The sequence below is a fragment of the Armatimonas sp. genome, assembly GCF_043757465.1.
Classification (GTDB): Bacteria; Armatimonadota; Armatimonadia; order Armatimonadales; family Armatimonadaceae; genus Armatimonas.
In genome coordinates this window covers 1-57,671 of record NZ_JAYVPL010000145.1, presented here as the reverse complement: position 1 = coordinate 57,671, position 57,671 = coordinate 1, and the positions used below count along the sequence as shown (strand labels likewise).

Annotated in this window: 45 protein-coding genes, 1 pseudogene and 1 riboswitch; of the genes and pseudogenes, 25 read left to right on the top strand and 21 right to left on the bottom strand. The window is 58.5% G+C overall.

From position 1 onward, the window contains the following. Nucleotides 1–151: 151 nt before the first annotated feature. The 3 genes from ACH2ED_RS20150 to ACH2ED_RS20140 all read right to left on the bottom strand — a co-directional run bounded on the left by ACH2ED_RS20150 (nucleotide 152) and on the right by ACH2ED_RS20140 (nucleotide 9,501). Nucleotides 152–2,125, bottom strand: a complete 1,974-nt coding sequence (locus ACH2ED_RS20150) for a hypothetical protein (protein ID WP_395094522.1) — start codon at nucleotides 2,123–2,125, stop codon at nucleotides 152–154. Between the two features lie 244 nt (nucleotides 2,126–2,369). Then, the gene (locus ACH2ED_RS20145; protein ID WP_395094521.1) at nucleotides 2,370–8,582 is read right to left on the bottom strand and encodes a carboxypeptidase regulatory-like domain-containing protein; all 6,213 of its coding nucleotides are present in this window, start codon (nucleotides 8,580–8,582) and stop codon (nucleotides 2,370–2,372) included. A 439-nt stretch (nucleotides 8,583–9,021) separates the two neighbouring features. Next, nucleotides 9,022–9,501: a YkgJ family cysteine cluster protein gene (locus ACH2ED_RS20140; protein WP_395094520.1), complete on the bottom strand. Its 480-nt coding sequence runs from the start codon at nucleotides 9,499–9,501 to the stop codon at nucleotides 9,022–9,024. A gap of 48 nt (nucleotides 9,502–9,549) precedes the next feature. Between ACH2ED_RS20140 and ACH2ED_RS20135 the strand changes: the two genes are divergently transcribed. After that, nucleotides 9,550–10,434, top strand: a complete 885-nt coding sequence (locus tag ACH2ED_RS20135; RefSeq protein ID WP_395094519.1) for a magnesium transporter CorA family protein — start codon at nucleotides 9,550–9,552, stop codon at nucleotides 10,432–10,434. A gap of 15 nt (nucleotides 10,435–10,449) precedes the next feature. Here the strand turns inward: ACH2ED_RS20135 and ACH2ED_RS20130 are convergent, their stop codons facing one another. Continuing rightward, on the bottom strand, nucleotides 10,450–10,758 hold the full coding sequence (locus ACH2ED_RS20130) for a hypothetical protein (protein ID WP_395094518.1): 309 nt from the start codon (nucleotides 10,756–10,758) through the stop codon (nucleotides 10,450–10,452). Nucleotides 10,759–10,838: 80 nt separating this feature from the next. On the opposite strand from ACH2ED_RS20130, the gene ACH2ED_RS20125 reads away from it, so the two are divergent. Together ACH2ED_RS20125 and ACH2ED_RS20120 are read left to right on the top strand one after the other, a co-directional pair. Further along, nucleotides 10,839–11,393: a hypothetical protein gene (locus ACH2ED_RS20125; protein WP_395094517.1), complete on the top strand. Its 555-nt coding sequence runs from the start codon at nucleotides 10,839–10,841 to the stop codon at nucleotides 11,391–11,393. A 44-nt stretch (nucleotides 11,394–11,437) separates the two neighbouring features. Further along, nucleotides 11,438–11,983: a hypothetical protein gene (locus tag ACH2ED_RS20120; protein ID WP_395094516.1), complete on the top strand. Its 546-nt coding sequence runs from the start codon at nucleotides 11,438–11,440 to the stop codon at nucleotides 11,981–11,983. A gap of 14 nt (nucleotides 11,984–11,997) precedes the next feature. On the opposite strand, the gene ACH2ED_RS20115 is transcribed toward ACH2ED_RS20120, so the two are convergent. From ACH2ED_RS20115 to ACH2ED_RS20085, 7 genes are read right to left on the bottom strand one after another with little or no spacing between them, the layout of a single operon-like run. After that, nucleotides 11,998–13,284: a hypothetical protein gene (locus ACH2ED_RS20115; RefSeq protein ID WP_395094515.1), complete on the bottom strand. Its 1,287-nt coding sequence runs from the start codon at nucleotides 13,282–13,284 to the stop codon at nucleotides 11,998–12,000. Then, entirely contained in the window at nucleotides 13,281–14,270 is a 990-nt protein-coding gene (locus ACH2ED_RS20110; protein ID WP_395094514.1) for a glycosyltransferase family 4 protein, read from the bottom strand. Before ACH2ED_RS20110 ends, ACH2ED_RS20115 begins: the two co-directional genes overlap by 4 nt. After that, entirely contained in the window at nucleotides 14,267–14,740 is a 474-nt protein-coding gene (locus tag ACH2ED_RS20105) for a regulatory protein RecX (protein WP_395094513.1), read from the bottom strand. Before ACH2ED_RS20105 ends, ACH2ED_RS20110 begins: the two co-directional genes overlap by 4 nt. Next, nucleotides 14,737–16,194 (bottom strand): hypothetical protein, encoded by a 1,458-nt coding sequence (locus ACH2ED_RS20100; RefSeq protein ID WP_395094512.1) that lies wholly within the window; start codon nucleotides 16,192–16,194, stop codon nucleotides 14,737–14,739. Before ACH2ED_RS20100 ends, ACH2ED_RS20105 begins: the two co-directional genes overlap by 4 nt. Nucleotides 16,195–16,203: 9 nt before the next feature. Next, complete coding sequence (locus ACH2ED_RS20095) at nucleotides 16,204–16,746, bottom strand: GNAT family N-acetyltransferase (protein ID WP_395094511.1); 543 nt, start codon at nucleotides 16,744–16,746, stop codon at nucleotides 16,204–16,206. 60 nt (nucleotides 16,747–16,806) lie between these two features. After that, nucleotides 16,807–17,448 (bottom strand): thiamine diphosphokinase, encoded by a 642-nt coding sequence (locus ACH2ED_RS20090; protein WP_395094510.1) that lies wholly within the window; start codon nucleotides 17,446–17,448, stop codon nucleotides 16,807–16,809. Between the two features lie 2 nt (nucleotides 17,449–17,450). Then, nucleotides 17,451–18,134: a DUF1559 domain-containing protein gene (locus ACH2ED_RS20085; protein WP_395094509.1), complete on the bottom strand. Its 684-nt coding sequence runs from the start codon at nucleotides 18,132–18,134 to the stop codon at nucleotides 17,451–17,453. A 56-nt stretch (nucleotides 18,135–18,190) separates the two neighbouring features. After that, nucleotides 18,191–18,296, bottom strand: a riboswitch (TPP riboswitch). 44 nt (nucleotides 18,297–18,340) lie between these two features. On the opposite strand from ACH2ED_RS20085, the gene ACH2ED_RS20080 reads away from it, so the two are divergent. Then, nucleotides 18,341–19,972, top strand: a complete 1,632-nt coding sequence (locus ACH2ED_RS20080; protein WP_395094508.1) for a glycosyltransferase family 39 protein — start codon at nucleotides 18,341–18,343, stop codon at nucleotides 19,970–19,972. 8 nt (nucleotides 19,973–19,980) lie between these two features. Continuing rightward, on the top strand, nucleotides 19,981–20,592 hold the full coding sequence (locus tag ACH2ED_RS20075; RefSeq protein WP_395094507.1) for a haloacid dehalogenase: 612 nt from the start codon (nucleotides 19,981–19,983) through the stop codon (nucleotides 20,590–20,592). Between the two features lie 405 nt (nucleotides 20,593–20,997). Here the strand turns inward: ACH2ED_RS20075 and ACH2ED_RS20070 are convergent, their stop codons facing one another. Then, nucleotides 20,998–21,840: an alpha/beta hydrolase gene (locus ACH2ED_RS20070; RefSeq protein ID WP_395094506.1), complete on the bottom strand. Its 843-nt coding sequence runs from the start codon at nucleotides 21,838–21,840 to the stop codon at nucleotides 20,998–21,000. Here ACH2ED_RS20070 and ACH2ED_RS20065 point away from each other — a divergent pair. From ACH2ED_RS20065 to ACH2ED_RS20050, 4 genes are all read left to right on the top strand, one after another. Beyond that, entirely contained in the window at nucleotides 21,839–23,626 is a 1,788-nt protein-coding gene (locus tag ACH2ED_RS20065) for a protein O-mannosyl-transferase family (RefSeq protein ID WP_395094505.1), read from the top strand. The two genes, ACH2ED_RS20070 and ACH2ED_RS20065, sit on opposite strands and share 2 nt — an antisense overlap. 101 nt (nucleotides 23,627–23,727) lie before the next feature. Continuing rightward, nucleotides 23,728–25,065 carry a hypothetical protein gene (locus ACH2ED_RS20060; RefSeq protein ID WP_395094504.1) on the top strand — a complete coding sequence of 446 codons (1,338 nt, stop codon included), beginning with the start codon at nucleotides 23,728–23,730 and terminating at the stop codon, nucleotides 25,063–25,065. A gap of 99 nt (nucleotides 25,066–25,164) precedes the next feature. Then, the gene (locus ACH2ED_RS20055; RefSeq protein ID WP_395094503.1) at nucleotides 25,165–26,655 is read left to right on the top strand and encodes an aldehyde dehydrogenase family protein; all 1,491 of its coding nucleotides are present in this window, start codon (nucleotides 25,165–25,167) and stop codon (nucleotides 26,653–26,655) included. 7 nt (nucleotides 26,656–26,662) lie between these two features. Then, nucleotides 26,663–27,964 (top strand): aspartate aminotransferase family protein, encoded by a 1,302-nt coding sequence (locus tag ACH2ED_RS20050; RefSeq protein ID WP_395094502.1) that lies wholly within the window; start codon nucleotides 26,663–26,665, stop codon nucleotides 27,962–27,964. A 13-nt stretch (nucleotides 27,965–27,977) separates the two neighbouring features. Here ACH2ED_RS20050 and ACH2ED_RS20045 read toward each other — a convergent pair whose 3' ends face one another. Further along, a complete protein-coding gene (locus ACH2ED_RS20045; RefSeq protein WP_395094501.1) occupies nucleotides 27,978–29,345 on the bottom strand; it encodes a sulfatase in 1,368 nt (455 codons plus the stop codon). After that, on the bottom strand, nucleotides 29,342–29,548 hold the full coding sequence (locus ACH2ED_RS20040) for a hypothetical protein (protein ID WP_395094500.1): 207 nt from the start codon (nucleotides 29,546–29,548) through the stop codon (nucleotides 29,342–29,344). Before ACH2ED_RS20040 ends, ACH2ED_RS20045 begins: the two co-directional genes overlap by 4 nt. A gap of 82 nt (nucleotides 29,549–29,630) precedes the next feature. On the opposite strand from ACH2ED_RS20040, the gene ACH2ED_RS20035 reads away from it, so the two are divergent. The 3 genes from ACH2ED_RS20035 to ACH2ED_RS20025 all read left to right on the top strand — a co-directional run bounded on the left by ACH2ED_RS20035 (nucleotide 29,631) and on the right by ACH2ED_RS20025 (nucleotide 34,167). Then, a complete protein-coding gene (locus tag ACH2ED_RS20035; RefSeq protein WP_395094499.1) occupies nucleotides 29,631–29,990 on the top strand; it encodes a hypothetical protein in 360 nt (119 codons plus the stop codon). 116 nt (nucleotides 29,991–30,106) lie between these two features. Next, a complete protein-coding gene (locus tag ACH2ED_RS20030; RefSeq protein ID WP_395094498.1) occupies nucleotides 30,107–32,257 on the top strand; it encodes an ATP-binding protein in 2,151 nt (716 codons plus the stop codon). A gap of 44 nt (nucleotides 32,258–32,301) precedes the next feature. Beyond that, a complete protein-coding gene (locus ACH2ED_RS20025) occupies nucleotides 32,302–34,167 on the top strand; it encodes a response regulator (protein ID WP_395094497.1) in 1,866 nt (621 codons plus the stop codon). 67 nt (nucleotides 34,168–34,234) lie between these two features. On the opposite strand, the gene ACH2ED_RS20020 is transcribed toward ACH2ED_RS20025, so the two are convergent. After that, nucleotides 34,235–36,169, bottom strand: a complete 1,935-nt coding sequence (locus ACH2ED_RS20020) for an alpha-amylase family glycosyl hydrolase (protein WP_395094496.1) — start codon at nucleotides 36,167–36,169, stop codon at nucleotides 34,235–34,237. Next, on the bottom strand, nucleotides 36,166–36,762 hold the full coding sequence (locus ACH2ED_RS20015) for a hypothetical protein (protein WP_395094495.1): 597 nt from the start codon (nucleotides 36,760–36,762) through the stop codon (nucleotides 36,166–36,168). The genes ACH2ED_RS20020 and ACH2ED_RS20015 overlap by 4 nt, the downstream gene beginning before the upstream one ends. Nucleotides 36,763–36,851: 89 nt before the next feature. Between ACH2ED_RS20015 and ACH2ED_RS20010 the strand changes: the two genes are divergently transcribed. The 3 genes from ACH2ED_RS20010 to ACH2ED_RS20000 are packed head-to-tail and all read left to right on the top strand — an operon-like array spanning nucleotide 36,852 to nucleotide 39,492. Then, nucleotides 36,852–37,718 (top strand): hypothetical protein, encoded by an 867-nt coding sequence (locus tag ACH2ED_RS20010; RefSeq protein WP_395094494.1) that lies wholly within the window; start codon nucleotides 36,852–36,854, stop codon nucleotides 37,716–37,718. A gap of 33 nt (nucleotides 37,719–37,751) precedes the next feature. Next, entirely contained in the window at nucleotides 37,752–38,351 is a 600-nt protein-coding gene (locus tag ACH2ED_RS20005; protein WP_395094493.1) for a hypothetical protein, read from the top strand. A 58-nt stretch (nucleotides 38,352–38,409) separates the two neighbouring features. Continuing rightward, a complete protein-coding gene (locus ACH2ED_RS20000) occupies nucleotides 38,410–39,492 on the top strand; it encodes a TIM barrel protein (RefSeq protein WP_395094492.1) in 1,083 nt (360 codons plus the stop codon). Nucleotides 39,493–39,520: 28 nt separating this feature from the next. Here the strand turns inward: ACH2ED_RS20000 and ACH2ED_RS19995 are convergent. Then, nucleotides 39,521–39,857: pseudogene (locus ACH2ED_RS19995) on the bottom strand (ATP-binding protein). 590 nt (nucleotides 39,858–40,447) lie between these two features. Between ACH2ED_RS19995 and ACH2ED_RS19990 the strand changes: the two are divergent. The 3 genes from ACH2ED_RS19990 to ACH2ED_RS19980 are packed head-to-tail and all read left to right on the top strand — an operon-like array spanning nucleotide 40,448 to nucleotide 45,882. Next, nucleotides 40,448–40,936: an SET domain-containing protein-lysine N-methyltransferase gene (locus ACH2ED_RS19990; RefSeq protein ID WP_395094491.1), complete on the top strand. Its 489-nt coding sequence runs from the start codon at nucleotides 40,448–40,450 to the stop codon at nucleotides 40,934–40,936. A gap of 21 nt (nucleotides 40,937–40,957) precedes the next feature. After that, on the top strand, nucleotides 40,958–44,920 hold the full coding sequence (locus tag ACH2ED_RS19985; RefSeq protein WP_395094490.1) for an amino acid adenylation domain-containing protein: 3,963 nt from the start codon (nucleotides 40,958–40,960) through the stop codon (nucleotides 44,918–44,920). Beyond that, nucleotides 44,917–45,882 (top strand): heparan-alpha-glucosaminide N-acetyltransferase domain-containing protein, encoded by a 966-nt coding sequence (locus tag ACH2ED_RS19980; RefSeq protein WP_395094489.1) that lies wholly within the window; start codon nucleotides 44,917–44,919, stop codon nucleotides 45,880–45,882. Before ACH2ED_RS19985 ends, ACH2ED_RS19980 begins: the two co-directional genes overlap by 4 nt. Here ACH2ED_RS19980 and ACH2ED_RS19975 read toward each other — a convergent pair. Next, a complete protein-coding gene (locus tag ACH2ED_RS19975) occupies nucleotides 45,879–48,056 on the bottom strand; it encodes a sulfatase-like hydrolase/transferase (protein WP_395094488.1) in 2,178 nt (725 codons plus the stop codon). The two genes, ACH2ED_RS19980 and ACH2ED_RS19975, sit on opposite strands and share 4 nt — an antisense overlap. Before the next feature lie 72 nt (nucleotides 48,057–48,128). Here ACH2ED_RS19975 and argH point away from each other — a divergent pair, with 72 nt between their 5' ends. The 3 genes from argH (at nucleotide 48,129) to ACH2ED_RS19960 (ending at nucleotide 51,759) form a co-directional block, all read left to right on the top strand. Continuing rightward, the gene (argH, locus tag ACH2ED_RS19970) at nucleotides 48,129–49,511 is read left to right on the top strand and encodes an argininosuccinate lyase (RefSeq protein WP_395094487.1); all 1,383 of its coding nucleotides are present in this window, start codon (nucleotides 48,129–48,131) and stop codon (nucleotides 49,509–49,511) included. 9 nt (nucleotides 49,512–49,520) lie between these two features. Next, a complete protein-coding gene (locus ACH2ED_RS19965; protein WP_395094486.1) occupies nucleotides 49,521–50,546 on the top strand; it encodes an NgoMIV family type II restriction endonuclease in 1,026 nt (341 codons plus the stop codon). A 64-nt stretch (nucleotides 50,547–50,610) separates the two neighbouring features. Continuing rightward, the gene (locus tag ACH2ED_RS19960) at nucleotides 50,611–51,759 is read left to right on the top strand and encodes an RNA methyltransferase (RefSeq protein ID WP_395094485.1); all 1,149 of its coding nucleotides are present in this window, start codon (nucleotides 50,611–50,613) and stop codon (nucleotides 51,757–51,759) included. Nucleotides 51,760–51,772: 13 nt separating this feature from the next. Here ACH2ED_RS19960 and plsY read toward each other — a convergent pair whose 3' ends face one another. Together plsY and zwf are read right to left on the bottom strand one after the other, a co-directional pair. Next, nucleotides 51,773–52,369, bottom strand: coding sequence for a glycerol-3-phosphate 1-O-acyltransferase PlsY (plsY, locus tag ACH2ED_RS19955; protein ID WP_395094555.1), 597 nt, complete (start codon nucleotides 52,367–52,369; stop codon nucleotides 51,773–51,775). A gap of 9 nt (nucleotides 52,370–52,378) precedes the next feature. Next, nucleotides 52,379–53,839 (bottom strand): glucose-6-phosphate dehydrogenase, encoded by a 1,461-nt coding sequence (gene zwf / locus ACH2ED_RS19950; RefSeq protein WP_395094484.1) that lies wholly within the window; start codon nucleotides 53,837–53,839, stop codon nucleotides 52,379–52,381. A 28-nt stretch (nucleotides 53,840–53,867) separates the two neighbouring features. Between zwf and ACH2ED_RS19945 the strand changes: the two genes are divergently transcribed. Together ACH2ED_RS19945 and ACH2ED_RS19940 are read left to right on the top strand one after the other, a co-directional pair. Next, the gene (locus ACH2ED_RS19945; RefSeq protein ID WP_395094483.1) at nucleotides 53,868–55,151 is read left to right on the top strand and encodes a PhoPQ-activated pathogenicity-related family protein; all 1,284 of its coding nucleotides are present in this window, start codon (nucleotides 53,868–53,870) and stop codon (nucleotides 55,149–55,151) included. 78 nt (nucleotides 55,152–55,229) lie between these two features. Beyond that, nucleotides 55,230–55,409, top strand: a complete 180-nt coding sequence (locus tag ACH2ED_RS19940; protein ID WP_395094482.1) for a hypothetical protein — start codon at nucleotides 55,230–55,232, stop codon at nucleotides 55,407–55,409. Nucleotides 55,410–55,411: 2 nt separating this feature from the next. Here ACH2ED_RS19940 and ACH2ED_RS19935 read toward each other — a convergent pair whose 3' ends face one another. Next, entirely contained in the window at nucleotides 55,412–56,539 is a 1,128-nt protein-coding gene (locus tag ACH2ED_RS19935; protein WP_395094481.1) for a DUF3472 domain-containing protein, read from the bottom strand. Between the two features lie 37 nt (nucleotides 56,540–56,576). Between ACH2ED_RS19935 and hisF the strand changes: the two genes are divergently transcribed. Further along, nucleotides 56,577–57,344: an imidazole glycerol phosphate synthase subunit HisF gene (gene hisF, locus ACH2ED_RS19930; protein ID WP_395094480.1), complete on the top strand. Its 768-nt coding sequence runs from the start codon at nucleotides 56,577–56,579 to the stop codon at nucleotides 57,342–57,344. Between the two features lies 1 nt (nucleotide 57,345). Then, the gene (locus ACH2ED_RS19925) at nucleotides 57,346–57,579 is read left to right on the top strand and encodes an ankyrin repeat domain-containing protein (RefSeq protein ID WP_395094479.1); all 234 of its coding nucleotides are present in this window, start codon (nucleotides 57,346–57,348) and stop codon (nucleotides 57,577–57,579) included. The last annotated feature ends 92 nt before the right edge of the window (nucleotides 57,580–57,671 follow it).

The window sequence follows — 57,671 nt, the reverse complement described above, 5'->3', positions numbered from 1 at the left end:
TATTTGCCTCATCGTTGTTCTCAGGATTGCACAGAACTCTAACTAGTTTACTAGCCTTGATTCCCGCATAGATTCCGAACGTTTTCTCTACGTTGGATTGTCGTCATCGGAGGGACAACCTTAGCGGCTATCCCTCCGTAGTGTATGTCCGCTACGGTGCCGCCGGCGGAACACCGATCTTAGAGAAGGATCTCAGATCTTGTGAGTAGATGTAATCATCTCCGTTAACCGTGTCACGCCCCTGAGGCCCTGGAGTATCCAGAGAGTTTCGTGCACCGACACGGAAGTAGATCTTACTACCAGCCTTTAGATCCTTGAAGTCCGTGCTCAAGTCATAGGCTTCCGTTCGAGTATCTGCTCCCAGCGTAAAGTTGGCAAAGAAGGGTGCCTTCTGAATCTTACGCTTGAAGTCCGGTGTTGAAGAGAACTCCACACCGTACTGGTTCGCGCCCTGAGTCGTCTGGAACGACACAATGACACGCTGCATATTTTGATCTGAGACAGGGCCTGTTACTTGGGGACGCGACAGTGGAGTCACTGCACCGCTCCGAGCCTCAAGAGCTGATTCACGATAGAGAGTTGTCCCTGCTGTAGCAGTTGCCCCACCACCGCCGATGCCGCCACCGCCGCCGCCGATGCCACCACCGCCGATACCACCGCCGCCGATGCCACCGCCGCCACCGCCGATACCACCGCCGCCACCGATACCGCCACCGCCGCCACCACCCGTGTTAACGGTACTGGAGAGGTCAGGGGCTTGAACTGCGCGGAAAACAACGCTGACACGGTAGTGATGAGTCACTCCGACAGCCATAGGCACGACCGTCCCGTTTTGGGTCCGAAGACTCGTACCAAAACCAAGCCCAGCGTTTGCAGTCGTCCCCCCAGCCGTGGTACCACCAGCGGTTGTCGTACCACCAGCGGTTGTTGTGCCACCAGCGGTTGTCGTACCACCAGCGGTTGTCGTTAAGTTCTGGCTTTGTCCATAGTCAACGACCTGGTAAGGCTGAGTACCCTGCCGTGTAGGATTATCCACAAACCAAGCTTGTGTGCGACTTGTCACGCCGATCAGATCGTCATCGCGCCAGACATGGTACTCAATGATGTTATTGTTCGGAATGTCTTGCGCTGGCTGCCAGCGAACTTCAACGCGAGCAGCAGACGGATCAAGCGCCGCGGAAACAGTGCCGTCTGCATAGGCACGGGCGACGACCCCAACCACACCAGCGCCCTGATTGCTATTGCGGCTACTGAACAGGAACCCGACCAGCAGAAGCGCACCAACGACACCAATGACCGTGCCGAGGGCACTTTTCTGGTTTTTCTGGTTTGGCTTATAGTTATTGAGATTAGGCACTGGCAAGATTTTAATCCCACCATCCGCGGTTTGAATCACTCCAGGAATTTTCACAATCGCACGGGCGTGATCCTGTGGCTGAATTCCTTTGCTAGCCTCGACCACGCTTGCGATCGCAGTTGTGGATTGAGTCGAAACAATTTTGATCTTGCCAACAAGCTCCCGACCACGCAAAACGATCATTTCCATATCGTTTTTCAGCCCATCACGACTACCCCTGTTGAGATAGATTTGTGAATCACTGGTATTCAGCACCGTTGCCGCGGCCAGCGTGAAGGAGCTCATCGCTTTAACAGCGAGAAATGCAGCATTTGAGATCGCTTGACCAATCTGCACTTGACGATCTGGCTCAATACCAGCAGGCGGCACAGGAGAGATTCCTGTTTGAACTGCCCCATTAATGAATTCCCCTGAGACAACATCAGTTAAGCGCACACTGAGTGTCACTTTGACCTGGTTGTCTACCGTCGCCAACGCAACGATGTCCCCAGAAAGAATAGAGTCCACACCAAGAGATCGTCCCAGACGCTGAATCCCAATATTATTAAAGGGAGCACTCAACCCCTGTTTCTGAATCTCTTGATTGAGGACGGTACGTGGCGTGATTTCATACCGACTGGTATTTGTCATCTCCGTTGCCACAGCATCCGTCGCACTACGGCCATCAATCTGAGTTGCCCCAACTCCTGGTAATACCCCAAAGTCGAGCGCAGCCACCGAAGGGATTCGAGTGGTTTGCGCTTTCACTTGCTTCGGCATCGCCAGCATGAGTACAGGCAACAGAAGCGCCGTTACTAGCGACCAGCTAATACGTCGCCCAAAGCTCCCAAGCACCAAATTTCTCAACGCGTTTTTCCTCCGTCCATTGTCGTAGCAAGCCTTCCCGTTATTGAGCAGTCTTGCCGCTCGATCATGGTTCGCATTGTACCCCGCATGTATTGTTACTATTTTTCTACACAGTAGCCACAGATTCCTCCCCAGAATCTGGGGAGGAATCTGTAAGCTTTTAAAACTAGCGCACTCGCACGAGCGGCAGTGATTGCCGCACCGTTGCTCCTGCACTGTTTCTCGCCGTCAGGACGATCATGTAGGCTCCCGCAGGTGCGGCGCCCCCGCCGTTGTTCAGACCATTCCAAATAAGGTCTGTTTCGACTCCCGCCTCAGCACGAGTCCTTTGGGTGCTGACCACCCGCCCACCGAATGTCGTCACTTGCAGCTCGACATCGGACTGATCCGTTGCCGTGAAGCTAATTCGGTAGTTGTCGCCGGAAACACCGCGGCTATTTCCCTTGACACGAACATTGGCAAGCGCCAGTACACGTGTTTTCTGCGGTGCGACTTCAATACGGAACCGATGTGTGGCCTTGCCCGTTGCTTGGAACCGGTAAGCGGAAGCGGAACGTATCGCCATCTTCTTACCTGTCTCCAAGTCTGTCACAGTGGGCTCAATCCCCTTAGGCAGTCGCATGGCGTTTGGCCAAAAGACTGTCACGGTACCGGCCCGGCTTGTGCTGACTGTAAAGTCCCAGCTCTTGGTTCCCGGAGTGGCTGCTTGGATAACATCCGCGAAGCCCGCCGAGCGCCCTTGCTTATCCGTTCCCTGAATCTGCACGTAGACCTGGTCTACGCCCGTCATCATCGGTGGCTTTTGGGTGTCCTCGGTATCGAATCCGTCCTTTGCCGTTGGAGATACCCCTACGGAGTTGTCTGTGTCGGACAGACCACCTTCCTGGCTCACAGACAATTGAATCTTGTATTTCAACGGGCCTGTGCTCTCGATGCGGCGATACTGGATCGCTTCTGTTTGAGCGCGTGTCAGTGGCTTGCTGGCCACTTTCACGCCCCGGGAGACAGGGTAGCTGAGAATCAACTTCAGGGTCTGATTAGTCTGGTTTTGGAACCAGTAACCGAACCAGGGCTTAATAAGACTCGACTGATAGTAGGTAGATCCATTGTTAGATCCCGAGTAACCGAACAGAACACCACGTACTTTTCCCTGACGGACAGCATCCGTCATGCTTAGTACAGGCCCACCTTCCTCTTGGATCTGACCGTGAGTATAGAGATCCAAATCTGGTGCGGGTGTATTGGGGCTGGTCGGATTCACGAACGGATGCCCGACCAGGTTCCAACCCGGTGCCAGAGAGAGTGTGAAGGTACTACCTGGCTGTGCCGCACCAACCTGGGTGACAGAAACGGGTGCTCCAAAGCGGGTGAAGTATCCCTTACCTACCTGAAGCGCTATTTCCGGTCCGATGTTGTATTCCGTCCCCGTCCAATCAGCGACATTGAAGATGTTGAAGATCGCACGATCATTTGCCGTGTTAGGTGTTCCGTCCCCATCGTTGTCTCCCGAGGGGAGCAGACCAAATATTCCACGAGTGGTGATCGTTGTGTAGTCGTAGCGACCCGGTATCGAGATGAGTTGGATCCCATCGCTGTATACCTTGGCAGGCTGCATACGGAAGTTATAGGATTTCCGCTCCGTTGCCGATGTCACGAAGAGTCGTGGCAGGGGCGTGGGATCTGTGGTCAAGCCTACTTTGTCACCAACAACCTCGTACTCACCCGGGGGAAGAGCCGTCTTGAAGTTGGAGGTGTATCCCGTCGCATCACTACTTGACGTAGCAGTTGTGGTTACCGTCGCGGCAGGAGTTGAGCTGACGATTCCGTTCTGAACAATGTAGAACCGAATTGTCACACCAGCCTCAAGTGCATCTCCTGTTACCTTTTTGACAGTTCCTGAGACGGAACCATCCGGCAACGGGGTCAAGCGGAAGACAGGCAGAGTGAGCACTCCTGTCCCTCCTACAACAACACCATTCTGCGCCACCGTATTGAAGCCCAGAGCAGAGGCAGTAATTGTGTAGCTGGCAGCGGGCAGCTTGTCCGACTTGTCCGCAATATTAATGAGAGTGTAGTTCCCATTAACATCGGAGGTTGCCGAACCAAGTGTTGCCCCCGTCCCCTCATCCACTGCCGTTATAAAGGCATTCGGAATGGGGTTGTTAGTGATTGCATTTAGTACCTGCCCAACGACTTTCTGGGACTGTCCACCCAGAAGGAAGTCAATCTGTGATACTTGATCCTCGATCACAATCAGACGCCATCTTTCAGGCTCTGTTGGGGTCGGACGATTCTGAATCAGTGTTCCCGCTCCCAGCAAGACACCCGCCTGGGTTGGCTTACCGACAACGATAGAAGTAAGTTCGGAACGTAGCTTAGGATTCGGAACGGTCTTAAGCGTCCCATCCGGATTGTACTGGGGACGTCCGTTGGAGTCCAATTGAGGATTGGTTGCCGCATTGACGAACAGCTCGTAGCCATCGTCCCAGACCAGAAGGTCAGGAACCTGGTACGCACCGGGCCGTCGGCCATCGGTACCATCCGATGAAATTGCAGTTGCAATATTCATCGTGCCATCCGCATTGATGCGGCGGGCTTGAATCTCGACGCCACCGATCCCCGTTTTCCCATCAAGAGCGAAGACGCCCCCCTCAGGGTCTGGAGCAGGGGGAACCGGATTGGGCTTCACGATATTCGTGAGCTTGCCCGGGTTAGCCCGCTTTAGCTTGAGCGAAGTCTTGGTATCATTCGCAGCTTGTACAAAGTATCCAATACTGTGTTGAGTATAAAACCCTTGCTTGTAGCCTGAGATAGTATATCCACCCACGGGTAACCCCTGGATAATGAAGTCACCGCTACCGTTTGTCAGAGCAGTCCCCACGGCAGTATTAGTGCCTTGGGTTGCCCGAATTAACGCATCGGCTACAGGGGAACCGTTGTCATCAATCACACGTCCCGACATCGTACCCGTACGGTTGGCCAACAGGAAGTTGGTCATAATCTCGGCACGACGTGCGCGGTTAAAGATAAGCGGAATTGTGCCACCAGCCGGAGTTTGGAGATACCAGTCAGAGCCCAAGCTCTCAAAACCGAAGGCGGCGTAGTAGACACGCCCTCCATTATTTGCGGTACTGGAAATTAGCGCTCCGTTACCATTACCATAGTTATACTCAGCAACGGCTCCTCCGATTGGCAGGATTGAGTCAACGTAGGCTAGATCCGCATCACTCGTCCGTCCGGCATCTCCTGACCCTGTGCCGAAAGTTAGAAAAGCACTAATAGGAGCGGAGCGGGGTGGAGAGTAGTTCCAGCTTGTGCCATCAAACGTCCCGTACAAGTTCTGATTCGGGGTTGAGGCATCCGTATTCAGTGGTGTGGTTCCCACAGCGTTGATTACGATGGAACCGTTTCCGCCCCTATCAGCGACGTACTGAGCCTTAAGAGTTCCGTTGTAGAAGGCGTTGCTCTGACCATTTCCTGCCAGGGCAAAGCCGACATCCGAACCCGAGACGAAGAGTGCACCTCCGTTATTGACAAAGGCCGTCAATCGCTCCTGGGTCTTCAGGTCTGCAAGGCTACCAGAACCAACAAAGATATTGCCGATAAAGGGAGCAGCCCAGACAATCAGACGCTTCTTTACACGAATGGTACGCTCTGCCTTCTCTCCAACCACAACATCGGCAGGGGCCGGTGCAGCGTAGGGCAGATAAGCATCCATGAGCTCCTGGGGTACTGGCCCTCGGCAGAGCGTGCGCCAGATCGTGTAGCGCCCCGTGTTGGGGAGCGCATAGGTTACGCCATTCGTTTCAAGTACAGGAGTGAACGCGATTTGCGGATCCACATACGACGCGACTCCAAGGGGATGGATCATGCCAGGATTGACCGCAGCACCGCGCGCGTTCCGTCCACCAAACCGCCCCGTGAGCTGGAGCGGCCCTTGTGTAGACCACGGACGAATATCCGTTGTTCCGGGAGCAGGTACTGCAGTTGGGTTCACTTCCGACGGGTAGCGGGTCATCACCGGGTCGGTATAGTACGACTCCGCGCCGAACGACAGAGGCTGATCGTTGCTGGGTGCTCCTGCAACTTGCCCAGGTCGGGCGATGAAGAACTTCTGTCCCAGCATGTTGTCGGAGACAAAGAGAGAGTCAACATCGGGTGCATTGGGCACAATTGCCGTGGAGAATCCCCAGACGTTGTCGTAGATAATCCAGTTCAGTGAGCCAGGACCGTAAGGGTTAGTGGCGTTGTCATAGCTGATAACATCAATAATCCAGTCCGATGCTTCCGCAGGCAGTTTCCACTTCGCACCGTAGAGCACGCCACCACGGCCATCCGCGGGTTTGATGGGCTCTCCGGTGGCTTCATCAACGATTGGCTGAAGACGAAGCCAAGTGTTGGGCCGTCCCCCTGTGCCATCCATAGGCGGATTGTTCGCACCAGAGAACGCCGTTCGATCATTAACACTGGGAGTATAGATCGGCCCACCGCTGTTGCGGTGATTGAAGTACGAGGTACCGTCAAGACCTACGACCTGTGCTTCGTACTCAATCCCCACCCGATTGCTGCCGTCCGCAGACATCCAGGGCAGAGTCTGGGGCGGGCTACCCTCCCAGAGAACATAGTGGGTACCAAAGTAGTCTTTGTGCTCAACTCCCAAGCCGCCTTGTGCCAATGATTGGTACTTGGAGTTCGGGTTCTTAAACTGAAGGTAAACGGACCGAACACCAGACTCACGGTCGTCCACACGCACTGCGAAGAAGGCATCTTGTCCAGGGAACAGCGGGTTGACACTGGAGCGACTTCGCGAAGAGATATTGGCATCGAACGGCTGTAGGCGCGTATCGCCCGGATTAACCGGGTTAATGTGCACAACGTCGCCCGTGCTGGTGCTGGTATCGTAGCGAATCAGCGTAGGTGCGCTAACATCCACGACACTTGCCAGACAGATATCGTTGTAGTTCGACGGGGTGGGTGCACTGGGTAGGCGGAACCCTTCACCAAAGTTTCCTGCCTGTAGGCTCCCGACACGGTTGGACTGGAAGGCGACGCGAGTAGCGTTAATGAACGGGGACCATGTGGGGTACTGATCATTAAAGATGTAGCCCGGATCCGACGTATCAATCTGTTTTGCGGACTGTGCTCCCGCTGTAGGAGCCCCTTCCACAAGGAGCGCCGCAGTTGACGTGGCGGTCGTCGTGGCGCGCACGGCATAGATATCGTGCGTGTTGGTTCCCGCAGTGTAAGCAGTAGGTGCCCCTGCAACATCAGGCTGCCGCGTTGAAGCGAAAGCGATGAAGTACTGGTTTCCTGTGGTGTTGGTGAACAGGTTGTTCCGTGATGCCGAGAACGAGGGCTGTATATCATCCGAGTCAGGTGCGCCAACGTAGCGGTTGGAGAACTGCACCACCGCTCCCGTTGCCAAGCTCAGGACAAAGATATTACGTCGCCCCGTGGGGTTGATCGCGGTTGCCCGTGCCGGGTCACCATCGGTGGTGTCCGTCTTTGGCAACGTCCCGCCAACGTAGGTATTACCCGCAGCTGACGAAGCGGCTGTCGAGTCAAAAGCCACGTACTTCCCATCAGGGGACGCAGCGGGATTGCGCTCGTCGGCGGTCGTATCCGTTACCTGAGTGAAACGACGTGAGACAACATTGACCGTGTAGAGATGGTAGAGCGTGTCGCCTTCCAGTCGGCCAGAAAACATCAGCTCCGTCGTCCCTACCCAGCAAGGCCGTCCCACATTGAGAAACTTCTTGCCACGGAAGGTCTGAGGATCTCCCGTAAGGTTTAGCAGGTTACTGCTTCCCCCCGGCCCTGTATCAATCGTGTTACCCGGCCCAGGCGTCACCGCCATATAGAGATGCCATACCTTTAAGGGATCCGTGAGGATCCGATTATCAGTTGACTTCGCGAACGCCAAGCGGTTCCCCGAGCGATCGGGAGTGGGCCACCAGTGATCAGCACCAGGTTCATTGGTCAGCGCAACACTTATCCCTGCTCCGTTTTGCTGGGGGTTATTTACCACACTGGAAGAGATACGGTGCAACTGATAGTGGCTTGATGTTGCTGTCCCAGAATTTTTGGCAAAATAGATCGTTTGTTCATCGTCAACCCAGTGAGGAGTAATCTCATCGGTTGTCTCCGAGAACGTCGCATCCACCACTTTTTCCTGGACATTGGCACCATTAGGGCCACCAATCTGAACACGTGTGGGGTTCTTTGTTCCCTGTTTATCGAGTGCGCTGGAACCCAGCTCGCGAGCCGTTACGCTTGGCGCGAGAAACCGAGTGTCACCAACGCCCGCAAATGAACGTAAGGGAACCGTATATTTACCCAGGCTCGGCGTCTGCCGGTCCCTGCGTTGCGCGTTTGCCACGGCTGTAATTCCGACCAGCGCGGTCATAAAAACAGCAAGTGCGGCATATCGCCGTGATGTAGGCACGAACTTCAAAGTGGGGTCAACCTCCTCGATTCAGCCCGTTCCGTGGCTCCTAAAAGAGTGAACCACGGCAGACAGCATCCGGGTAAACACAAAACATCAGCATGACCATTGCCGTGTTTTGCCAGAACAGAGCGTGAGTCTACCCGAACTCCCGCTCTAGCAACGTCACCTGCGGTCTGCGTGTCCCGTATCCTTAATTGGATCGTAAGAGACCTGGAAATTGTTCCAGCCACGCAACCGCTACTTCTCAGAGACACGCGCGGATTATAACATAGCACTGTGAATCAAGGCAAGCCCCGAAACACAAAGCCTAATCCAACCTCGCCCTCTCAGCGCACTAGGCATTCGACATACATACATTGTTCTCCTCCTCCTACCACCCTTCCCAGGGTTTTCTTTTTTCCGTTCTGTACGCATTCCAAAGAGCGGCAGCACCATCAGGATAGGAGGGCACTGCTTCGATCGGGCAGGGGAGCCATTCCGTGTGACCAAAAAGTCGGCAGATAGTCGGACGTACTGGATAAATGGAGCAACGATTTTTTTCCATGTCACGAAAACGGCAGTAGTGCACACGCACATCGAACTCGTCAGCGCCCGGCCACGCCAGCTCTTTTTCCTGAGCTTCTATCCGCTCAAGCTCTGCAGCAGGCTGCTCAGCAAGAAACACCTGCACTGCCTCCCACTCAGGCTGGGTCACCCCGAATCCCGCCATGCAGCGTGTACCGCAGTGATCGCAGCCATTACAGACCTCCAGAAGCATTTCTGCCTCCAGCGCACCACGTCGCTCCAAAAAGTGCTCCCAGCTCTGCTGGGGCTCCGTTATCTCTCCGAAGATTCTTAGCAGCTCAGCCACCTGTGCGGTATCCTCGTGTCCATCTTAAAAATTAGTTGTGAAGAAGTAATGAACAGCCCGCATTGTAGCACGTCGCTCTGGCGTCCCCAGGAAGGTATTACACTTGTCTCCGAAGACGAGTGGACTGCACTCGCACGCCGGGCCGACATTCCCGAGGCAGTCATCGAGCGCTCCCGGGGACGTGACCAGCGTGCTCGACTCGTTTTTTGTGATGCTGCCCTTTTAGTGACGCTCCGGGTTTGGAGCGGCTTGACTGGTAGCACGGCAGATGATCTGGAGGATGTCACACGTGAGTGGGATATTTTTCTGGGAAGCGACTTTGTTTTGATCCGCTCAGACACCGCACTGCCTCCCCTCCCGCCAAATACTCAAACACCTGGTCAGCTTCTCTACGCTCTACTCGATGAGAGCATTGATAGCTGCTACCCGGCAATGGATATGATGGATGCCGAAATTGATGCCTTAGAGCTAGCGGTCTACACCCCTGAAAGCAGTATCGAGCTTCCTTCCGCACTGCGGCTAAAAAAACAGCTCTTGCTCCTACGGCAGACGATCACGCCGCTTCGTGATGTGATCAACCAGCTCCTTCGGGCTCAGCATACAGCGCTAGACCCGAACCTCATGCCCTATCTCCAGGATATTTTTGACCGCTCCCTACGACTGACCGAACAAATTGATCTGCACCGGGAAATTCTTTCGGGGGTTTTGGAGGCGATTATGGCTCAGACAAGCAATCGCCTGAACCAACAGATGAAGCGTCTCACCGCGATTGCCGCAGTCGCCGTACCTATCACGGCCATTACGGGTTTCTTTGGCATGAATATCGGCCACTTTGAGACTGCGCCCTCGTGGAGCCTCTGGGGAGCGATTGGCGCAATGACGCTTGCCAGTGGCGCTGCGCTGGTCTACTTCCGAAAAAAAGGCTACTGGTAGCAAAAACCGAAGATCTTAGTGACCGCGCTCGATGTAGGCATAGACCCGCCGGTAGATCGTATCGAGGATGTGCGCGATAGCAGCCTCGGTGTCGCCCGCCCAGTCCATGCGAATGTAGTCGCGAAAAGGGTGTTCAGTCTCACCGATGCGGTAGGTAGCAAGCTCTTTAGGAAAGGGAAATGTTTTTCCGGTTGCTTCCTGCACAGCGCCGACCTGCGCCTCAAACCAATGCACACGCGTCAGTGTATGGTCGTCATAGGAGACGGAGACGATCCAGTCCTCGTTTCCACTTACCGTTGTATAGCGCCGCTTTACCCTTGCCATCGCCGCCGATTGTAGCATGTCAGGGCACTCTTGTGCAACTAAGCTTGACGCGTGGAGAGGAGACCCTTATAATGCATACAATGCAAAACCTCGTACGAATGGTAACTCTGGCTTTAATCCCGGCAGCGGTACTGACCTCGTCTGCTCGCGCACAGCTCAATCCCAAGTCGGCGATCAGCCCAGAGACCATCCCCCTACGCATCCGCTTAGGGGTTCTGCGTCCTAGCGGTGTCACCACACGCAACCTCTCAGGGACTCAGGTTCCTGGTGGTATGGTGGATCTGAGTAGCTCGCGCTCCGACGAAGCGCGAACCCTTACCGTGGGCTACTTCCAGGGTGGTACGGCAGGTAAGTCGTTCCGTATCGCTCCCCTACTGGTCACCAAGGTCAGTGCGGGAACCTCGAGAGGATCGAGTTCAACAGGCATGACCGGATTCTTCACCTCTGAGGGATTCGGTGCCTACTTTGTGGACGCGGCGGGCTCTGGGTTCAAAGCTCGCTTCGGGGGCTATATTGGGGCGGGTCTTCGGCTTACCGGAGGACTGTTCGTTGAGGCCCAGTACCACCATGTCAGCGGCAGCGTCAATGGCGCGTCGCCCAATGGAATCGCCTTGTTTATCGGTCGGCGAAACTAAATAAAAATAAAACTTAACTAACCAAATGGTTTGGGAGGCTTGTGTTGAAGAACCTTCTCCGTGTGGCGGCGGTCTGTAGCCTGTCGCTGTTGACCCTTAGTGGAAGCGCTCAGGCGCAGACAAAGAACAAATATGATGTGAACTCGTCGTCAGTCAAGCTCGGCTTTTTCAGCCCGGGGAGCAGTCAGGCGCGCAGGGGTGGGGGAACACAGATTCTCAACCTGGAAGCGGATACCGTCGTTCAGTACATTCCAGAACGCAACGAGAACAGCGTCCTGAGTATCGGCTATATCGAGCGTGATAATCTGCGCATTATCCCAATCACCCTAAGCCAGCTCACCCACGATAATAAGCGGACATCCAACTATGACTATTACTACGGCTATGGCCTGGGAATCTACTCGGCTCGGCTTAACCTAGGTGGAACCGACACCACCAGTGGGACGACCAAGACCCTGATCGGGGCCCAGTTTGTCCTTGGTCTGAACCTCACCGAGTCCACTTTCGTCGAGGCCAAGTACCTCTACCCTAGCAAGTACGACAATAAATTCATTGGCGGCATGCAGATCATGTTCGGCATGCGCCTGTAGTCCTCCCGTTTTTTCTAGCCCTCCGCCTCGCTCTGAGGCGGGGGGCTTTGTGCTTTCTGAGCAGCCAAGGGAAAAAGAAGTGTTGCGGCAGCCAGAACCCCTGAGTCATTAAGGGCAAGTGCCGCACCGCCCGCGATCAAATCCCCTCCTGCACGCCGTCGCGCCAATAAAATACCACTTGTCAGCAACAGAAGGCTCCAAGGGCTACTCACCAGCAAGTGCCCATTCATCGCGAGCTTTCGTCCGATGAGCATAATAACCCCCACGCGTTCTCCGGAAACCGCCTGACCTAAGTGCGTTTGCACTCCTACTCCCCGGCTCGCATCCCAGTGTGCCAGCCCTAAAAAGAGTAAGCTAATCCCCAGCAGCGCCACAAAAGCCGCCATTAGCCGCTTTTTTACGGGCAGCTTTCCCACTGCCTGTGCCGCAATCCCGACAAGTGCAGCAAGAAAACAGCCATTATTCGCCCCCAAGCTCGGCACACCGATGGCAAGGGCAACCGCCAGGAGTGCGGGAGCCTCAAAGCCCGCCGCAAGAGCGCACCCAATTAAAAATCCTGCCGCATCGTTACCGATTCCGTAGAAACGCGCTGCCTCTGTAACGGAGTAGGAAAACGGCAGGCGCTCCAGTAGCGGGCTTCCCAGCAAAAGATCGGCCCAAAACACCAGCGCCATCCCTCCAAAAACATGTGGATTCCCGAGCGACTTTCCGCGCCATGCGGCAAAAAGCAGTGCCAGTGAAAAGAGCCAAGGCGCGAGCACAAGAAAGCGCAAAAGCTCCGATTTTCTCTCCCAAATCGCCCGGTGCACTTCAAGTTGAGTAAAATTTCCCGGTACCAGAACTGCCGGACGACCTGCGCTAAAAGCCCTTCCTTCCATGGTGGCAGCGATATCCGTCGCAGCCACTAATCCCGGCGTGAATCGGGTGGAGGGCGAGGTCAGAAGCCCCGTGGTTTGTGTCAGACAGGCCGTCCCGAAACGCTCTCCCTCATGCCAGCTCAGTACAAGAGTCGGAGAGTTTGTTTTCAGAGTCGGATCGGTTTGGGCAATTTGGATGCGAGGCGCACGTTCCCCAACCGGACTCCGACTTCCGGTTGCCAAGACATCCTCAATGGCCCACGTCTCCCCTTTGATGCCGCCACGCAAGGGGAAAAGCGCCCGTGCGCCGACAAGCCCTTGGAGAGAGTCAGAGCGCACCACCAAGATATTTTCAGGAAGTGGCTGTGTCTGTGGTGGTTGGGCGCGTATCGCGGCGACCGCGAGCGTGATCGCCAGCATGAGCCAGGGAATATTTTTTTTCACCGTAGCACCCTGACATAGATTTTCCGTGTCTCGGCACGCATCACGGCCTCTGTAAAACGCTCAGAAACACGCTGACGGGCACATTCCCCCATCGCCGCACAGCGCTGTGGATCGTCTAGCAAGAGCTGAATCGCGACACGAAGCGCCTCGGGATCGGCGGGAGGAACGGTGAGCCCGATGGCGGCATCGGGGAGTAGCTCCGGGATGCCTCCGACATCGGAAGCGACAATCGGCTTGCCTGCGGCCATGGCTTCGAGCACTGCCAAACCCAGCCCTTCAGAGCGCGAGGGCTGGCAGTAGATATCAGCAGCGGCCAAGAGCAAGCCGACATCATCCCGATGACCAAGCAGTGTGGCGCCGACTAGACTCACGCGCTCCGGGCCGTCGCCCGCCAGATAGAGCGCACTATCCAGCTCTTTCACCGCCGTCACCAGTACATCTAGCCCTTTTTCTTGGGAGAGCCGCGCAATAGATAAAATAATTTTTTTCTCCTGCGGCCAGCCCAGAAGCGCCCGCGCCTCGGATTTCGTGGGCAAACTCACAAATTTCTCAAGATCAATGCCGTTGTGAATCACCTGGCAGTGAACCGGCGCGGTGCGAGCCACGGCATCGGAGACGGCAATCACGGCGCGTGCCTGGCGCAATAAAACTGTCGCCGGGGTCTTAGGCACAAGATTGTGGAGCGTGACCACGAGCGGCAACCGAGCAATTTTGGCGGCGAGAATATAGAGCGGCAGGCGCTTGAGACCGTGCCCGTGAAGCACCTGTGCCCCCACCGAGCGTGCCCAGCGCCCCGCCGACCAGCCCCCGAGAAGCTGGGCTTTAAGGCCATCACCCTCAGGCAAGGGAAAGTCACCAGCCAGTGCGACGAGCTCACGGGGAGGGGCAGCAAGAAATGTTTCGGTCTCAGGGTCGGTGAGGAGCGAGCGGACTTGCTGGAGCATTCCCCCCTGCGCGGGACGCAATAAATGCACGATTCGGATCACTCGGCACCGTCCAGATCGTCTTCGACAATGCCCTGATAGAGCTGGCGTAGAACAGGGCGAATCGCATCCCAGCCAAAGCCGCGCCTCTGTAAGAACGAGGACAGCTTCGCCTGCGCTTCCCGGCTTCGGTCTTTGGGCGGCTCGCCCACGCGCTTGATCGCCGCCGACAGGCACGCACCTTTCTCGTCGTCGTCGCTGCGCCCTTCGAGTGCCTCAGTAGAGTCCAGACCCTTGCGATTGAGCTCCTGGCGCAGGAGATACTTTCCCCGTGTCTTGCCGCGTGAGGCTACCCAGCGCTCCGCCATCGCGGTGTCATCGAGGTACCCCCAGCCGCGCAGCTTCTCCAGAGCGGCAAGAATTGTCTCCTCATCCGCTCCTTTTTTGGTCAGCCTATCACCGATCTCTTTTTCACTGCGCGGCTGCTGCCCTAAAAGCCAGACACAGTAGTTGGCGGCTTCGGACTCGGTCATGGCTTTTTAATCTCTCTGTCTTTCACAGCACCGGGCGGCGGGTTCAGATAGAAAAAACCTCGCTTTCCAGCGCACTCTCTCTGGACTTGCGCCCACCAGAGCGGCTCCGGAATAAATTTTTCGGGCAGGTGAGAGAAGCTCGCATCGTCTACCAGAATCTTGCTGATGCGCTCCCCGGCGTGGTAGGCCACGGGGAGCTTCCAGGGCGGAGTCGGCTCGGAGCCGAGCGTGCGCTCGACAAATATCTCCGGCTCGGGGTTGTAGAGCCAAGGCGCTCGGTTCAGAACCATCCGTGCCAGGCGAAGGTGCTCGGTGTAGGTAAAAACATTACCTGGCGAGCGCTCGCTACGCATTGGGTCGTCGTAAAGAACAATCAGAGCCTGAAGACAGATCGCCGTCGTCAGCATCCAGCGACTCGGCTTACTCTCCAAAGCCAGCCAAGCAAGAACGGGCAGCATCCATACCCCATAGCGCATCACCCCGCTACAACAAGAGTTCCAGTTGTTTGTGGTAGCTGCCGCTATTGCAAAAAGCAGAAGCGTGGCCCCTAGCAGGAGTGGTTTATAGCGCCTCTGCCGTGTCGCTTTGAGGATCCCGGCCAGCCCTAAACACAAGAGCAGAGGCACGTAGAAAAACAGACCCTGGTTCAGATCGCCAAAAAGACTAGCCACACGCTCCAGGGTTATCCACCCCGGATTGCTCCCTCCGACTTTGGCGATCATGCTCAGGGCCTGAAAGTGAATAAAAAAGAAAGCCATCGGCACAAATGCCACACCAAGTGCCACTATCAACCCGAGCAAGCGCTTCCCACTACGGTTTTCTTTTTCTCGAAGCGCCACCACAAAGATCAATAGAGACAAAAAGAGCACAGGCGGGTTCTGGAGCGCTCCCAATGATGCCGCCAGAGTCGCCCACACAGGGCGCTTTGCCTCCCAGCCTACCAGTGCTAGCAAGACACAGCACCAGGTAAAGACCTCGGGGTGAGGCCACTTGATGTACCAGAGCACCGGGCTAACCAGCGAGAGCAACAGCAGAGCGACCCGGCGCGGCGCGGCAATGGCTCTGCACCTCAGCACTAGGGCGCTGGTCACCAAGACAAGCCCGATGTTCAAGCCATAGAACGCACTAAAACCCAGCCCCAGCCAGCGCAGGGGAACTCCTAAAAGTGAGTAAAACCAGAAGTGGTAGCCGTAGAGCCCCTCTCGCGTGCTCGGGAAGAAGCCCGGAGGGGGATTGGGCAGCTCAAATCCCAGCGGCCTGAGTAGCGCTGCCGTGGCCGCAATATCCTCGGGCTTCGCCTCCGGGGTACCGTGCGCAGCGAGGGATCTCAGCATGAGATAGTACTCGTAGCCATCTCCCAGAAGCCGGGGCGGTTGCCGCCAGGTCACCCAGAGAAATAGTGCCAGCAGCCCGGCGAGAGCGGCGAGGAGCGGTGGGCGGCGCAGGTCAGTCATGGGCTCATTTTACTGCCTCGCGAGCCAATCGTCCCGCAGCACTTCTCCGAGCCAGGCATCGTGCCACTGCCCGAAGCGCCAGAGGTCGTGACGGGCAATTCCGACAGTCTGGTAGCCTGCTTTCTCCAGGGCGCGGCGGCTGGCGATATTGGCACCAAAGACATGGGTCTTGAGTTTTTCCAGCCCCAGTGTCCCGAAAGCGAACGCCGTTCGCAGCGCCACCACCTCGCTGCCGTAGCCCTTACCCCACTCGTCTTTCGCGCCGATCAAATTCCCGGTAATGGCGCTACGGTTCTGCCAGTTGATCGCGTGGATTCCCGTGGTGCCAATCACTTTCTCGCTCTCTCTGAGCTGCACAGCCCACACCAAATCCGTGTCGTTGCGCCCGATTTTCTCCACCCACTCTTTCTCAAACTCCAGGGTCGGCGGGTAGATCAAACCTAAATAACGGGTCACGTCGGTATCAGCGAGCCAGGCGCAAAAGAGCGGAGCCATCTCCGCTGTAATCGGCACTAAACGGACGCGCTCGCCTTCGATAATCGGGCCAAACATAGACATTCCTCTTTCGTTCAGACAGGGTTAAGTGCTCTATCGAATGGCAACAATCCAGCGCTAAAGATGGTGTAGCATCACAATCAAATCGCCCGAGCTGACCTGCACCCTCACTTTGTCTTCGTTAATTTCATTGAGAGTGCCATCGCGCAGGCCAGGAGCAAGCCAGGCATCGGTGAGCGGCCACCGGACACCGATCATCGTAATGCCTTCCACTCGACCAAATGCGAGTAGCGAGAGCGTCCGACCTACTAGGTTTTCTCCCGACTTCTGCCACTCGCCCACCACAAGCTCGTAGGTGGCGGTCTCATCCACCAGCTCTATTGGGGCGCTCCGTCCGTGCTTTATCAGCACCGAGAACACGGAGTAGGTGTGATCCAGCCGCCCACCTGTCGCGCCAAAGACGGTGATCCGAGTCGCACCTCTCGCCTCAATCACATAGGCGAGAGCTTTATCTAAGTCCGTAAAGTCTTGATCGGGTGTGGGAACAAGCTCTGCGCCTGCCACAGCGAGTGCTTCTTGCTCCTCTATTGTGAGCGAGTCGCCATCACCGGTGACGAGCTGCGGGGTCAGGTCGTAACGCATCAAAGTCCGTGCGCCGCCATCTACAGCAACCAAAAGCTCTGCCGTCTGCGCCGCCTCCCGAAGAAGCGCTATGGCCTCTCTGGAAAACGGCGCGTTGGCGCACAAAACGACGTGCATGCCTAGTAGTTTACCGTCGCCGCAGGGTCTTTGAAGAGCGTACGCATCTGCCCCGCGCCTACCAGAAACTTCGCGTGGCCATCGGCAAAGATCGCGCTACCACCCTGCGCGTGCCAGGCTTGATAAAACCCCTGGTAGCCCCAGTAGCCCGGCGTGTCCACTGCGGGATTGAACCAGGGGAACATCTCATCGCGCATTAAAACACTCTCCGCCGGGCGCTCGTAGCTCGGATCACTCACGATGCTGGTAGCCCGAGTGGTGGGCACATTATTGGAGATTGAGAAGCCATTGACCACCGAGAAGCAGCGCCGCTCGAAGTAATACGACGAGCCATAGGCGGCAAAGTAGGAGGCAGTCCCTGGCACATCCGTCCGCTGGAACGGCCCCCCAGAGTCATTAGGGCACTTAAATATCTGAAAATTTTTCAAGTACGGCTGAAGATCTATCTCAATGCCATAGTGAATCGCCGCCGTTTTTTTGGAGTAGGCATGCCAGATCGGAAAAGTCTCGTCGTAGTCCTGGACATACATACGGACGCCCAGCCCGATCTGCCGGGCGTTGGAGAGGCACGAGGCTTGTCGTGCTTTCTCCCGTGCCTGGGCAAAGACGGGAAAGAGAATCGCTGCAAGAATTGCGATGATTGCGATGACGACGAGGAGCTCAATAAGCGTAAAAGCGCGTTTCATAGTTTCACTCCCCAGCGTCGGAAAGAGGCGAAACGCGGCACGGAGTCCTGAAGACAGCCACCGGGTTCCCGCTTCCCTACGCCGGTGCTAACCGGATCAGGTTCTTGGGGTCGGCTCAGTGCCCTCTCAGCCCGGTTTATTCGGGCTCCCCCAGCAGGTTTGCGCCTTGATAGTACCCCACCAGTGGTACAATCGCCAGAGATATTATGGACGACACAGAGCGAGCCGCACTACGCGCGAAGTACGAAAGAGCCGCCTTCTCTCTCCCCCAACCGAGCTGGCTGCGCTCCGCGAAGCTAGGCTTACTGGGTGTCTGCCTTCTCATCCTATTAGGCTTGCTCTTCTCTCTTCGTATGCCCCTCCAGCGCAGCGATGACTTTTATAAAGTGATCGGAGCGTGGAGCCTCGCGGCGGGGCAGGGCTACTCGGATATCTCGCATCCCGACATGCCGTTCTTGACCAAGTACCCCCCGATGCACTCGCTGCTGCTGGCTCCGTTTATAGGATTCGCGGGGGATTTCTTACGTCCCCTCCGCATTTTCTCGATGCTAGCCTATATCGGAAGTCTACCGCTGGTCTACCGCTTGCTCCTCGTACGTACAAGTCATCGATGTGCACTGCTCATTCTGATACTCGCAGGGCTAAACCCAATTACTCTGCGCGTGCTAAACTTCGAGGGAAATGTCGGAGTGATGGTGCTTCTCATGGTTGGCACCCTTACCCTACTAGAGAGAGTGCAGCAGCACACACCCCACAAATGGCTAGGACTAGGGTTAGGGATCTTGCTGGCGGCGTACTTCTACTGCCATCGTATCGGGATTGTTTTCGGGATTGGCAGCATCCTCTACTTGTTCTTCGTGGCCCGACAGCGACGGCTCGCTGTGGTCACGGCGCTGATCTTCGGAATCCTCGCGTTTCCCTGGCTCTGGCGCAGCTACGCCATCAGCGGCCACTGGGTTAGCCCCGAGTACGAGGCGGAGCTGGCAGGGCGCTCCGTCGCAGGGGCGACAGTAAAAATCCCGGGGCCGATAGCACTCGCGCAGCACATGCTCTCTGAAGCGCAGCAATTCCCCGCCGAGGTCGGCTACAGTCTCTTTCCCTGGTCGCGGGCCAGTGGTGGGCAGCCCTGGCCGTTCTTAAAAACACTCGGGCTGGTCTGGGTGGCGAAGCTGTGTGAGTGGATTATCGCTGCGTTCGTCTTGATAGGCTGGATGCGCTCGCTCCGAGCACGGCGCTTCACGGATCTTTATCTGGTCTTACATACCCTGATGATGCTGGCGTTTTTCTTTGGATTCCAGTATTTTTCGGGCTTCTTCCCTTGGTTCTATCTCTATCTTGTTGAGGGGGCACAGCAGATTCTGAAACGACGTTTTTCTCAGGTGATGTGGGTAGCGTATGGCGCAATTCTGTTGATACTCCTCGCCAAGGATGCAAAGGCATTCTGGTTACTGCCCCTAACCAATACAGACCGGGACTTGCGCTGGGCCTGGATTGAAAAGCAGGTTCCCCCGCGCGATGCGGTCTACTATCTCGGGCTAGATAATTACGCGTTCGCACCGCTCCGCTACTTTGATTCAGGGCGACGGATGGCAGTCGGTGTTACGACAGGCGAGCTAGAGAAGCTCATTGGCAATCCGGCGCATCCGGCCCACTGGGTCTGTCTGCCCAAGACAGCCCCACAGAACCTTGCCCTCCAGAAAGCGGGCTGGCGACCTGTGGGTGCGGAGCCCGACAACATCCTCGCTAACGTCAGTCAGGACGATGGAACAGAGATCAGCGTGCCACGGCAGATGTTTCTCGATAGTATGGCACCGCCTCAGGTTCTCTGGCGGCGGTAGGAAAAAATATGCAGAATCTGAACACGATTGTCTCCGCCACGCGTGACGAGCTTGGGGAAACCTACCAGTCGCGGGAGAAAGCACTCGCTCATGGCCGTGCGCTCACCCGAACCTGTGCTAATGCGATCCGTGCGATGCACCGAGGTGAGCTGAGCGAAGCACGTCTTGCTGTTACAGGAGCACAAGCCGAGGCGGCGCAGGTGGCCGCTGCGCTTACCGACTACCCGGCACTGCTCTACGCGGGTTATGTGCAAGACGCCCATAAAGAGCTGGCCGAGGCCGCGTGTCTGCTCGCGCTGATCGAGGGTACGGACTTGCCCACGCCCGAGTCGCTCGGAATTGAAGCCGCCGCCTACCTCAATGGCCTAGCCGAAGCCGCCTCCGAGGGCCGTCGCCACGCGCTCGATGCTCTGCGCAAAGGGGAGCACGCCCGCGCCGAGAGTATGCTCACCGCCATGGACGAGATTCTCTCCGCCCTCGCCACGGTTGACTTCCCGGATGCCGTCACCAGTGGCCTGCGCCGCACCTGCGATGCTCTCCGCGCCGTGGTCGAACGCACCCGTGGTGATGTCACCATGGCGATGGTGCAGGATCGCCTGATGCGCTCGCTGAAGCCGTGACCGCTGGCTAAAGACAGCGTCTAGGGGCGTTCCGCCAAAAAATCGCTCCGCGATTAGGGAGTGGTTTGTTCTTCGCGAGAATACTCAGGGCGTAGGTAGAGCACCCGCCACGTGGCGCCTTCGGGAAACTCCACGGGAACCTTGCCATCAGCGCCATACAAGTGGAGTTTCTTAAGCTGGGCCAGAGGAATTTCGTAACCACCCGACTCGATCCAACCCAAAGGTTCAGGCAACCCAAAGGTTCAGGCAACGCGGCGACATTTCGTCCCTTTAGCCCATACCCCACGCAGCCGTTGTAGCTCATCTTCCATCTCAAACCTCGCAAATTTCCCAATCGCGGAGCGATTTTGTGGCGGAACGCCTCCTGACGCCCATGTTCTATGGGCGGCTCAATTCGGCTCCGTGCTACACCAGCCCCCGCGCCTTGAGCCACTCCTCGCAGCGCTTGGGCCACGCCGTGGGAATCGGCTTGTTTTTTACGGGGCGCATGCCGTAGCCGTGGCCGCCCGCCTCCCAAATATGCAGCTCCGCCGGGACACTGACTTTCCGTAGCGCCGTAAAAAGCTGGACGCTACTCTGGCACGTCACGCCATCGTCGGCGGCGTGGGCGAAGAAGAACGGCGGAAGTTCTTTGCTGACCATCGCCGCATACTCCGGCTGGAGCTGAAGATTATTGTCGCAAAAATAGGCGGGGTAGACCAGCACCGCAAAATCCGGGCGACAGGAAAGCTTGTCGGCGTCGTCTTGGTCGTCGTAGAGCGATTTGCCATTTTGGAGCGCCGCCATACCCGCTGTCTTGCCGCCGGCGGAGAAGCCTAAAATACCGAGCTTATCGGGCGCGACTCCCCACTTGCTCGCACTAGCTCGCACCAGACGCAGAGCGCGCTGCGCATCCATCGTCGGTCCTTCCCAGTTGGGCTTGAGTGACCCCGTCGGCACTCGGTATTTTAGGACAAACGCCGCGATGCCTAGCTTGTTGAGCCACTGTGCGATCTCGGTTCCCTCCAAATCCCAGGCCAGAATATTGTAGCCGCCGCCAGGGCAGATCACGATGCCCGTTTTGGTACGCTTGCTTGCGGATGGCAGAAAGACATGCAGTTCGGGCTGGCTGACATTGCCGAGACGAATCACGGTCTTGCCGCCGGTCATGCCCTCGCCGGGCTTAGACTTATCGGCCTCGGGGCCAGTGACGAGTGGAGCCGCACCGGGAAGCTTGCCCGGCCAGAGAGGGAGAGTTTCAGGTTTCATGCGCCCACTGTACCGCCACCTCAAGATAAAAGACAAATCACCCAATATTCTTACCAGGATGCTTCAGAAATTCACGCCCGATAGTCGCAATGCCGCCACCCTTGGGCTGGTGTTCTTTGTACTCTATAGCGCCACGCTCTGCCCGACGGTTTTTCGCGGCGACTCGGGGGAGATTATCACGGCGATCTGGTCAAGTGGCGTGATTCACCCACCAGGCTATCCTCTCTTCACTCTTATGGGAAAGCTCTTTCTCACGCTGGTGCCTTTTGGTGAGCCTGCACTCAGAATCGGTATTTTTGTGGCGCTTGCGGGGGCTGTCGCGGTGGCACTGCTCTACCGTGTGAGCCGGGAGCTAGGCACGCCGCCACTCGCCTCACTCGGGGCGGCGGCGTTTTTCGGAGTCAGTCTCACTTTTTGGAGCCAATGCAACCGAGTGGAGGTCTACAGCTTCCATGTTCTTCTGGCGCTCCTAGCCACCTGGCAGTGCCTCCGGTATCGAGCCACGGGGGAGGAAATAGCGCTCTATCTTGCCTGCACTGCGGTTGGGCTAGGGCTGGCCCACCACCTCACGATTGTCTTATTGGTTCCCGGCCTGCTGGTTCTCTGCGGCGTGCGCCTCTGGCGTGTGGCAGGGCTGGCGCGTCGCTTGCTCATTGGCATTGCGCTTCTGGCCGTGAGTGGGCTGCCGTTTTATGGCGTGCTCTGGTGCAGACTGGCAGATCCAGATGTTTTTTGGGCACACGTGACGGGCAGTAGCTATCGTTTTTACTTTGCGATGCCCCGTAGCCTTGACACTCTCCAGCGTCCTCTGAAACTACTAACAGCTATTCTTGCCGAAAACGGATTCGGGCCGCTCAGCGTGCTTGCCAGTTTGGGAGGACTCGCGCTTGGACGACGCAGCCCCGGCGTGCTTTGCGGGTTACAGTTGATGGCGCTTGCGATAACACTCTACTGCTTCTGCTACACCATCGAGGACATTGCTCCCTACTACCTTGTCGTGCTTGCACTCGGAGTGGTGCTCGTGGGGGTTGTGCTCGGTCAAGTGGAGCAGGCGCTGGTGAGCCGTGAGCGCTTCTTGGCGGTGCGTTTGGCCGCCTGCTTTGTCCTCCCAATGCTCGGGCTAGCACTCAACTTCCCTGCCTGCAACCTGCACACTGTCACCGGGATTCGACAGCTCGCCCAGCAGAAACTCAGTGCCTGCGCCCCGAGCTCCGTTCTGCTCTGCCAGGGTGATGAAGACACCTACTCCTTGCGCTATACGCACAACCTGCTCAAATTTCGCCCTGATGTGACCGTGCTCGACACCGAGCAGCTCTCCCAGAGCAACATGACCCACCTCGAAAAACGCCCGCTGGCCTCGACCTACTTTGGGACATCTGCACAGAACTTAGCACAGCTCGGGGAATCACCAGCGCTTGAGTGGCTACGTGCCAACTATCTGCCGGTTCCCCGTGGCGTGATCCTCTCGCTCGTCCCCAAGACAACAACTCTCACCCTCACAAAAGTTCTCGCAGAGGAGAAGGCGATCTGGGACACGATTGAGCTCCCCGAGCTCCCCCGAGCTCCCATAGCCACCGAGGTAGACGGTGACTACACCCGGCGGCACTATGTCACCATGCTCTGCAACTACGGCTTTCTCTACGAACAGACAGGGCAGACAGAGCAAGCATCCACTGTCTATTTAATCGCACTAAACTGGGCTCCCGAGCTTACCCAAGCCACGCTCAAAGGTATGGAAGCACGTAGCCAAGTAGCAGCGGAGTTGCTTAGACGCATACAGCTGTGAGATGTCCAGGTTCAATATGTAACTGCTGCAGTGTTTCTGGTATCATTTGAGCAGACTGGCCTGCGTGCGGATGCACACAGGCTTTTAGGAGCAAACGAACAATGAAGCGTCTTTTACTGGCAGCAGGACTCCTGACTGCCTTTGCCCCCCTGACGATGGCACGGGAAACCCGTCCCGCCGTTTCTATTTCCTTTCTTCAGGAGCTCAGCGCCAAGCAGAGCGCTGCTCTGGGAACCTACAAGGCCGAGGCCCCAGGCGTCCCCACCATCGTCGTTAAGGCCAAGGGCGCTCAGCTCATCATGGCTGCAGAGGGCTACCCGGAGCTTAATATCACACTCAATGACAAAGACCAACTGATTGCTGAAGGGCTTCCCGAGGGGTTTAACTTCACCTTGGTGCGTGACAAAGACAAAAAGATTACAGGGCTAAAAGTCGAGACTCCCATGGGCGGCGGCGAGCTTAAGCGTGTCGCGGAGACGAAAGAAACCAAGCCCGCTCCTAAAGTGGAAGTGAAGCAAGCCGACGTGCCCGATGTGCTGGGCGTCTACGAGTCCGATGAGATTGACGGCATGCGGATCAAGGGTGAGATGGTCTTTGAGAAGGGCAAGCTGCTCCTCAAGACCGAGGGTCAGCCCGATCGGGAAGTGAAGCTCGGCAAAGATGATACGATGACCACCACGCCAGAGATTCCTGATGTGACCTCGATGAAGCTGACCCGTGACAAAGACGGTAAAGTAGTCGGCAGTGTGATTGAGACGGCGCAGGGCAAGCTCAACTTCACCCGCAAGACCTTCCCCAAGCCCCCTGGTGCCGAGACTCCTAAGTCCGGACTCCCCGATGTTTTGGGCAAGTACGAAGCAGAAGACTCTGCCAGTCCGGTCAGTGAGCTAGAAGTGGTTGTCAAGGAAGGTAAGCTCGTTATCATTGTCGAAGGCCAGCCGGAGATAGACTTCACTTTAGGCAAGGACGATGACGTTGTCACGACCAAAGCTCCCGAAGGAATTACGTCCAAGTTCCAGCGCGACAAAGACGGCAAGATCACCCACCTCATCGCCGACACTCCTGTGGGTAAGCTCTCTTTCAAGCGTAAGACCTTCCCCAAGCCTCCCGTCGCTGAGAAGAAGGCCGACGAGCCCACGAAAAGTGATGCCGCCGATCCCATCGTACGCCTCAAGGCTCTGGAAGGAATCTACACGAGCGACGTGGCAGGCCTGCCCGTCGTGACGGTGCGTGTGAAAGACGGCAAACTGGTCGTCGAGCCCGAAGGCCAGACACCTATCAGTAGTGCCAAGCTCTCCGCCAAAGATGAGCTCACAGGTGAGGGGCTCCCAGAGGGCTTCACGGTCACCATCCAGCGCAACAAAGAGGGCAAAGTCACGGGTATGCTTGTCAAGACTCCGATGGGCGATGCCACGTTCACCCGCGCACCACTGAAATAGAAGCCCCCTAGCCCCCGCCCGTCGGGGGATATGTAGAAAAATAATTTTTCTTCATGTTCCCCCGTTCGACGGGGGCTAGGGGGTAGGTACAATCTCGGCATGACCGACGGTACAACCAACTTCATCAACGGCGAGTGGGTGGCAGCAGTAGGCGGCGCAGTGTTCGCGTCCACGAATCCTGCCAACACCAGCCAGACTCTCGGACTCTATGCCCGCTCCGACCAGCGCGATGTCGCGCTTGCCGTGGCGGCGGCAAAGGCGGCGTATCCCGCGTGGCGAAAAACTCCGGCTCCAGCGCGAGGGGCGCTGCTGACAAAAATCGGGCGACTCCTCGAAGAACGAAAAGAGGCATTCTCTCAGGCAATGGTCAACGAGATGGGCAAGGTGCTGGTCGAGGCGCGCGGCGATGTACAAGAGGCCATTGACATGGCGCACTACATGGCAGCGTTCGGGCGGCTCCCTAGTGGCAGTGTGGTTCCGTCGGAGCGCCCGGATATCTACTGCTCCGCGCGCAGAGTTCCCGTAGGCGTTGTGGGCCTCATCACCCCGTGGAACTTCCCGATTGCCGTGCCTACCTGGAAGATGTTCCCCGCGCTTCTGGCAGGCAATACTGTAGTCTGGAAGCCCGCCGAGGACACACCCGGCATGGCGGTCCTGCTCATCCAGCTCCTCGCGGATGCCGGAGTTCCCACAGGCATCGTAAACTTAGTCACCGGCTACGGCGAGGAGGCGGGCGCGGCCTTAGTGGAAGCCGAGGGCGTCTCGACCATTTCTTTTACAGGCTCAACAAGTGTCGGCAAGCACATAGCGGGGCGTTGCGGCCAGCTCATGAAGCGCGTGAGCTGCGAGCTGGGCGGCAAGAACGCGATTGTGGTGCTCGACGACGCCGATATCGAGCTGGCGGTCAAGGGCTGCCTCTGGAGCGCTTTTGGCACGGCGGGCCAGCGCTGCACCGCCGCAAGTAGATTAATTGTGGACAAGCGCATCAAAGCGCACTTTGCCGAAAGATTAGTAGCAGAGACACTCAAACTCCGCATGGCTCCGGGTGCAGACCCAACCGCGCAGATCGGCCCGGTCGTGAATCGCACGCAGCTAGAGCGCATTCACAGCTACATCGCCATCGGCCAGAACGAAGGCGCAACACTGCTCACGGGCGGTACGCCGCTCACCGACGCGCCACTGGACAAAGGCTGCTTCTACGCCCCAACGATCTTTGACAGCATGACACCAGGCATGCGCATTGCTCAGGAGGAGATATTTGGCCCCGTCACTGGGATTATTACTGTAGACGGCCTCGACGAGGCCATTGCTATCGCCAATGGCACCGACTACGGCCTCTCGCTCTCGCTCTACACCGCCAATCTGCGGCGCGGCATGCGGGCGCTAGACGAGTTGGAGTCGGGGATTGTCTACATTAATTTGCCTACCAGCGGCGCGGAGATCCAGCTCCCGTTTGGCGGCGTGAAGAACACCGGCAACGGCCACCGCGAGGCGGGCTGGATGGCGATGGACTGGTGCACCGAGTGGAAAGCCGCCTACATCAACTACGCCGAAGGCAGCGAGCTGGTGCGAGCACAGATCGACGTGTAAAGAAACCATGACTAAACAACACATCTTAGAGTTAAATCAGGCCGGGCTTCTGGCCGATGTCCTCGGGTTTGAGACCGACGAAGTCGCCGGTCAGACCGAGGGAAGCAGCGTCACGACTCTCTCGGGGCGGGAGTTTGTGGACTTCACGGGCGGGATTGCCGTCCATGCCTGCGGACACTGCCACCCGAGCATCGTGGCGGCGATTCAGAAGCAAGCCACTGAAGTTCTGCACACGTCGGACACCATGCGCCACGCCCCACAGCTAGAGCTGGCGGACTTTCTGCGCGGGAAATTAGCCGCCGCTGGAGTGCCCAACGCGGCGTTTGTGTTTATGAACTCCGGCTCCGAGAGCAATGACGGCGCGGCGAAGCTGGCGCTGAAAGTGACAGGCAAGAAAAAACTCGTCGCGTTTGTCGGTGCGTTTCACGGACGGACCATGCTCTGCTCCGCCCTCTCCCGCTCTAAAACGCTGCACTGGCAGAGCTTAGAGCCGTTTCTTGCGCCGCTCCGCCAGCATATTTTCCACGCCCCTGCACCGCGCTGCGCCGGGTGCAAAATGGACTCCCCAAGCTGTTGTAATGTCGGGCTGGAAAAACTCTTTGCGGAGCATGGCGACGACATCGCTGCCGTGTTCTTCGAGGCACAACAGGGCGAGGGCGGCTATGTGCCAAGAACTCCCGAGTCCGGCAAGCGCCTGCGGGAGCTCTGCGATAAGAACGGTGCGCTACTCATCGCCGATGAAATCCAGGCGGGGATGGGGCGCACAGGCCGCTGGTTTGCCTTTGAGCACCTTGGGATCGTCCCCGACATCGTTGTCTTTGGAAAAGCGGTGGGCGGCGGAATGCCACTGGCGGGAATCGCAGCCCGCGCGGATCTACTAGCCCGCTGGACACCCGGTGAGCACGGCACCACATTTGGCGGCAACCCCGTTGCCTGCGCCGCGGGGCTCGCCGCAGTGCGCCTGATGGAGCAAGAGAAGCTCGTTGAGCGCACTGCCCGGCTCGGCGAGGAAGTTAAAACACGGCTAGGTAAGCTCATCGGTAGCCACGGGGTCGTAGACGTGCGCGGCAATGGCTTCATGCTGGGCATTGAGTTTCGCACCCCAGACGGCGCTCCCGATTACGCTCGGCTTGAGACGCTTAAAGATGCCTGCCGTGAACAAAACCTGCTCGTGCTGACGTGTGGTGCTAAGCTAGGCGACGCCAAAGCCGACTGCGCCGTGATCCGCTTGATCCCCCCGCTCAACACACCCAAGGACGTTCTCTGGCGCGGTATTTCCGTGGTTGAGAGCGTAATCGCCACCGGATAGGCGACACAGGCGACTACGCGCGGACTGAGACCGTTTCCTGCCCCCAGTTAGCAGGCTTAGCGTAGTCCACCGTGCCGCTGGCGTCGGTTTTGTAGCCGCAGCGGCGGATGAGTTCGGCAGAGGATTGGAAGGTGTCGCCGGTGGCTTTGAGGCGGGCAGTGAGCTTCTTTTCGAGATCCACTTGGAGGGATTTGAAGGCGGGGTCATTGGCCCGGTTGGTTTGCTGGTACGGATCTTCCTGGTTGTCAAAAAGCAGCCAGGGGCCGTTACTGTCACGGACGTAGGTGTAGCGCCGTGTGCGGATGCCTCGGTACGCGCGTCCTCCGCGCTCTCGCGTCCATTCACCAAAGGGCGCGGGGCAGAGAATCAGCGCCGCGTCGTCGTCCCATTTTCTCTTACCCTGCACCACGGATGCTAAGTTTCGTCCCTCCACAGTGCTGGGAACCGGCAGACCACAAAGACCCAGTAGCGTTGGCATCAGATCCGGCGTGCCGATAGGGCCGGTAATGGTTCGTGCTTTACCCCCCGGGAGCCGGATGAGCAAGGGCACGCGGATGGACTCATCCCAAGGCTTTTGTTTCTTGAGCATCCCGTGCGAGTGCAGCATATCACCGTGATCCGATGTGTAGACAAAGACCGTGTTCTCAAGCTGCCCACTGGCTTTCAGCGCGGCGATCAGCTTTCCAACGCACTGATCCAGCGCATCAATATGGGCGTAGTAGCCCGCATAGGTGCTCTTTGCCGCAGCGCGGCTTGCCTCGGGCACATTGGGTCGGAACGTGAGTGCCTTGCCATCGTAGTGCTCCAGTAGATCCTCAGGGCACATTCGATACGGATCGTGGGGCGGGCCAAACGAGAGGCAGAGCAAAAATGGCTTGTCCTTGGCGCGGCCCTGGATATAGGAAATCGCCTCGTCCGTCTGGGCGTAGGCATCGTAGCCGGGCCAGGCGCGTTTCTGGGTATCGTCGCCCGCAAAGTACTGGGAGTTTAAGTAGTTGTGCGTGCACTCTAAAACCCGCCAGTGGTCGAAGCCCTGACGACGCTCTGGAGGAATGCGCTGATCACGGCCCGTGCCATCTACATGCCACTTCCCGATCCACGCCGTGCTATAGCCCGCTTGCCCGAAGGCGTCAGCGAGCGAGACGGCTTTGTGGTTGAGGCGCAGATCGTTGAGGAAAAGCCCATGCGTGAGCGGATACTGCCCCGTCAGAAAGCTCGCTCGCCACGGGGAGCAGACCGGCATGGTCGCGATGGCATGCGTAAAGTGGACACTCTCCTTGGCCAGCGTGTCTAAGTGCGGGGTAGCGACTTCTTTATTGCCCGTGTAGCCGTGGTCGCACCAGCGCCACTGATCTGAAAAAACAAAGACAACATTCTTCATTCCGGTTTTAGCACAATCCCCTCAATGCGATTTTGCACGATAAATGGCTGGGCCATCAGAAGCCGACGTGCCGTGTGGACAGCCTCGGGTGTTGCCTCTAACCAGAGAACTTTATACCCTAAAACCGCCAGCCGAAGCGCTTCCTCTGCCCCTCGTATTTCAAGCAGGGGTGGATTGGCAGGGTCAGTCAGCGGTGGCAACATAAATACATTATAGCATTTCCCTAAAATGCCCTAAACTCCATCGCATTTCTCTCCGACCATACTCTTGTTAAAGGATGGTGCAATGGCAAATGTCAGAACCTGCCTTGAAGAAGTGATGCAACTCCAGGGAATAACCGGTGCGGTGATGGTGGATCTCAAGAACGGCAAGATGCTGGGAATCGCGGGCGATACCCCGAACCTAGATATTGAAGCCGCTGCCAATACGGACTTAATGAAGGCCAAGTTCCGGGTTCTCTCCTCTCTGGATAGCAAAGAAACCATCGAAGATATTGTGATCACACTAGGGCAGCGCTGCCAACTCCTACGCTGTATTGGTGGGTCACAGGGCTTAATGATCTATTTGAATATGCAACGACAACAGGCAAGCCTCTCTGAGGCACGCCAGAAGCTCAGCCAACTTGAGGCGGAGCTCGTCATTTAAAATGAAATTCTCTCTAACGAACCAAATTGTGCGAAAGGTGTGTGTCACGAATGGCTGATTCGTTGTTCGGAATCATCGGTCTGGGTACCGGAGTCGTGTTCGGTGTAAGTGGCCTGATGAGTTTCCTGAAAGGGAAACAGCTAATGACCGATGCGGCGCGAAATTCCTCCCGGAAATCCTCCCGCGAGAGCGAGAGCGAAGCGAAGTTACGCGAGCTAGAGCAGCAGTTCGCCACAAGGGAGACAAGCTTCCGTCAGGAGCTTGAGGAAACCACCCGTCGCCTCAAGGAAGCGGACCAGCGCGCGGAGACCCTGACTCAGGATCTGGCCGGTCAAGTTTCCCGAATAGGAACGCTTGAGAGCGGATCCAAGACTCTTCAGGAGCAAAAAACGCTCTGGGAGGCTGAGAAGGCTTCCCTTGCTTCCGCACTAGAGACCGCTCAGGCCAGTGGTGCTGCCAGTGAGGAAGTCAGCCAGCTTAAGGAACAGCTAGAGGCCACACGCAGCCAGCTCAAGGACATGGAAGCCAGAGCAGCGGATGCGGAGGCTCAGCAGCGCCACGCCGAAGAAAAGGCCGACCAGCGGCTAAACAAACTGAGCCAGATGTCGGAAAAAGTGGCTCTTGAGCTCAATCAGACCAAAGAGGCCCTCGCGGCTGCCGAAGCGGGTAAGGGCAGTCCCGCTGCCAGCCCACTCGCGGGCTCCGATATCTTCCTGAACGCTCTGGTCGAATCCTCACACGATGCAGTCTGTGTCATCAATGAGAACGGGAAAATTATCACCTGGAACCGCTCTGCCGAGGCAATCTATGGCTACGGCCAAGCAGAAGCCCAGGGGCTCGAAGCGGATCTGTTAGTCGCTCACGATAGCCGGGAGAGCTTCAAGAAGGCAGTGGATCTCCTAGAGGATGCCAATAAGCCACGCACTCTGGATATCTACGGCGTCCGCAAAGACGGCAGCGCGTTCCCCATCGAGGTAGTGCTGGCCAGTTGGAAAGACGATGCCAGCGGCGAGAAGCGCTGCGTCCTCATCACCAGCGATGTCTCCGAGCGCCGCCAAGCCGAGGCGATGCGTCGCGATAAAGAGGCCGCTGAGGAAGCCAACCGTGCCAAGAGTCAGTTTCTGGCCAACATGAGCCATGAGCTACGCACGCCGCTCAACGCCATTATTGGGTTCTCAGAGATCCTGCACGACCGAACATTCGGTGAGCTGACTCCCAAACAGGAGCGCTATGTCGGCAATATTCTCTCGTCGGGCCGCCACTTGCTACAGCTCATCAACGATATTCTCGATCTGTCCAAGATCGAAGCGGGTCGTGTTCAGCTCGACTACGCCGCGTTCTCGCCGCTCACCGCAGTACGCACCGTGGACAATCTAGTGAAGGCACTGCTCCAGAAGAAGAATATCACCCTGGATATTGAGGGAGGAACAACCCTACCTCCGCTTATCGCAGACCAGGCTAAGTTCAAACAAGTCCTCTACAACCTAATCTCTAACGCCATCAAATTCACTCCGGAAAACGGAAAAGTGACCGTGACACTGGCAACAGCGGGCAATGGTAGTCTGCTTCAAGTAGACATCAAAGATACCGGAATAGGGATCAAAAAAGAGGATCAGGATCGTATTTTCCGAGAGTTCGAGCAAGTGGATAACTCCTACTCACGCCAGCAACAGGGCACGGGCCTTGGCCTGGCACTGGTACGAAAGTTTATTGAGATGCACGGAGGCAGGATCTGGGTAAGCTCGGCAGGCGAGGATCAGGGAAGCACCTTCAGCTTCACCGTCCCCTTTGGCCCCGAAGATGCCGCTCCGGGCCGTGGCCCCAAGCCAGAGCGAGCCAGCACTGCCCCCAGTGTTCCTAAGCCCATGGCGCTCGTGGTGGACAGCGATGCCGCAGCGGCAGAGCTCCTTACCCATCACCTGCAAGAAGGCGGCTACGATGTGGCCCGTGCCAGCAGCGGGAAAGATGCCCTCCTGCTTGCCCAGGAGCTCAAACCTGCCGTGATCACTTTGGAAGTCGAGCTGACAGGCGAAGATGGCTGGGAGATTCTCAGCCTGCTCAAAGGAGATCCCAACATCAAGGACATCCCCGTGGTCGTGGTCTCGGTTACGAAAGAGCGTAGCCGCGCCGTTCAGCTAGGGGCCTCAGAGCTTGTAGTCAAACCCATCGAAGCCGGAGCACTCCTAGGAACTCTCGCCGATGCCCGAAAGAGCCCTGCCGTCACTGCTCCCACACGCCGTGGTCGGAGTGAACGTGCGGCTGCGTAATCCCTGCCAAACTCTGGCCCGACGAGACGAGACGGAGAAAGATCGTGGCTGAAAAAAAGATACTGGTTGTTGAAGACAATCCAGTGAACATGGAGCTAGTAACGGACCTCCTGGAAGTAGCGGGTTTTACCTTTGAAACCGCTATGAACGCTGAGGAAGGTATTCGGCTCGCGGATGCGGGACTGCCTGACCTGATCCTGATGGACATTCAATTGCCCGGAATGGACGGTTTGGAAGCCACCAGCATCCTGAAACAAAACCCGAAGACAAGACATATTGCGATTGTCGCCCTCACCGCACATGCGATGAAAGGCGATGAGGAGCGAGCGCTGGCGGTAGGCTGCATCGGCTATATCACCAAGCCCATCAATACCCGCACTTTCCCGCACCTGGTGCGAGAGTTCGCCGAGTCGCTCAGTGATGCGCCTGCCCTGCTGGAAGAGCCCCCGCTACGGACAGAAGTTATAGCGGAAGTCACGGAAGCACCGGCGCTCTTACTGGCGGCTGAGGACGGTGCGCCTCTGTTGCTAGAGGCGGAGCGTGAGGAGTTCTTTCTGACACTGCCCCAGGACACCCCGGTGGTGCTGGAGCTGGTTAGTGAAGAGAGTCAGCCCCTCTCGCCGATCTTGCTAGACGCAGAGGAGTCGGCCCCTGCTCCCACTCTAGAACTGGTTCAGGCCCCCCCACGCGCTCTGAGTGTGCCTCCACTGGTAGAGAAGCCAAGCGCGTCTCCGCCTGAAAAGCGACGTAAACGCGGGCTTAGCTTCTCTACGGCAGCCGCCAGCGCGGCGCGGCTACTGGTGGTGGACGACGACGAGATCAATCGTGAGATGCTCTCAGCGATGCTACGCACTCTGGGCTACGACTCCGAGCTTGTCAGCAGTGGCCCTGAGGCTCTGGAGAAGCTAGACAATAGCTACGACATGATCCTGCTAGACTACATGATGCCCAGTATGGATGGGGTCGAGGTCTGCACACGAATCCGTGAGGAATCCCGCTTCAACGACATCCCGATAGTCATGGTAACCGCCCTCTCAGGCAAAGAGGATCGCCTTCGCGCCGTGGAGGCAGGAGCCAACGACTGGATCTGCAAGCCCGTAGATCGCACAGAGATTCAGGTACGTATTGCCTCGCTTCTGAAGATGAAACGGGCACAAGATGATCTGAAGAAGCACCAGCGTAGCCTGGAAGAAGCAATCCGTAGCCGGACAGCCGATCTGCGCCAAGCAATGGAGGAAGTCAAGCAATCCCAGGAGAATGCACGGCGCTCCGCACTCGATGCGATGCAGCGCATGGCCTACACCGCCGAGTTCCGCGAAGGCCCCACGGCCGCTGCGCACATCCGCGCCGTGGGCCAGTACAGCACCGTGATCGCCAAGGCAATGGGCCTCGACGAAGACGCGGCGGAGATGTTGCTCTACGCCAGCCAAGTGCACGATATTGGCCTGCTCGCCATTGAGGATAGCATCGTCAATAAAAAAGGAGAGCGCGACGAGTACGAGGAGTCGGTCTACCGACAGCACGCCATCTTGGGTGCCCGCCTCCTCTCGGGATCGCCCTCGGAGCTACTGCGCTCCGCCGAGCTGATTGCTCTCTCACACCATGAGCGCTGGGATGGCAAGGGCTACCCGCAGGCACTGGAAGGGGAGGAGATCCCGCTCTACGGACGTATTGTCGCCCTGGCAGATGCCTTCGACCAGTGGACAAGCTACAACCATAAAAAACGCTCCCTCAACAATGAGGAGGCTAAGAAAAAACTCAAGGAAGAATCCGGTAAAGCCTTCGATCCCAAGATCGTGGATGCCGCTCTAAAAGCCTTCGATGAGATTGTGGAGTGGCAACGCCGCTTCCGCCGTGCGGAAGAGCCGCCCGATGACCTCCCGGTCAGCGCCATCTCCTACGCCGTTTGAGAGAATATCAAGATCACATACACACCACCCCGCCGGGACTCTCGGCGGGGCTTTCTTTATTGTTTCTTTATCGCACGAGTACCTGGGCGGAGCGAGGCGCGAGAGTGAGGGTGAGTGTCGGGCCGGTGACGCTGACACGGGCGCTTAGTAGGGCATCGGTGAGACGTGTATTGGCGGGGATCTTAAGCTCCGAGAGGTCGAGGGTAAGCGCGGCGGGTTTCTCCGAGTCGTTGTTGAGCGCGACGAGGACGAGCTGCTCCCCGAGGACGCGGGCGTAGGCGTAGTGTTGGCCTTGGGCGTGCAGGACGCGCGTGGTGCCATGGCGCAGGACGGGGTGCGTGGCGCGTAGGCGGGTGAGTTTTTTGACGTGCTGGAAGAGCGCCTCTTCCCCCTCGGTGCGTCCCTCGGGCGTGAACTTATTGAGCTTATCACCGGGAAAGCCGCCAGGGAAGTGCCGCCGGTTATCGGGATCGTCGCCGCCCGAGAGAGCGACTTCATCGCCGTAGTACCAGAGCGGGATGCCACGTGACGTAAAAAGAAAAGTCGCGCCGAGCTTCAGCCCGGCGAGCGTCGCGCCCTTGCGGCCTAGAAAGCGTGCCGTGTCGTGGAGGCCAAGAAACGTCACCAGCGCATCGGGGCTGAGGTAGAGGCTATCGTGGGCAAGTGCCCCGGCAACATCACTTGCACCAAGCGCGAATCCGCTTTTTTGGAGCGGCTCACCATGTGCAAAGGCGGCGATCATGCCACCTTCCAGCGGGAAGTCGTAGAGCAAATCAAAGCCCGCGTCTATGCCGTCAAAGCCGCGCTTGCCGCGCTGGTAGAAGGCATTGACAGCGGCGTTGGGCAGGTTGACCTCGCCGAGCGTGGTGAGCTCGGGAAACTCGCGGCGCAGTGCGGCGTGCCAGTCGCGCCAGAAGTCTCGGGCCACGTAGGGCACGGTGTCCTGGCGAATCGCATCGAAGCCGTAGACTCCCACCCACCAGAGCGCGTTCTGGATCAGATAGCGGCGGCACTCCGGGTCTTCCTGGTTGAGGTCGGGGAGAATACCCGCAAACCAACCCTCCAGCGTGCCGCGTTTTGAGGCATAGGTGGCGTGGGGGCTGAGGAGATTGACCACGTTCCAGTCGCAGTCGAGGTGCTTCTCCGGCGTGCCATGGAACCAGGTGGGCGTGGGCGGATGCATCACCCACGGATGGAACGGCCCGCAGTGGTTGACAACCTGGTCTTGCATCACCTTCAGCCCCAGCCGGTGCGCCTCGGCGATGAGCGCGTGCAGTTCTTTTGGGTCGGCGAAGTGCTCTTCGAGCGCATAGAAATCCACCGCGCCGTAGCCGTGGTAGTCAATGGAGGGCTCGCCAGCCCAAGCGAGGGTCGGGTGCTGGAAATCCGCGTTATCATAGAGCGGGGTCAGCCAGAGAGTCGTGACGCCTAGGTCTTTGAGATACGGGAGCTTCTTGCGAATCCCGGCCAGGTCGCCGCCGTGGTAGTGGCGTGGGCGCTTGGGGTTGTAGATGCCCTTGGACTTCTCCGGGTCGTTGTTGGTCGGGTCGCCGTCGCAGAACCGGTCGGGCATGATCAGGTAGATCACATCGTCGGCGGTGACCCGTCCCAGGCGCGGCGCAGCCTTATCGAGAATGGTGAAGCTCGCCTTTGCCTCCCCCACACTCGTGCGCACCGTCAGTGTCCGCACCCCGAGCGGCGCGTCTTTGGCCAGCGCCACATCCACAAAGAGCGAGCGCCCGTCGGCACTTACACTTGGTTTCCCGAGGCGCACCCCGCCGCCTTCCAGCGTGACCTTCGCTCCCATCAGCCCTTCACCACGCACCAAAAGCCGCGCCGACTTTTGCGCCGTCTGCCGCCACCACGATGGTGGCTCAATCGCGTTTATCTGCACGTTGCCTAGTCTCTCCCCCATGTTGTTCAGTGTCTGCCCGAAAAGCTCCTCAATTAGAAAGATCCCAAACCTACGCGCCGATGACCGCGCATGCACCAGTGGCTTCACGATACCAGCTCCAGAAGTATGCCCAGCACTTTCTCCAGTGCCTCGACGGGGTACTCGTTCACATCCACCGTGGCGATTTTGCCGTCCAGCCGTAGAAAGCGCCAGCGGTCGCCGGTGGTGACACAGCCGTAAAGAAAGCGCAAGGGCTTGCCCTGTTTCTCATTGAAGCGCTGCGCCGCAACCAGCTCCGCTAGGCACTGCCCGATGCCGCTGGGAATATCCTCACGCTTTGCCTCGACCACGGCAAGTACCGGCGCGACGACTTCCGTGCGTTCCGGGGAGCGGGAGAAAAGATAGTCGCAGAAGCCTGCAAGTCCCAGCTTGCGATCCACAGTAAAGTCCACGCCGGAGTGGAGCGAGACCTGTCGGTGCTTCTGCTCGACGACCTCCATCAGAATCGGGGCGATAATAAACTCTGAGCGTGCTTTTTCTGTCTGCATGTCCAGTGCAAGGGGCAGATAGCGCTCTAGGGTCATCTTGAGAAAGTCGCTGGGCACAGCAAGCGGCGGCACGGGAAACAGCGACGTGTCACGCTCAATAGTCAGTCCGAACTGTGCCTCGACCTCGGGGAGGGTAAAACGATTGTAGGCCATGCGCCTATTTTACCGCTCCCCCTCACAGCTCCATGCGGAATTTAAAAATTCGTAACGCTGCCGTAACGATTCTGGGGAATAATGGAGCCATGATGCTCTTACCTATTCCCGTTCCGATAGTTTTCGTCGTTCCCGCCGCCCAGGACGTGTCGTTCACCGAATACCAAAAAAAGTACCTCGCCGCGTTTGACAAAGCGGGTTTTCAGCAGGGGAAGGCGACGGAGATAAGCGGCCTTGGAAAACGCATCGAGGTTCTGTTGACAAAGGCCGGGGAACAGTTCGTCCTGACATTCAACAATGTTTACATCAAGATTGAGCAGAGACTTCCGCTGGCCGACTCGCCCGCCGCCAAGGCGCTTCATGGCCCTCAAATCAAAGAAAAGTTCCCCTCCGTCAAGGCGGAATTCGACGCGCAAGGGGTCACCCTGTCGCGCGTCGACACTCCGGCGGAGATCACCCCGGAGTATATGATCGAGGACATGCTCGCCGACGTGCAGGGTGCGGCAAAGCTATTTTCAACCTCAGCCGCCCCGATGCCCGCGCCCGGCGGTTCGTTGGAGGCCGCGCTCAAAGACGCCGGTCTGGCGTTCAGCAATAACGGGGGGTTCTACTCGCTGAAGTTCAGCTTCTCCAATACCGGGCGAAGCCAGACCGCCTATATCCGCAAGGAAATCTTCAGCTCAAGCTCCCTTAAAACGCGCAAGATCGTCTCGTTTTGCTACGATGCCAAAAACGCCCCCGGCGCGGAAATCCTTAAGACTGTCTTTCAGAAGCACCTTGGCATAGGCGGCTTCGGCCTCGAAGCGCCCGAGGGAGCGCAGAAGAACTGGCGGATTTTCTTTCGCATAGACGCTCCTGCGGAGATTTCGCCCGAGTTGCTCAAACAATACCTTAACCTGGTCGCTGCAACCGCCGACGAAATCGAAAAAGAACTCGGAAAAGAGGATAAACTCTGATGCCCACACCGCCATAGCGGTAAAATAGGAGGCATGACCTACAGTGATTTCACTAATCTGGAGATGACACTTCGGGCGTTTGCGCTTCAGGAAGACCGACAGGCTCTTTTCCCCGACGTGACTCCCGTGGCTCCCAGCGCATGGCTGGAGGAGTCTCTGCGCTACGGGCTGCCGCTGGCTGAGGGAGGGCTGGAGAAGGCACGATCCGAGTTTGTGGCAGCCCCGATTCTGCTGGAGATCGCCAAGCGGCACCAGGGAACCGTGACCCTGCACTCGGGCCGTATGCTCAACGTGGACAAGAAGCGCGGACTGGCAGGCGAGTGCGACTTTCTTCTGGCGCAAGGCCGCGTCCCGCAGGTGCTACGCCGCCCGATTCTCTCCGTGGTCGAGGCCAAGAAAGACGATGTGATGGATGGCCTGGGGCAGTGCGTTGCCCAGCTTGTCGGGGCGCGTCTCTGGAACCAACAAGAGGATGCCGACGCCGACACGCTCTATGGCTGCATCACCACCGGCACCGCCTGGCTCTTTGTCTTGCTGCAAGGCCAGACTATTATTGTGGACAATGAGACGCGCTATATCAACGAGCTGGCGACCATTCTGGGAATTTTGGATGTCGTTGCACAGCGCATTTAGCATTGGCGGGATTTTGCAAAGTACGTTAACATAATAGCCACTAGGAGTATTTTCAACGATGGCATTTCGCAAAGATAGCGCGGGGGACTGGACCCCAGCAACGACGACGTACGCACTGGGTGAGGCTTTTGCAGCAGGCGTCTGGAACATGGGGCCCGGCGGTGGACGGTTCGCCCCGATCATGCGCCCAGCACTCTCGCTGGAGGAGACACTGGCCAAACTCAAAGCAGCGGGCTGCTCGCACGTGGAGTTTCATGACACCGAAGCCGAGCCCGAGGACGCGGTAGACATCAAGAAGGCCGTGGACAACGCGGGGATGAAAGTGGCGATGTGTACCGCCAATCTCTTCAAGCGTGGCCCGGAGTTCGCGATTGGCAACTTCGGCGCACCCGTGGCCGCCACGCGTGCTGAGGCGATCCGCCGTACGAAGAACTACATCACGACGGGTATTGAGGTATTCCAGAGCGAAATCTATGTTTATTGGAACAGCTCCAATGGCTTTGGTGGCCCGCTGATGGTCAACTACGCCGACTGCTACCGCCAGACCGCCGAGAGCCTCAGCGAAGTTGTCCAGTGGATGCTCGATACCTATGGCCCGGAACGCGCACTGCCCATCGCCATCGAGCCCAAGCCCAACGAGCCTGCCAACTGGGCCGTTCCCGCCGACGCCGGTGAGACCCTGGCGATTATCGGGATGATGCCCACCGCGCTTCAGCCGTTTGTCGGAACGAATCTTGAGGTCTGCCACTCCACCATGGCCGGCAAGCGCTACGCCGCTGAGCTGGGCTTGGTTGCTGCTGCCAAGAAAGCCTTCTATGTCCACCTGAACAGCGGCTCGGGCCTGAAGTTCGATGAGGATCTGGCGTTTGGTGATAACGACTTTGGCATGGCGGTGGAGACGGTCTACACGATGCAGGAGATCGGCTACAACGCTGTTGTCGGGATTGACTGCCAGCCACTCAACACCGACACGCCAGAGCAGCAAAACGCCTCCGTGGCGCGCTCAGTGCGCAACTTCAACCGCGCACTAGAAATCTGCAACACGCGCATCAACGCCGACGAGCTTAATGCGCTCCGTGCGATTGGCGACCGCGCTGGCCTTTCCGACCTGTTCGCCCGCGCCGTGAGCGGGCTGGCGTAATATCCGACGCAAGGAGGCTAAAGCCCCCTCAGACCCGTGTGGTTTGGGGGGGCTTTTGATTGGGGAGTAGCAAGGTGACGCTGGTTCCCTCGCCGAGGGTGCTATGAATTTCCAGCCTGCCGCCGTGGGCTTCGGCGATGGTCTGAGCGATGGCGAGGCCCAGGGCCGGTGTCGGTGACAGTGAAACCGTCGGTGTGCGCGGTGAGGGTGACGGTTCCTGTGACGGGAGTGTGGCGCAGGGCGTTGTCCAGCAAGTTCAGCAGGAGCTGAACAAGATAGTCATAGTCCCCCTGAAGAGTGGAGACATCGGCCTGGATGACAATCTGGGCGCTCGCCTTGTGAAGCAGTCCCGCGGTCTGGCTCACTTCCTCCAGAAGCGCGACCGGCTCAATGACCCGAGACTGCAAGGGAAGCGTAGCGGCATCGCCACGGGCCAGCTCGGTGTTGATCTTAGTGACGGCTCCCTCCGCTAAACGCCCAGAGGGCACCCGGAGCTTCTGAAATTATGTCCAGGACACAATCACAAAAAACAACAATGCTCTGACTTCAGGCTTCTTGCAGAACGCTCGGCGCTTCCGCCCACGTTAGCCTGCAAAGGCACCGTCCGTGCCCCAGGCATGGTGCGCCGCGCACCTATGCCAAGCACAACTCGAAAGTTGCACCAACACTACAAGACGCGAAGATTTTACAGGCGGAGCTTGGTAGCTCCGCACCTGGCAAACGAGACGTCACACTCAAATGTAGTTCCTTGCCAGAACCCCTTGGAATCTTCTGTAAACAAGGTGTGACGGCTAGATACTCCGGCAAAAGTGAGAACAAAGTTGAGGGGGCAAGTAATGAACGATTCATGATATTGACGGGAGATTTCACCGACGGGGAACACCGTAGGGGGATTTTGGGAGCGGTCTTGCCTCGCTTTCATTTTTCTCTCATTTCTCTTCGATACAGTTCCCTTATGAACTCAGAGAAGACTAAACCACGCGTCGGGGTGCTGCGGCTACGTGGTCAGTTTCAGCTCGTGGCCACGGAGCCGGTGCCGATTGCAGCGGGCGAGCTGCTCTTTCATATTGAAGGAGAGCAGACAAGCCACCCGACCCGCTACTCTGTCCAGATTGGGGAGAGCGCGCATATTGACCTAGGGGAGAGCGTCATGGAGACGATTCTGGATCGCTACTACTGGCGCTTCATGAACCACCACTGCGAACCCAGCGCCTACATCTGGGGGCGCGATGTCTATGCGGCCCGTGTGATTCAGCCCTGGGAGGAGATCACGTTTAACTACAACACCACCGAGTACGCAATGGCGGAAGCGTTTGAGTGTCAGTGTGATAGTGCACGCTGCCGGGGTGAAATCCAGGGATTCAAGCAGCTCACCGTCCCTGAGCGCGAGGCGCTTCGTCCTTGGCTTGCCCCGCATCTTCTGCGCCTGCTCCGTGCCGAGTAAAAGTCGTACAATGGGGCAAGAATGACAGTGCCCACATGCCTTCACGAGTTCTTCGAGCACGCCGCGCGCACCTGGCCCGATGCCATTGCCATTGAGGTTCCCCCAAGCGCCACACGCCCGGAGCGCATCACGCTCACCTACGCCCAGCTTGCCCAAGCCGCTGAGGCGCTTCGCGTGCAGTTTCAGAGCGAAGTGATCGGGGAGTGCGTCGTTGCGATCTTGCTCTCCCGAGACACAGCGCTTCTCTACGCAGCGCAGCTTGCCGTGCTACAATCTGGAGCGGCGTATGTGTGCATTGATCCCTCGTTTCCCGACGAGCAAGTGCGCGAGATTCTCAAAGACTCCCGCGCCGTGCTACTCCTCACCGACTCTCACGGCCTTGCCCGCGCCGAGCGCGGCGCGTTTCCCGTGCAGATTTTCAACCTCTCCTCCCCAGCCCTCCCGGGTACCCTCTGGGTGCGGGCACTCGCAAGCTCGTTGGGAAAGGAGGGAGCCAATTCCCCTTTCCCAGCGACGAAGGAGCGTCCGGGAGAGGGGCTAGGGGAGAGGTTCACCGAGAGGTTAGCCTACGTGATCTACACCTCAGGCACTACGGGAAAGCCCAAGGGCGTTCTCATTGAGCACCGGAGCATTGTGAGTCTGGTGCACTCAGATCTCGCCGAGTTTGGGCTGGGGCCGGGAGATCGGGTGGCCCAGGGCTCGTCGCCCGCGTATGACTCATCGGTGGAGGAGATCTGGCTCGCACTGGCATCCGGGGCGAGTGTGGTGGTCATGGACGATGAGGCGGCGCGCCTTGGGCCGGACTTGGTAACGTGGCTAAGAGACGAGCGTATTACGGTTCTCTGCCCGCCACCGACACTGCTACGAACGACAGGCTGCGAGCACCCCGAAACAGCACTGCCTGAACTCAAGCTGCTCTATGTCGGGGGCGAGGCACTGCCCCGCGACATTGCGGATCGCTGGGCACTCGGGCGGCGGCTGGTCAATGGCTACGGCCCCACGGAGTGCACGGTCACGGCCTTGCGCGGCGATATTCGCGTGGGGGAGCCGATTACCATCGGCACGCCCGTGCCCGGCTTGCAAGCCTATGTTCTTGATGCCGAGCTTAACGAGGTGGCAGAGGGAATCTCGGGGGAGCTGTGTCTGGGCGGAGTGGGGCTCGCACGCGGCTACCACAAGCGGCCGGAGCTGACGGCGGAGAAGTTTTTCATGCACCCCTCTCTCGGGCGGCTTTACCGAACGGGCGATCTCGTGCACCGCGATGCCGAAGCGAAGGGTGGCGCGTTTCACTACCACGGGCGGCTCGATTCACAGGTCAAACTGCGCGGCTACCGCATCGAGCTGGAAGCGATTGAAACCTGCCTGGCACAGTGCGACGGCGTCCGCGAGGCGGCGTGCTGCATCCAGAACAACGGCAACGACCTAGCCGCGTTTATTGTCCCGACGGACTCCACGCAGCAGCCAGACTTCGACACACTCAAGGCGGCGCTTCGTGAGGCGCTGCCACCCTACATGATCCCCGCGCTCTTTGGCGTACTCGCGGAGCTACCCAAAAGCGTTGGCGGAAAGCTCAAGCGGGAGAGCTTACCGACACTGAGTCGCTCAGAACGCAGTGCAGAGCGAGCGATTATTGCGCCGCGCACCCCACTGGAAAAGACACTTGTAGCCGCTTTTGCGCAAACGCTGACGCTGGATGTATTTTCCGTCACCGATGATTTCTTTCAGGAGCTCGGGGGCACATCGCTGCAAGCCGCGCAGCTGATCTCCCGCCTGCGCACCGATCCTGCCACCGCCTCACTAACCGTCCGCGATCTCTACGAAGCCCGCACGGTTGCCGCGCTGGCACAGAGGGTTTTACCGCCTACACACGAATCCCGACAAACCCAGCGACAAGCAACCTTGCCGCTGGACACGCGCGGCGAGCGACGCACCGGGCTACTCCAGAGCCTGTGGCTTCTGCTAGAGCTCACGCTCGCCTCGTTTGCGGCCTACGGCGGCTTCTTCGAGCTTCTTCCCACGCTGCTCCAGCGGCTGGGACTGGTGCAACTGATCTTACTCACCCCACCCTTGCTTTCTCTCGGGCTGGCGCTCTACACCCCTCTGGCCGTCTTTGTTGCTGTCTTGGTGAAGCGCCTGCTGATCGGCAAGTACACACCGCGTCGCGAACCCGTGTGGGGAGATTTTTATCTGCGCCACTGGATCCTGGTGCAAGTGGTACGCCTGATTCCCTGGCCCGTACTCGTGGGCACCGAGTTTCAGTGCTGGGCGCTGCGGGCGCTCGGGGCACGGATCGGGCAGCGCGTGCATCTCCACCGGGGCGTGGATCTGATCCAGGGCGGCTGGGACTTACTAGAGCTTGGCGATGACGTGACGGTGAGCCAGGACGCGGCTCTGCGGCTGGTGGAGCTGGAAGACCGGCACCTGGTCATCGGGCCGATTACGCTCGGTACCGGCGCGACACTGGATGTCCGGGCGGGGGTCGGGCCGGGTGCCTCTCTGGCGTCGGGTGCCTATCTCACCGCGCTCTCGTCGCTGCCAGCGGGTACTGCAATTCCCGCAGGCGAGCGCTGGGACGGCATTCCCGCGCAGCCTGCGGGACACGCCCCGCCCGTGCCGCCCCTCACGCAAACGACGCACCGCGCTCTCTCGCCGCTTGCCTATAGCCTTGCATTGTTGCTCGCACAGAGCACTCTCTGGTCGGTGCTCGCTCTGCCGCTGGAGCTGCTCACTACCGGGGCAATTGTCTGGCTAGGCCTAGAAACACAGAGCCTGGCGCACTCGCTGCCGATATTTACAGGGCTCCTAACTCTGGCGCTCCCACTCACGCTGGCGCTGGAGGCACTGGCCGTTCGTGCGCTGGGCCACGTCTCAGAAGGTGTGCTCGCGCGCTGGAGCCTGGGCTACATTCGCGTGTGGCTCAAAGCGGGACTCGTGGACTCTGCCGGAGAGTGGCTCAGCGGTGCCCTTTTCTGGCCACTCTGGCTCCGGGCAGCGGGAATGCGCGTGGGGCGAAGCTGCGAGATTAGCACGATTATTGACGTCATCCCAGGATTGGTCGAGATCGGGCCGGAGACATTCTTCGCGGACGGTATCTATCTCGGGGGGCCAAAAGTACATCGCGGCACAGTGACACTCGCCAAAGTAAAAATCGGCACCAATGTCTTTCTGGGAAATCACGTGGTCGTTGCCGGTGGCCAGAGCTTACCCGATGATATTCTGCTGGGTGTCTGCACCGTCGCCAATGACGCGCTCATGACAAGTGGCACTTCCTGGTTTGGGCACCCGCCCTTTGCACTCCCGCGCCGCGAGATTGTTGCCTACGATCGTGAGCTTACCCATAATCCGAGTGTCCTTCGCTACCTGGATCGCCTGTTTTGGGAGACACTCCGCTTTGCCTTGCCCGTGGTGCCGACTCTCGTACTCTCTAAGAGCTTGGCGAGCATGTCGCAACACATGTGGGCTGCGCCGCCGGTCGCAATGACGGGAGCTGCGACGCTCTGCCTAACAATTCTGGTGCTCAAGTGGCTTTTACTGGGAAAGACGCGCCCTGGGACGCACCCGCTCTGGTCGTGCTGGTGCAGCCGCTGGGACTTTCTCTACGTCGCCTGGGGAGTCTACGCCCGTGGGACACTCACGGCTCTCGAAGGCACTCCCATGCTCACTTCGTATCTGCGGGCGATGGGTCTCAAGCTCGGACGTGGCGTCGTGCTAGGCAGTGGTTTCTCGCAAGTGGTGGACCCGGACATGATCGAGATCGGCGACGGAGCCACGGTGACGGCGGCGTTCCAAGCCCACACGTTCGAGGACCGCGTGCTGAAACTCAATAAAGTACGAATCGGCGCGTATGCAACCGTGGGAAGCAACACTGTTCCACTCTACGGAGCCGTCATCGGCGAGGGAACCTATGTCGCACCACACAGCGTCATCATGAAAGATGAGCTCTTACTCCCCGGTCAGCACTACGAAGGGGCTCCCACGCGATGAGCCAGGTTACCCGCCTTCCCGCACTCGATGTTGCACGTGGAATCGCCGTCTTGGGGATGATCTACCTGCACTTGGTCGGCTCCAAACTGGCGAATATTCTCGAAGGCCGAGCAGCGGCGCTCTTCTTTTTGCTCGCAGGAATGGCCTGGGCGCTCCAAGCACAGCGCACGTTCCCTTCGATGAAGTTCGCTCGCCGCGCCCTGACCCTCGCGATTTTCGGGGCACTGTTTCATCGCTTTGTCTGGCCCACCGAAGTTCTGGTGCCGCTCGCGCTGATGATGGTGCTCTGCTTCTTGCTCTGGCGTACGGGCCAACGCGCAGTCTGGAGTGCGCTGGTTCTGGTTCTCGTTGTCACGCCGCTCGTCCCGAGACGCTACGCTCACTTCGTCACCACAGACTGGCTCGACGACGGCAGTCATCTTGCGGACCACGGCCTTGGCGGGGCGACGTTTCGAGCGCTTGTCTTTGATGGAAACTACCCGATTCTTCCCTGGCTCGCGCTGCCGCTTCTGGGAGTTATTGCCGTTACTGGCACCGGGCCGACGACCAAGCGTGCTCGTCGCTGTTTTTGGGGCGCACTGGTCGTTGCCATTGCGGCGCAGCTCTACGCGGAGCGACTTGGCCCCTGTACCTGGATTCCGACCACACTGCCATTTTTACTGCGCATCGGGAGCAGCGCGGCGGCAGTGATCGCGGGTCTGCTCTGGTGGGACGGTGCACGGGGCTTGCCAAGAATCACGCAGCCACTCGCACGGCTTGGACGGGCGTCGCTCACCCACTACGTCCTGCATATTGTCGCCGTCTTTGCCCCGCTGCGCCTGCTCTACCCCGACGAAGACTGGCCCGTGCACCTAGGGCTCTGGGCGTTCTTTGGCTACGTGCTCCTCGCGCTGCCGCTCACCACGCTCTGGTTCCGGCACTTTTCGCGTGGCCCGCTGGAGAGCCTCTGGGCACGTGTCTAGAAATCCGTTCCCATTTTATCCAGGTTTAGCTCCTTGATCCACGCATTGCGGTAGCGCACATCGTGGCCCTCGCACTGGAGCTTGAGGCCCTGGGGCGTGTCCGTGATCCCGCGCCCATTGTCGTTTCCGCCATCCACGCCGGAGTCAGCGCCGCCCCAGACCTGACTAATGGATACGTCCGAGTGCGCTTTCTGGCCATTGAGGTAGATTGTCGTGCGGGCCTTCTCGACCAGCTTGCCGCCCACAAAACGCGCGGCACGAAAGACAATATCGTAGGCATTCCACTTTCCGAGGCCATGATAGGCGTGGTACGGCGCGGGCTGCTCATTGATCACCGCCCCGAGGCCGTGCGTCGTTCGGTCACCGTCGCAGATTTGTATTTCATAGCGGTTCTGAAGATACACCCCGCTGTTGCCCCCCGGCTTTGCGATCCAGAACTCGATGTGCAACCGAAAATCACGGTAGGCGCGTTTTGTCACAATATCCGCCGCGCCGTAGAGCCCCCCGGCGGCAGCGGGATCGTCGGTCTGGATACAAGTGCCACCGTCTACGAGGTCTTGAACCACCTGCCACTTAATCGGCAGCGACGAGCGAAAGCGCGGGCCTTGCCAGTACGTCCACTTGTCATCGAGCAGCTTTCGGGTGCCGTCCAGAATCACCTCCGCGCCCGGAAGGGGCTTGGCACCGATTCCAATATCGCGCCGCTTCTTCGGATACGGTGGAGTCGTGCGGCCCTCGGCCTTCACGCGCTCCAGCAGCGCTTTGAGCTCCTGTACGACCTCAGGCTTCTCGGCGTAGCGATTGGTGCGCTCGGCGGGGTCGTCTTTGAGAGAGAACAGCTCACCGGGCTGGCCGTGCGCCGGGCCGGGCCGTAGCGACTCCGGCTCGCCCTTGCCGTTATCGTTGCCACTAGGGGCATTGATAAAGACCCAGTCGTCTTTGCGGAGGGCAAACTTCCCAGATGCGGCTTGATGCACTGTGGGAGTCGTGCGCCTCTTGCCTGGCTTGCCGGTTAGCGCGGGCAGTAGATCCACACTGTCCTCGGCGGAGTTCGCGGGCAGCTCAGCGCCCAGTACCCCGGCCAGAGTCGCCATCAAGTCCACGTGACAGATTGTCTCTTTACACACCGAGCCCGGGCGAATTTTCCCGGGCCAACGTGCGAGAAACGCAACACGGTGCCCGCCTTCCCACATATCGCGCTTGGCTCCGCGCAAGCCTCCCCGGCTGTCGTGGCCAAACTCCGTGATGCGGTCATAGACGCCGATCTTCACCTCCCCCGTGAGCTCCGGACCATTGTCCGACGTAAAAATCACCAGGGTGTTTTCCTCCAGCCCGTTTCGCTTGAGCGCCGCTAAGATATCCCCAACGACGCCGTCGGTCTGCGCGACAAAATCACCGTAGGCTCCGGCTTTTGTCTTGCCCTGCCACTCGGGCGAGGGCGCGATGGGAAAGTGTGGCGAGGTCAGTGGCAGGTACAAAAAGAACGGTTTACTGTTTTTACTGTCTTTACTTGCCTTGCCTGCCTTCTCCAGCCAGCGCACGGCGCGGCGGCCCACTTCGGGGAGAATGTCTTCGAGCTGCCAGCCATCGAGGATCGGACCGGGCCGGTTGATCTGCCCGACTTTCTCCGTGTGGCGTGTGGGAACTCCCAGGGTTCGGTCGCCCTCGATAAAGCAGTAGGGCGGGTAGTTGGGCAAGTCCACACCAAAGTAATAATCAAAGCCCCGCGCCGTTGGGCCGTCGCCGATGGGTTTGGAAAGATCCACATTGCTCGGCCCAGCGTTCACGCCCTTGGGCGGCGCACCGTCTTTGGTCGGCCAGGTCCAGCCCAGATGCCACTTCCCCACACACGCCGTCGCGTAGCCGTGGCCGCGCAGCAACAAGGCGAGATTGAGGCGATCTCTCTCTAAAATCGGCTTTCCCCACGGTGCCACCACCCCGTTTTGCAGAATCCCGCGCCAGGCATAGCGCCCGGTCAGCATCGCATAGCGCGTGGGAGAGCACACGGAAGCGGGCGCGTGCGCATCGGTGGCGCGCACGCCCTCACGGGCGAGCTGATCGAGATTCGGGGTCGGAATCTTCGAGGCAGGATTGTAACAGCTCAGATCCCCGTAGCCGAGGTCATCGGCGAGGATCACGACAATATTGGGACGATTAAGCGGCATTGCAGGCATGGAGAAGGGTTCACCGCGCGGTATGGGATTTCCTACCTCGCTCCCACCTAGTCGTGATACTATGACCCCGATATGGCACTCTGGGGCGGACGATTCGAGGGCACGACCGATGCTCTCGTCTGGAAATTTAATCAGTCACTTCCTTTTGACCAGCGGCTCTGGCGCGAGGATATCACCGGCAGCATCGCGCACGCGAGGATGCTGGGCAAGCAGGGCATTATCCATGAGAGCGACGCGGCGAAGATCGTGGGGGGTCTGGAGAGTCTCTTTGCGGAATTAGAGAGTGGTGCGGCGAGCCTGCCGCCCGAGGCCGAGGACATTCACTCCGCCATAGAGAGCATGCTCTTTGAGCGTCTGGGCAAAGAGGTCGCGGGCAAGCTTCACACCGCGCGCTCTCGCAACGACCAGATCGCGACGGACATACGCCTCTGGCTGCGCACGGCGCTGGATGAATTGCGCGGAGAATTAACCAAGCTTCGGGTGCAGCTCGTCGCGCTGGCCGAGGTGAATCTGGGGACGGTGCTGCCCGGCCGCACACACCATCAGCACGCGCAACCGGTTCTGCTTTCTCATCACTTTCTGGCCTACTTCTGGATGCTCAGCCGCGACGATGAGCGCCTTGCGGACTGCCGCAAGCGCCTAAATTTTCTGCCGCTTGGAGCGGGGGCACTGGCGGGAACACCGTTTCCGATAGATAGAAATTTTGTCGCCGCCGAGCTGGGCTTTAGCGGTATTTGCCCTAACTCGCTCGATGCCGTCGCCGACCGGGACTTCGCCGTAGAGTTTTGCGCCGATGCCAGCTTGCTTCAGCTTCACTTATCGCGTCTCGCGGAAGAGCTGGTGCTCTGGAGTACGCCAGAGTTTGGCTTTGTGGAATTGGCCGACTCAGTGACCACAGGCAGCAGCATCATGCCGCAAAAGAAAAACCCGGATGTCGCCGAGCTGATCCGGGGCAAGACGGGGCGCGTGTATGGCGACTTAACCACGCTGCTCACTCTCATGAAGGGCCTCGTGCTCACCTACAACAAGGACATGCAGGAAGACAAAGAGCCGCTCTTTGATGCCGCCGACACCGTCACGCTCTGCGTCTCGCTCATGCACCGGATGCTGGAAACAGCGGCCTTCAAGCCCGAACGCATGCTGAAATCTATGCGCGGCGACTTCTCCACCGCCACCGACCTCGCCGATGCCCTTGCCGCCGACGGGATTCCCTTCCGCGAAGCCCATGAGATCGTCGGGCGCATCGTCCGGGGCTGTCTCGTCACCAAGATTGGGCTGGAAGACCTCACACTAGAAGCACTTCTGACCTACGACCCTCGTTTCACCACCGCTGCACTGGCAGCAATTACACCGGAGGCCTCCGCCAATGCGCGCACGAGCCCAGGGGGGACGGCCCGCGCGGCCGTCGAAACCCAAATCAAGCAAGCCCGAGCCAGTCTCGGCAGTGGCGGGTAAAATGGGGCTATGGCAGAGCTAACCAGTATCGAGATTTGCGCCGGAGCAGGTGGGCAAGCTCTTGGTCTGGAGCGTGCTGGGTTTAACCACCTTGCCCTCTACGAGCTGGATAAACACGCCTGTCAGACACTCCGAGCGAATCGCCCCAACTGGCAGGTGATCGAGGGGGATGTTGCAGAGAGTTCGCTCTGCGCTTTCCGAGGGCAAGTTGACCTCTTTGCGGGTGGCGTTCCGTGTCCCCCCTTTTCGCGTGCGGGAAAACAGCTTGGTAGTGCGGATGAGCGCGATCTTTTCCCCGAGGCTCTGCGCCTTGTTGCCGAGTGTCAGCCACGTGCTGTGATGCTCGAAAATGTTCGGGGGATGCTAGATCGTGTCTTTGACGAGTACCGGCAGAAAATCCGTCAGCACCTGACGGAACTGGGCTACGTGGTTCACTGGCGCTTGCTCAATTCTTCGGATTATGGTGTCCCTCAGCTTCGCCCTCGTTCGGTTCTCGTGGCAATTCGGCAACCATGGGCAAGTAGCTTTATCTGGCCGACACCCGACTACTTCACACCCGCACCAACCGTCGGTGAAGCACTTTACGAGCTCATGGCTACGGGGGGCTGGTTAGGTGCTACTGCTTGGCGCAACAAAGCCAATGCTATTGGTCCCACTGTTGTGGGAGGCTCTAAAAAACACGGAGGGCCGGATCTGGGACCGACCCGTGCTAAAAAAGCATGGGCGGAGCTTGGGGTAGATGCTCATGTGCTGGCGAATGCCCCCCCCCCGCCTGAATTCTGTGGAATGCCGCGTCTCACCGTCGAGATGGTCGCGCGGCTCCAAGGCTTCCCTGTGGACTGGCGTTTTGTCGGTGTTAAAACCCATGCCTATCGCCAAGTGGGTAATGCGTTTCCCCCTCCTGTTGCACAGGCAGTGGGAGAAGCTATCTATGCAGCACTAACGGCCGGGAAAGATGGCGAGCTATTGGAGATTACGGTGAGTGGTAAACGACTAAAAGACATTGCGGACCTTCCGCTAGATTTGGCGGTATAAAATGCGATCAGAACCAAGTAAGCCAGGGAAACGAAGTGCGCCACGAGCCACCCCAAAGCCTCCTATGAAAGCGGTAAAAGGTGGCAAGGGCAAGCCAGGATCAAAGCCCGAACCCGTCTCGGTTAAGAAACCGGAACCAACCGCTGAGTATATTATCGAGACCGTGCCCGGGCTGGAGCAGCTTGCTTCCGCCGAGGTTCGGGAGCGCTTTCCCTCGCCGCCCAAAAAAGAGAGAGATGAGCCGGGGGTGCTACGCCTAGCGTTCAGTGGTAAGGCGGAGCGTCTACTCGCCTTACGCCTGGCCGTGGCGGTCTTCCGCTGGCGTATGCATCCTGTGCCGCGCCCCACGGGGCTGCTTGGGCATCAGTACTTCTCCGCAATTCTCAGCGACTGTCGGGCAGCAATCGCGCTTCACCCCGAGGGTAGCTTCACGTCGCTGCGGCTGGCGGCGGCAGGACGCGCCACCGAGGTGATGGCCCGGCTGGCGAGCGAGCTGGCAAAAGCGCTGAACCTGACGGTAGACAACACGGGCGAGGAAACTCAGACCCTGCTAGTGCGGCTACGGCCTCTACAGAAGAAAGTGGAGAAACCACCGCGCCGTCGCTCGCGTGACGATGCCCCTGAGGTGGATGAGTTCTACACGGTCTGGGAGAGCTTAGTGAGCCTCTCGCCACGCCCTCTCTCCACCAGAGCCTGGCGCGTGTCAAACTATCCCGGGGCCGTCAATGCCTGTGTGGGCTATGCAATGGCCAAGCTTGCCGGCGAGTCCGAGCACTTTCTGAATCTCTGCGCGGGCTCTGGGACAATCCTCATTGAGCGTGAGCAAAAAACCGCACTCGGCTGCGACACGAGCAAGGCGGCTCGGACAGCGGCAGCGGCCAACGGAGTCGAGCTGAAAGACTGGGACGCGACCGCAGTGCCTCTGGACGATGGCTGGGCGGATGCGATTGCCGCAGATTTGCCGTTCGGGCAGCGCATCGGCTCGCACAAAGACAACGTCAAGCTCTATCCCGCGCTCCTCACCGAGGCGGCACGTCTGCTCAGGCCGGGCGGGACTGGAGTCTTTCTGACGCACGAGATTCGCCTGTTTGAGGAGACTCTGGGACCGCAGTGGAAGATCGAGCGCGTGATTCCCCTCGCGCTAGGTGGCATGCACCCGAGGCTCTATGTTCTAGAGCGGCTTGCTCCGAAGAAAGGTGCGCGAAAAGCGTAGCGAGGAGAGACGCTTAGGGCGAGGAAGGCTTCTTGCGAAAGTGGCTCTCCTCGCCTTTGAGCAAGCGCTGAATATTGCTGCGGTGGCGGACAATCACAAAGAGCCCAACGACGGCCCCAAAGAGCTTTAGGGCCCGCGGGTCGCCGAAGACCCAGAAGAGGCTCGCCTGGGCCACCGCGGCGGCAATCGAGCCCACGGAGATATAGTCGGTAACCGCCACAACCACGATAAAGACCCCAAAGGCGCTCAGCCCGACTCGCCAGTCCAGGCCGAGCAGCACGCCAAGTGCCGTAGCGACACCTTTTCCGCCCCTGAAACGCACAAACGGCGAGTAAATATGCCCGAAGACTGCCGCGAACCCCGCCCCGACAACCCACTCCGGGCTCAGTGCCAGCTGGTGGGCTAAAAAGACTGGCAGCCCCCCCTTGAGCGCGTCCAGAACAAAGACCAGTGCCCCCAAGGGCTTGCCGAGCTGGCGCATCGCATTGGTCGCCCCAATATTGCCGGAGCCTTTCTCGCGCAGGTCAATTCCCTTGAGCTTACCGATCACCAGCCCAAAGGGAATGGCGCCCACCAGAAACGCAAGAAGACAGACCAGCTCGGGGCGCATCGGAGGCAATTACGGGGTTCTCCAGCTCTGGCCGGGATCGAGCAGCGTGCTGGCCTTCTCTGGTCCCCAGGTTCCGGTGAAGTACGGCTGGATATCGTGCGGGCGCTCTTTCCATGCGTCCATCACGGGCGTCAGGAGCTTCCACGCCGCCTCGACCTCATCCCCACGAGCAAAGAGGCTCGCATCGCCCCGGATCGTGTCCAGAATCAGCCGCTCGTAGGCATCGGCAATGGGCATGTCCTTGAACTCGTCGCGGTAGAGAAAGCCGAGTTTCACAGGGCGTAGAGTCATGTTCGGCCCGGGCTGCTTGGCCCCCATCTGAAGAAAGATTCCCTCATCGGGCTGGATGCGCAACACCAGAACATTGGGATGCACTTCATCACGATTAGTTTTTGCAAATAGCACCTGCGGGATCGCCCGGAACTGAACAGCCACTTCCGTAGTACGCTTGGGCATCGCCTTGGCACAGCGCACGTAGAACGGAGTTCCCGCCCAGCGCCAGTTGTCCATGTGGAGCTTCATCGCCACGTAGGTCTCGGTATCGGAGCCAGGCGGAACACCCTCCTCATGGCGGTAGCTATCGTACTGGCCACGCACGGTCAGCCGGTGAACATCCTCGTGGGAGATGGGCCGAATTCCTCGGATCGCCTTGACTTTTTCGTCCCGAACGGCGTTGGCATCCAGGCGCACGGGCGGCTCCATGGCCACAAGCGAGAGAATCTGCAGCGCATGGTTCTGCAGTACATCACGGGTCATCCCTGTGGCATCGAAGAAGTTGCCGCGCCCCTCTACTCCAATTGTCTCGGAAACCGTGATCTGCACGTGGTCCACGTACTTATGGTTCCAGAGCGGCTCAAAGATCTCATTGGCGAACCGGAAGAACAGAATATTCTGAACCGTTTCTTTACCCAGATAGTGATCAATGCGGTAGACCTGATCCTCGGTGAAGTACCCTAGTAGCGCCTCGTTGAGATGCCGACTGGTCTCTAAGTCGTAGCCAAAAGGCTTCTCGACGATCACCCGCGCCCAGCCGTGGTTCGTCATCCCACGGCGCGAGAGCCCTGCCTGACCTAGATGTTCTACCACTCCCTCGTACTGCTCCGGTGGAATGGCGAGATAAAAGAGCCAGTTATGGTGGGCATTGCGCTCCGTGTCCACTGTCTCCAGCTTCGCCCGTAGTGCGGCAAAGCCCTCGGAGGAGTCGAACTCACCACGGACATAGAAACAGCGCTGCTCAAACGAGTCCCACTTATCCAGGGAAACTTTCGGTGCGAACTCCGCCATGGAGGCCTTGAGATCCGCACGAAAAAGAGTGTCGTCTTTGTCGCGGCGGGCATAGGCCAGGATCACAAAGTCCTCGGGAAGCAGTCCCTCACGGTGAAGCGCGTAGAGAGCGGGAGTGAGCTTGCGGCGCGTAAGATCGCCGGTCGCACCAAAGAGAACAAAAACACAGGGATCGAGATCGTTCATTCTGATTCTCAGGGTATCATGTACAGCTATGAACCGACGACGTTTTCTTTCAACTTTTACCGGAGCAGCGCTCGCGGGCTCCCTTCCCGCCACTGCCCACGCCGAAGGGGGCCTGCGCGGTTACATTGCGCGCCCGGAACCTGCCTACAAGTGGGAAAAACGCAGCGAAAAAAAGATCGCCGGAGGGATGATCTACGACCTCTGGCTGGTCTCGCAGACCTGGCACGAATATCTCTGGGAACACCGTTTGCAGCTCTTTGTGCCTGAAAAAGTGCTCGCCGCTGACTTCTGCACCTTGCTCAACACGGGAGGCGGGGGCAGCTCCGAGGAGGAGCTGATCGGAATGTTCGCCGCAAAAAGCGCCCAGAGTGCATTTGCCATTCTCTACCATATTCCTAAACAGCCTCTCTATGGTGGGCTCAAAGAGGATGCATTAATTGTCTATACCTGGCAAAAATTCCTAGAAACAGGCGACGACACCTGGCCGCTGCACTTCCCGATGGCAAAGGCGGTGATCAAGGCCATGGACGCGCTCCAAGCGTTCAAGCCCGAGCTGAAGCGCTTTCTGATCACCGGCGCGAGCAAGCGCGGCTGGACGACCTGGCTGGTCGGGGCAAGCGGTGATACGCGCGTGGTCGGGATCGCACCCATGGTCATTGATGTTCTCAATGTCGAAAAGCAGATTCCTCATCAGCTAGAGATGTACGGCAAGCCCAGTGAGCAAGTGGCTGACTACACCGCCGTCGGCTTTGATAAGTTATTGCTCGCACCGCGTGGCAAAGAACTGATGCGGCTAGAGGACCCGATTTCTTACCGCGATCAGCTCACGCTCCCCAAGCTGATCCTCTTGGGCACCAACGACCGCTACTGGTCACAGGACGCGCTGAATCTCTACTGGGATGATCTCAAGGGCGCGAAGTGGGTGCTCTACATGCCCAACTCTGGCCATGGGCTGGAGGACCGCGGGCGGCTCCTCACCACCCTGGCCGCCTTTTCCCGCACACTGGCACAGGCAAAAAAGTGGCCGACACCGACATGGAAGTGGACTGCCACAAAACGGAGCGCCGAGCTACGGATCGAGAGCGATGTCCCCCTCGTCTCCGCGCGTCTCTTTCACTGCACTGCCGCTACCACAGACTTCCGCGACTCCAAGTGGATATCGGAGGAGATCGCGGCCTCCGGCAAGACCGCGCAGGGACGCTATGAAGCCCCCGAAACTGGTTTTGCCGCCACCTACGGCGAGCTGACTTACGAGCTAGAGCCTGGCAAGCCCTTCACCCTGGCAACCCAGATGCAGATTCTCGGCAAATGAAACATTATCCGTAAAAATACGGTTTTTACTGCCTGCATAGTGCGAATGCTACGAATCTTGCATTAGGCTAACTCCACAGTGAGTTATCTTAATACCAAAGACAAATTTGTGGCGGCACTGATGGCGCTCTCCACTATCGGGCTGCTGGGAGCGTTTTGTGCACTGGTGGGAGCCAAGCGTACCGGTGCTGAGAGCCTAGGGGCACTGGTGCTCGGGGGGCTTTGCTTGTCTTGCACACGGCGTATGCTGCGCGGCTAATCCTACTTCGGGAGCAGCTCGGGGGGCTTCCCGTGGACCTTGCGTGGAGGCAGTGGGTCTTTGTAGGCAATCCCGTTCTTCACAAAGCCACCGTTGGATAGATACCAGCGCCCGCTCTTGGCCACCCCCGCCGCAAAGTCCAGTCGGTCTTTGGCACGCCCGGTGGCATCGCAACTAAAGCTTGCTGTTTTTAGTTCTTGCCATTTATTATCACTATTACGAACCCAGGTAGGGCCAAACTCCGCCAGGCGTAGAAGCTGCCCATTGTCACCGCCGAAGTTCTCATTGAACGAGTAGAGCCCGCTGAGGTAGTTGCCGTCTTTGGGCGCACGGAAGCGGGCGATGAGGCCCCAGGCACGCTTCTCCGGGAACCAGAAGTAGCCGGAGTAGACGGTCTGCCTGCCTTTTCCTATTTGTACGGGCTCGGCGTGGACGAGAAACTTATAGGTCGTGTCCTTCTTCCAGGGATAGACCACGTGGCTGTGCCCGCCCGTGCCCTCGTTGCCAAAGCCGCTCGCGATCACACCGTCGCCTTTTGCCAGGAGCTTCACCTGGTCTTCATCGGCCACTTTGCTGCGATCCACGCCCTCGTTGCCACTGTCCCAGATCGAGAAGATAATGCGGCGCTCCGTGGGGCTGTTCACTTGAATCCCAAAGTACCCGCGCGCAAAGCCACAGGCCATGTAGTAGGAGTAGAGCGGCTCGGTTCGCACCGTCACTTCGTTGTAGAACCACTCCGCCTTGACCTCTTTGTCCAGCGCATAGCTCAAGTGCACCGAAGCGGCGTTCTTACGCTCTTTCAGATTAAAATGCGCCTCTTTAATAACTGAGCCGGAGAGCAAGAGTGCCTCGGCTTTTCCGGGGGATTTCAGAGCGAAGCGCCAGTAGCCCGGTGTGACAGAGATCCTATCCTTGCCACCCACAAAGCAGCGTGCTGTCTTGGTAAAGCTCTCGAAGCCCGGCTCACGGATGCCGTCTTTGGTTACTTTCTCGATAAAAAGATCGCCGCCCTTGCCTTCCAGAGAAAAGCTAAGTGCCCCAGCTTGCTTTAGCTCGCCGTACCAGACCATCACCCCATTTTCCTCGTAAGCCGTGAAAGCCGGGATACGTAGTGTTGACTCTTGTTTCATACTGTCTTAGGTTATTCGCCGCGATAGAATAAAAGTCATGCTTACCCGCCGGATTATTCCCTGTCTCGATATCAAAGAGGGCCGCGTCGTTAAAGGCGTCAATTTTTTGGGCCTGCGCGATGCGGGCGATCCAGTGGAGCTGGCGGCGCGCTACGATGCGCAGGGCGCGGATGAGCTGGTCTTTCTGGATATCACGGCATCGTCGGATAAGCGGAGCTTAATTTTCGAGCTCGCCAGCCGAGTGGCTGAGCAGGTCTTTATCCCGTTTACCGTGGGCGGCGGCATTACTTCAGTGGACGATGTCCGACGCATGGTTGCCACAGGAGCCGACAAGGTCTCGATCAACTCGGCGGCGCTACGCAATCCCGAGCTGATTCGTGAGGCCAGCGAGCGCTTCGGGAGCCAGTGCATTGTTGTGGCGATTGACCCTAAAAAAACGGGCAACACGAAGTCCGGCTGGGAGGTGCACTCGCACGGCGGACGCACTCCCACCGGGATAGACGCGCTAGAGTGGGCCGAGAAAGTCGCCACGCTGGGCGCGGGCGAGATTCTCTTAACCTCGATGGACGCCGATGGCATGAAGACCGGCTACGACCTTCCGCTCACCCGCGCCATCTCTGATCTCGTCCCCATTCCCGTGATCGCCTCAGGGGGAGCGGGGACGCCGCAGCACTTAGTCGAAGCCGTCACTGAGGGCCGCGCCGACGCGGTGCTTCTGGCCTCCATGCTGCACTACGGCGAGTACACCGTCGGGCAGCTCAAAGACTATCTTGCCGAGAGCGGCGTGGCGGTGCGGAAGATCTAAGATGCGAGAGCTTGGACTGGGCTGGCTTCTGAGCCGCAGGAAGCGTAAGCGCTTGCCTGCTCCGCTCGATGCCGCGCTGATCGCCGCCATCAAAGCGGGTGATCTGGAGCAAGTGCGCCGCTGCCTGGATCGGGGAGCCAACCCCAACGCTCGTCCAGGTTGCGACGCTTCTAATCGAGCGTGGCGCTTCGGTGAAGGTCAAGCTGCCCAATGGGGTTACCCCACTCTACCCTAATCTTGTCCCATATCTTTTCCCGACAGGGCTGACATCGCCATTTGCCAGCCCTCTTCCAAACCATCTAAACGACGAAGCCCAAGCCACAAACT

Coding starts and splice junctions, on each gene's coding strand:
- ACH2ED_RS20085 (WP_395094509.1), bottom strand. CDS start 18,134: ATGAAACGCGCTTTTACGCTTATTGAGCTCCTCGTCGTCATCGCAATC.
- ACH2ED_RS19980 (WP_395094489.1), top strand. CDS start 44,917: ATGAGCCAGGTTACCCGCCTTCCCGCACTCGATGTTGCACGTGGAATC.
- argH (WP_395094487.1), top strand. CDS start 48,129: ATGGCACTCTGGGGCGGACGATTCGAGGGCACGACCGATGCTCTCGTC.
- ACH2ED_RS19945 (WP_395094483.1), top strand. CDS start 53,868: ATGAACCGACGACGTTTTCTTTCAACTTTTACCGGAGCAGCGCTCGCG.
- ACH2ED_RS20090 (WP_395094510.1), bottom strand. CDS start 17,448: ATGCACGTCGTTTTGTGCGCCAACGCGCCGTTTTCCAGAGAGGCCATA.
- ACH2ED_RS20030 (WP_395094498.1), top strand. CDS start 30,107: ATGAGTTTCCTGAAAGGGAAACAGCTAATGACCGATGCGGCGCGAAAT.
- ACH2ED_RS19935 (WP_395094481.1), bottom strand. CDS start 56,539: ATGAAACAAGAGTCAACACTACGTATCCCGGCTTTCACGGCTTACGAG.
- ACH2ED_RS19990 (WP_395094491.1), top strand. CDS start 40,448: ATGAACTCAGAGAAGACTAAACCACGCGTCGGGGTGCTGCGGCTACGT.
- ACH2ED_RS20050 (WP_395094502.1), top strand. CDS start 26,663: ATGACTAAACAACACATCTTAGAGTTAAATCAGGCCGGGCTTCTGGCC.
- ACH2ED_RS20095 (WP_395094511.1), bottom strand. CDS start 16,746: ATGTTTGGCCCGATTATCGAAGGCGAGCGCGTCCGTTTAGTGCCGATT.
- ACH2ED_RS20105 (WP_395094513.1), bottom strand. CDS start 14,740: ATGACCGAGTCCGAAGCCGCCAACTACTGTGTCTGGCTTTTAGGGCAG.
- ACH2ED_RS20055 (WP_395094503.1), top strand. CDS start 25,165: ATGACCGACGGTACAACCAACTTCATCAACGGCGAGTGGGTGGCAGCA.
- ACH2ED_RS20035 (WP_395094499.1), top strand. CDS start 29,631: ATGGCAAATGTCAGAACCTGCCTTGAAGAAGTGATGCAACTCCAGGGA.
- ACH2ED_RS19975 (WP_395094488.1), bottom strand. CDS start 48,056: ATGCCTGCAATGCCGCTTAATCGTCCCAATATTGTCGTGATCCTCGCC.
- ACH2ED_RS19965 (WP_395094486.1), top strand. CDS start 49,521: ATGGCAGAGCTAACCAGTATCGAGATTTGCGCCGGAGCAGGTGGGCAA.
- plsY (WP_395094555.1), bottom strand. CDS start 52,369: ATGCGCCCCGAGCTGGTCTGTCTTCTTGCGTTTCTGGTGGGCGCCATT.
- ACH2ED_RS20015 (WP_395094495.1), bottom strand. CDS start 36,762: ATGGCCTACAATCGTTTTACCCTCCCCGAGGTCGAGGCACAGTTCGGA.
- hisF (WP_395094480.1), top strand. CDS start 56,577: ATGCTTACCCGCCGGATTATTCCCTGTCTCGATATCAAAGAGGGCCGC.
- ACH2ED_RS20010 (WP_395094494.1), top strand. CDS start 36,852: ATGATGCTCTTACCTATTCCCGTTCCGATAGTTTTCGTCGTTCCCGCC.
- ACH2ED_RS19960 (WP_395094485.1), top strand. CDS start 50,611: ATGAAAGCGGTAAAAGGTGGCAAGGGCAAGCCAGGATCAAAGCCCGAA.
- ACH2ED_RS20000 (WP_395094492.1), top strand. CDS start 38,410: ATGGCATTTCGCAAAGATAGCGCGGGGGACTGGACCCCAGCAACGACG.
- ACH2ED_RS20125 (WP_395094517.1), top strand. CDS start 10,839: ATGCAAAACCTCGTACGAATGGTAACTCTGGCTTTAATCCCGGCAGCG.
- ACH2ED_RS20070 (WP_395094506.1), bottom strand. CDS start 21,840: ATGAAACCTGAAACTCTCCCTCTCTGGCCGGGCAAGCTTCCCGGTGCG.
- ACH2ED_RS20040 (WP_395094500.1), bottom strand. CDS start 29,548: ATGTTGCCACCGCTGACTGACCCTGCCAATCCACCCCTGCTTGAAATA.
- ACH2ED_RS20130 (WP_395094518.1), bottom strand. CDS start 10,758: ATGGCAAGGGTAAAGCGGCGCTATACAACGGTAAGTGGAAACGAGGAC.
- ACH2ED_RS19925 (WP_395094479.1), top strand. CDS start 57,346: ATGCGAGAGCTTGGACTGGGCTGGCTTCTGAGCCGCAGGAAGCGTAAG.
- ACH2ED_RS20005 (WP_395094493.1), top strand. CDS start 37,752: ATGACCTACAGTGATTTCACTAATCTGGAGATGACACTTCGGGCGTTT.
- ACH2ED_RS20100 (WP_395094512.1), bottom strand. CDS start 16,194: ATGACTGACCTGCGCCGCCCACCGCTCCTCGCCGCTCTCGCCGGGCTG.
- ACH2ED_RS20075 (WP_395094507.1), top strand. CDS start 19,981: ATGCAGAATCTGAACACGATTGTCTCCGCCACGCGTGACGAGCTTGGG.
- ACH2ED_RS20135 (WP_395094519.1), top strand. CDS start 9,550: ATGAACAGCCCGCATTGTAGCACGTCGCTCTGGCGTCCCCAGGAAGGT.
- ACH2ED_RS19985 (WP_395094490.1), top strand. CDS start 40,958: ATGACAGTGCCCACATGCCTTCACGAGTTCTTCGAGCACGCCGCGCGC.
- ACH2ED_RS20080 (WP_395094508.1), top strand. CDS start 18,341: ATGGACGACACAGAGCGAGCCGCACTACGCGCGAAGTACGAAAGAGCC.
- ACH2ED_RS20065 (WP_395094505.1), top strand. CDS start 21,839: ATGCGCCCACTGTACCGCCACCTCAAGATAAAAGACAAATCACCCAAT.
- ACH2ED_RS20150 (WP_395094522.1), bottom strand. CDS start 2,125: ATGCTGGCGATGCCGAAGCAAGTGAAAGCGCAAACCACTCGAATCCCT.
- ACH2ED_RS20045 (WP_395094501.1), bottom strand. CDS start 29,345: ATGAAGAATGTTGTCTTTGTTTTTTCAGATCAGTGGCGCTGGTGCGAC.
- zwf (WP_395094484.1), bottom strand. CDS start 53,839: ATGAACGATCTCGATCCCTGTGTTTTTGTTCTCTTTGGTGCGACCGGC.
- ACH2ED_RS20060 (WP_395094504.1), top strand. CDS start 23,728: ATGAAGCGTCTTTTACTGGCAGCAGGACTCCTGACTGCCTTTGCCCCC.